The organism is Amycolatopsis sp. WAC 01416, assembly GCF_003947485.1.
Taxonomy (GTDB): domain Bacteria; phylum Actinomycetota; class Actinomycetes; order Mycobacteriales; family Pseudonocardiaceae; genus Amycolatopsis.
The window spans coordinates 115344-171519 of record NZ_QHHX01000006.1 but is presented as its reverse complement, the minus strand read 5'-3'; the positions used below and the strand labels follow the sequence as shown (position 1 = coordinate 171519).

The following is a 56176-nucleotide window of genomic DNA, read 5'->3' as shown; positions in this document are numbered from 1 at the left end:
TCCCGCGTCGGAGGCCGAGACCATGCCCAGCGCGAGCCCGGAGATCCCGACGGTGATCGTGACGGCGCCCAGCGCGTCGAACCGGCCCGGCCTGCCGGGAACCGGCGGCACCGCTCGCCACACCACGATCGCCCCGATGACGCCGAACGGCACCGGGGTCACGAACACCGCCTGCCAGCCGAGCAGTTCGGTCAGCGTTCCGCCGAGGAAGACACCGACGAGACTGCCCGTTCCCGCGACCGCGCCCCAGATCCCCATCGCGCGGGTGCGTTCCGCGGGAGACGAGTAGATGCCGAGCACGAGCGAGAGCGCGGCGGGCATCAGGACCGCCGCCCCGATCCCCTGCCCGATCCGCCCGGCGATCAGCATCCCGCCGCTGGTGGCCAGCGCGCAGAAGGCCGAGGCCGCGAGATAGACGCCCATCCCGGTCAGGAACACCTTCCTGGCGCCGAGTACGTCGGCGAGCCTGCCACCGAGCAGCAGCAGGCCGGCGAACGTCACCAGATAGCTGTCCACGACCACGGTCAGTTCGGCGGCGGTGAGCGCCAGCCCCTGACGGATCGTGGATCCGGCGAGGTTCACCATCGCGGCGTCGAGAATGACCAGGAACATGGCTGTCGCGAGGCCGACCATCGCCACCCCGCGCGATATCCGTGTCTTCGCTCGTACTGTCATGCCGCAACGATCGCGCGGATACCCCTCCGCTCGCGTCGGTGACAATCACCTACTTCACCTCGCTAGGGTTCGGACCATGCCCCCGACGCCCTCCCGCTCGCTCGTCGGCAGGCGAGACGAGATCGATCGCCTCCTCGCCCTGGCCCACGCGGCCGGCCGAGGCGAGGGCGGCGTGCTCGTCCTCCGTGGTGAACCCGGCATCGGCAAGAGCGCGCTGCTGGACCACGTCGCACAGGCGACGGCGGAGGAGTTCCAGCTCATCCGCGCGTCCGGTTCGGAGTTCGAGGGTGAACTGCCCTTCGCCGCGCTGCATCAGCTGTGTGTCCCGGCGCTGGCGTATCTCGACAAGCTGTCGGATCCCTACCGTGACTCCCTCCTCGTCGCGTTCGGGCTGGCCGACGGCGCGCCGGACCCGTTCCGGATCGGTCTCGCCGCGCTCGAACTGCTGGCCACCGCCGCGGGGACGCGTCCGATGCTGTGCGTGGTCGACGACGCGCATTGGCTGGACACCGCCTCGGCGAAGGCGTTGGCGTTCCTGGCGCGGCGGATCGCGGCCGAGCCGATCGCGATGGTGTTCGCGGCCCGCGACCAGAACCCGGTCCGCGGGCTGGACGAGCTGCCAGGGTTGACGGTCGGTGGCCTGAGCGACGCGGACGCGCGTGCCTTGCTGGCCGAGGAGAAGACCGTGACGTTGGACGAGCGGGTACGTGATCGCCTGCTCGCCGAGGCACGCGGCAATCCGCTGGCCCTGATCGAACTGCCGAAAGCGGGTGGCTTCGCGCTGCCGGCGCCGTCGCCGATCGCGAGCCGGATCGAGCGGAGTTTCCGGGCGAGGATGGCGGGACTGCCCGCGGACGCGCGGCACCTGCTGATCCTCGCGAGCGCCGATCCCACCGGCGACCCCGCCCTGCTGTGGGCGGCCGCACGGCGGTGGGATCTCGACGTGCCCGCCGCGAGCGCCGCCGCCGAAGCGTCCGGGCTGATCGTGTTCGACACGCGGGCGCGCTTCTGCCATCCGCTGGCGCGCTCGGCGGCGTACCGCGCGGCCGAGCCGGAACGGCGCCACGCGGCCCATCGGGCGCTGGCCGAGGTCACCGATCCGGAAGCCGCGGGAGACCGGCGGGCCTGGCACCGTGCTCAGGCCACCACCGGACCGGACGAACAGGTCGCGGCGGAGCTGGAACTGTCGGCGTCGCGTGCGCAGGCACGCGGGGGCGTGGCGGCCGCCGCCGCTTTCCTCGAACGCGCGGCGGCGCTGTCACTCGACCCCGCCAAGCAGACCGAACGCACGCTCGCGGCGGCGCGGACGACGCTCGAGGCGGGCGGGACGGACACGGCGGCGGATCTGCTGGCCAGCGTCGACACCGAAAGCCTGGCTGTCCCCCAGCACGCCTCGGTGGACTTGCTGCGCGGGCGGATCGCCTTCGTGCAGGGCGCGGAGGGGGCCGTCCGCGGACCTGAACTCATCCTGCGGGCCGCGCAACGGCTCGCAGGAGTCGACCCGGAGCGGTCGCGGGAGTGTTTCGTCGCGGCACTGGAGATGGGGCTCGTCGTCGGAAGGGCCGCGGGCGTCCTGGACCGGGTCCTCGACGCGGCCCGCTCGGCGCCGCCGGTGTCCGGGCCGCCGGATCTTCTCGACGCGCTCGTGCGGTTGACCACCGAGGGACACCACGCCGGCGTACCGGCGCTTCGCCGGGTCCTCACCGGCGACGACGCCGGCTGGACCAGGACACCGGCCTTGGCCACCGTGCTCGCGGGTGAACTGTGGGACATCGATCTGCACGCGACGATCGTCGGCTGGCTGGTGCGGACCGGGCGGGGCACGGGAGCGCCGATGACCATCCGGCTCGGCCTGTCCCAGGTGGCGCTGCACGCGGTACTCACCGGGAAGTTCGGACAGGCGATGGCCGCGATCGCCGAGGAGGAAGCGATCGCGGACGCCGTCGGCGATCCGCCGCAGCTATACCCGAGAGTGCATCTGGCGGCGATGCGGGGCCGCCGTCAGGAGGTGCTCGACCTGTTCGCCGAGGCGACGAGCCGGGGCGACGGCCAGCTGACCGCGAACGCCCACTGGGCCACGGCCGTGCTGTACAACGGACTCGCCGAGTACCCGGCGGCGCTGGACGCGGCGAAGCGGGCTGTGGCGAGCGGTGACCTTTTCCTCGCCGGCATCGCGCTGCCCGAGCTGGTGGAAGCCGCGGTCCGGTGCGGGGACGACGACGTCGCCCGGTCGGCGCTGGAATCGCTGGCCGAGCGTACGGAACCCGCGGGGACCACCTTCGCCCTCGGTGTCGTGGCGGGTGCGCGGGCGCTGGTCAGCGACTCCGAAGACGACCACCGGGAAGCCCTCGAACACCTGGCCGGTGGCCCGCTCGCGGTGCATCTCGCGCGTGCGCACCTGCGGTACGGGGAGTGGCTGCGCCGCGCGGGGCACCGCCGCGACGCACGCGAACAGCTGCGCACCGCGCACGAACAGCTGTCGGAGATCGGGCTGGAGGCGTTCACCCGGCGGGCCGCCGACGAGCTGCGCGCGACCGGGGAGGTGGCCCGAAGCCGCTCCGGGCACTCCTACGACCACCTGACCATGCAGGAGACGCATATCGCGCGCCAGGTCGCGGCGGGCGCGACTTCGAAAGAGGTGGCCACGCGCCTGTTCCTCAGCCCCCGCACGGTGGACGCCCACCTCCGCAACATCTTCCGCAAGCTCGGGATCACCTCGCGCAGGCAGTTGCGGGACATGCCCGACCTCCACGACGCGGATCAGTGACGAGCTCCGCTCGACGGATGACGGGATTCGCGTGTCCAGGCCCGGAACACGCGTGATCGAAGCCGTAACTCACGTGATTGGAGGCGCAACACGCCAAGGCCGGATCCGCACCACGTCTTACGGCTCCAAGCACGCGAGTTACGGCTCCAAGCACGCGTGTTACGGCTCCAATCACGTGAGATCCGGCCGGCGCAGCACACTCGCGCAAGGAAAAGGGGTCCGGCGGCCGAAGGACGCTTTCCCCGCATGCCATGCCACGAAAGCTCCCTTCGCCACACGAGACGCGGGGAAAGTCACCTTCGGCCGCGTATGCCAGAATTGCACTCCGGTAAGACGCGCTTTCCCGTACCCCGCCGGACAAGAAAGATATCTTTGGAGTGAACATGCCCCGGATCGATTCGCCAACGGCTTGCGGACCGAATATTCGACGCCCACTCTGGGTTCGGCTATTCGACTCGCGGGCTCTGAGGGGGAGCGATGCGGTTCTACGACACCGAGTACCCGGCCGCCGTCTTTCGGGAAGCGGACTGGATTCGTTCGAGTTACAGCGGGCCCAATGGGGGAACCTGCGTGGAGGTGAATCTCGGCGACCATGCCGTCACCGGGGTGCGCGACAGCAAACTCGGGCGGCGTTCGCCGATTCTGACCTTTCCCGCCCGCAGTTGGCAGGCCCTGCTCGAGGCCCTGAAGGGGCGCGACCGGCCGTCGCCCCGGGACAGTGCGAGCGGTGATCGTGGACGATCGGCAGCCACCCACCGACCAGACCGTTCGCCGTGATCTCGGCGAGTTGCTGACCGCCGCGCGGAAGAACGCGGGCAAGCGGCAGGTCGACATCCAGCGGCTGATCGGGAAGTCGCAGAGCACGGTGACGAAGATCGAGCACGGGACCACGTCGATCTCCCACGAGGACCTGGGCCTCTGGATCGCCGACTGCGCCGTGGAAAGCCGGCTTTCCGAGAAGATGTGGATGCTGTGGAGCAGGGCGAACGCGCCGCGGCGCGTCTGGTCCGGTGAGCGGATCGGCACCCCGGAATGGTTCGTGAAGGTACTGGCGACGGAGGCACGGGCCGCGGAAGTCCACTCCTGGACCGGAGAGCGGATCCCCGGCCTGATCCAGAGCGAGGCCTACATGTACGACCAGTTCGGCGGCACCGGGCTCAGCATGGAGGTCTCGCCGAGGTTCACCCAGCGCGTGAAGCGCCAGGAATTGTTCAACCATCCCGCCAAGGGTTTCGTGTTCGTGATCAGCGAAGCCGCGCTCGACCGGTTGTGCGCGCAAAAGGACGACATCATCGAAGACCAGCTCGGTCATATGCTGGCACTGACCCGCCGCGCCAATGTCACCATTCGCTACGTTCCCTACCGCGCGGCCGCCTACGTCGATCCGGATTTCATCATCTTCCGTCGCGCGGACGACGGAAAAGACATCGGCTACAGCGAAAACAGCGCCGGTATCGACTGGTCGACCCGGCGGTCCATCAAGACCTACACCAAGGCTTGGGACGCACTGCTCGACACCGCCGCCACGGCGGACGAGACCCGTTCGGAATTGCACCGCCGGTTTCAGCGGCGAAGGTCCGGTGACCACGATCGCGAGTGAGCCTTCCTTCGAGTGCCGTCTATTGCGTCAGGTCACTCGGCCGCTACGTTCGGTCGAGAGGTTCAGGGTGGAGACGACGAAGGGAACGGCCGTGGCCGAAGAGGCGTACCCACCACCGGGGGTCGACATGCGCAAACCCAGCGTCGCCCGGGTTTACGACTACTACCTCGAAGGCACCGCCTCCTGGGCCATCGACCGGAAGTTCGGCGACCGGGTGCTCGGCGAATTCCCGATGTTGCGGCCGATCGCCAAGGCCAACCGCGTTTTCCTGCACCGGGTCACCCGCCATCTCCTGCGCCTGGGGGTCACCCAGTTCATCGACATCGGCGCCGGACTGCCCACCATGCAGCACGCCCACCAGGTCGCCGACGACGTGGCGCCGGGAAAGGCACGCGTGGTGTACGTCGACTACGAGCCCGTCGCGGTGACCCATTCCCAAGCCCTGCTGGAAGAACACGGTGATCCCCGGCGCCACGCCGCCGTCCACGCCGACCTGCGCGCGCCCGACCGGCTGTGGGCGAAGGTCGCCGAGCAGAAGATCCTCGACCTCGACGAACCCGTGGCCGTCCTGCTCATCGCGGTCCTGCACGTCCAGCAGCCGGCGTCCCCGCGCAGTGGCGACACCGGCGACGTCGGCCCCGCCTCCGTCGAGCGCTATCGGGAACTCGTGCCGAGCGGTTCCTATCTGGCGATCTCCCATATCACCGACGAAGGGGTACCGCCGGAATACGAAAAGCCGCTGGTGAAGCTCAAGGAACTCTACGACAGCGGCAGCAGTCCGGTGATCTGGCGCAACCACGACGAGATCCGGGAATTGTTCGGTGAATTCGACCTTCTCCCGCCGGGATTGACCTGGACCACGCAGTGGCATCCCGAAGACGCGAGCCCGACCGAACCGGAGATCACGTTCGCGACCCCGAACGGCTCGCTCATCCTCGGCGGTGTCGGCAGGAAGCCCTGAAGCGACCGGTTCCCGGCTCGCTATGGTGGTGGGCACTCCACCCGGAGACGAGGCGTCGCGATCTGAACCGAAAGGGATGGAACCACGGATGGCACCGATTCCGGATTCCTTCCCTCTCGATTGGACCGACCAGCGCCTCCGAGAACTGCGGAATGCGTTGAGCACGGCGATCTACCGGGACCGGGACATCGAACTCGTCGCGATCGGGGCGGGGGTCCCCCCGGCCCGGATCTCCTGGAATCAGCCGGCCGAACGTCTGTGGTTCGACGTTCTCAACGAGGCCGCGGCACACGTTCGGGTGAAACAATTGCTGACCGACGTCGCTGACAAATGGCCCGCCTTGGCGGCCCGCATCGACGAGTTGTCGAAGACGGCACCGGTCCTCACCGCCCGGATCCCCGAGGACCAGGCTCCCGCGTTGACGCCCGATGACGGGCGCTGGACCAACTTCGGCGGCCTCGAGCGGCAGATCTTCGACGACGAGGAGACGCTGTTCGACGTGTCCTTCCTGGAGCAGGGCCTGGACAGGGCGAAGTCGGTCTGCCGGATGACGGTGTCGTTCGAGAAGGCAGGCTGTCACGGCACGGCCTTCCGGATCGGCCCGCGCACCCTGCTGACGAACCATCACGTCCTCCACGACTGGCGGCACGGCGACAGGCGGGCGAAGGCCGTCCAGGCGGAATTCCACTACGAGCTGGACAGCGCCGGCACGCCGCGGAAACCGGTCGTGATCCGGTGCGATACCGCGTCGATCGACGGCGACCGGGCGCATGACTTCGCCGTCGTCACCACCGCCGAGCCGATGCCGGACGACGTGCCGATCGTGCCGCTCCACCGGGCCGCCACCGTCGAAGCGGACGACCGCGTCTACATCATCCAGCATCCGCGCGGCCTGCCGAAGAAGATCGCCATGCACCACAACCTCGTGCGTTACGCCGATGACGACGTGGTGCAGTACTGGACCGACACCGAAGCGGGCTCGTCGGGCTCGCCGGTGTTCGACAGGTATTGGCGTGTCGTCGCGCTGCACCACCAGTGGGTGCGGTCGACGGCCGACGACGGCGTCGCCTATCGCAATCAGGGACGGGCCATCGGCCGCTTGGTGGAGCGGCTCACCGAACTCGGCGTCCCTCCGGGCCGGGAGTGACATGGTCCGTTGGATCCACTTCCCAGACTGGGGCGACGGCACCGCACGCCTGTTGCACGACACCCTCAACAAGGCGTTCTACCTGCGTGACGAACTGATCGACATCTACCGCGGCGCCGGCTTGGCGCCGTACGAGGTCGACTGGGGCCAGCCTGCCGCGCAGCTCTGGCCGACGATCACCCGGGACGCCGCCGACGCGGGACGGCTGGCCCACCTGATCGAGCTGGTCAAGGCCAAGTGCCCGGCCGTCGGGCCGGATCTGGACGCCGTTCTCGCCGCGCACAACACCGACGGCAGCTGGTATTCCCCGAGGGAACGGCATTTGTCGCTGCTGCTGGGGCCCGGCTGCCAGCGCGCTCTGCTCGACCGGCGCGATCTGCGCGCGCATCTGGTGGACCTGGCCAGGAAACAGTTCCCCGTCCTCAGCATCACGGGCGAACCCGGCAGCGGGAAGTCCTACAGCCGCCACCTCATCCAGCATATGGCCGGTGATCCCGCGCTCGCCTGCGAATTCAGGCTCGTCAACGTCGAGGACGACTTCTACGACCACGTCGACGCGACCGGCATCATGACCGCTCTGGCCGCCAGACTCGGCCTGCCCACCGATTTTCCCGTCGACCAGCACACCGAACAGGCCCGTACGGTCCGGGAGCTCGTCGACGTCTTCGTCGGCCGTTTCGCCGCCCTGCCGAAGAGAATGCGGTGGATCTTCATCGACGGCCTCGACCGGCCGCAGGTGTCGTCGGGGGTGCACATGGTCGTCGCCCAGCTGGCGAAGGAGGTGGAGGCCGGCCAGCTCCCCGGGGCCAGGCTCATCGTGACCGGTCATCCCGGTGACTTCTCCCCCGCCGTGATGGAAGTGCTCCGGCACGAGAAGCTGACCGGCGTCACCACTTCGCACCTCCAGGGTTTCTTCCGCGGGCTCGCGGACCACGTGGGCAAACCGATCTCGGACGACGAACTCGAGGCACTGGTCGACCAGGTGCTCGGCGAGGCGGACCTCGACGACCTCCGCGTGCTCGGAAGCGCCGCGTGCCGGGCCGCGCACCTGCATTTCACCCCGGCGGGTGCGCCATGACCTCTCCGCACGAATTACGGCTGCGCGCCACCCTGCTGTCGCATTACGAACTGCCGTGGCTGGGTGTGGGCGCCGAACTCGCCGAGAAGGCCGGGCCGACGCTGTTCCCGGATTCGACGAGGGTCCGCACCGGCGACGGCCACCGGCATTGGCGGCTCAACGACTCCGTGCGCCGGTCACTCGTCCTGCAGGTCGGCTTCGCCGCGCTGCGCGACACCTGGGAGAGGATCCCGCGCAGGCCGTCCGACGACCGGCAATGGGCGATCGACCAGTACGTCGGCGCGGGGATGCCGGTCGACCTGGACTCACTCAGCCTTCCCCGCCTCCGCGCGGTGGCCTGGCTGGCACGCTGGCTCGGCGGGGCGGCCGAGCACGTGCCGACCGGGGACGAACTGGCGAGGGAACTCGGCGTCGGCGAACTGCTGGAACCGTTCCGGGTGCTCGCGGGCGACCATTTCGTCGGCCGCGCGGAGGTGTTGCGCGCACTGGAGACCCGGTTCCGCGACGGTGGCACGCCGGTGCTCGTCCACGGTCTCGGCGGGATCGGCAAATCCGCGGTGGCCGTCCGTCATCTGCTGAACCTCGCCGACCGGCGGCGCGCTTTGGTCGCGTACCTGAACTTCGACCACAGCGCGGTCGATCCGGCGGAACCGGTGAGCCTGGTCGCGGCGATCGCGCGGCAGGTGACCGTGCAGCTCACGGACCCGGCCGCGCACGACGCCGTCGCGAGCCTGGCCACCCGGTGCCATGAGCGGCTGCGCTCGGGCAAACGCGTCGTCGAGTCCCCGAGCGCCGGCAGCAGCGGCAGGCTCCCTTACGAGGATCTGATCGAGCGGCTGGCCGGTGCCCTCGGCGGCGAGCGCCTGCTGGTCGTCTTCGACACCTTCGAGGAGGTGCAACGGCGCGACCGGCCCATCCAACGCCGGTTCTCGGACTTCCTCGGTGGGCTCTCGCGCCGGCTGGAGCGGCCGTCGATCGTGCTCGCGGGCCGCTCGCCCGGACGGGACTTCGACGAGATCCGCCTGGACGGGCTCGACCGCGACGAAGCCGCCGACCTGCTGCTGAAGCTCCTGCCCGCGCATCCGCCGCCGGACGCGCGGCGGATCGTCGACCAGGTCGGCACCAGCCCGCTCGCGCTGCACCTGGCCGCCGGGGTGCTGCGCAAAGCCTCGGACGACGAGGCGCTGCGGGACATCGCCGTACACCGGGGGACGATCGAGGGCGAGCTGTACCGGCGCCTGCTCGGGCACATCCAGGATCCGGACGTCCGGCGCCTCGCCCATCCAGGGCTGACCTTGCGCCGGGTGACACCCGAACTGATCCAAGACGTCCTCGCCAAACCGTGCGGGGTGGACGTGCCCGACGCCGAACGGGCGTCCGCCCTGTTCGACGGCTTGGCGCGCGAGGCGATGCTGGTGACCCGCACGCCCGGCGGGCGGGCGGTGGTCCACCGCGCCGACGTGCGGCAGACCATGCTGCACCGCCTCGCCGCGGATGAATCCGTTGTGGCGAAACGGATCCACCGGGCGGCCGTGAAGTTCTACAGTGGGCAGGGCGGCGTGGTCGCCCGCGCCGAGGAGATCTACCACCGCCTGATGCTCGGCCAACGGCGGGAAACCGTCGACACGCGCTGGGACGGCCGCGTGCTGGCCCGTCTGCTGCCGACGCTCGACGATCTTCCTCCCGCGTCCAAGGCGTACCTTGCCGCGAAGTCGCCGACGCTGTCCGTCTCCGACGAGGACCTTCGCCAAGCCGACACCGAGGTCGGCAGACGGCTGGTGACCCGCCGGGCCGCGGAACTCGTCAGCGCGGGCAGCGGCGAAGACGCGCTGCGGGAACTGGACGAGCACATCGGCCGGACGGACGACGAGTCGCCGGTACTGAGCGGGCTGCGAGTGCAGGCACTGGAACAGCTCGGCCGGTACGAAGAGGCCCTGTCCGTCGCCGTCGTCGAACGCAAACGCCTGGCCCGCACCGGCGCGATGCAGGATTTCGTCCTCTTCACCCTGCACATGGCCAGGATGGACGAACGGCTCGGACAGGCCGGGCGGGCGAAGCCCTACCTGCTCGAAACGCTCGGCCAAACCCGCCGCCTGCCGCCGACCGGCCCGCATCTGATCTGCCGGCTGAGTCTTCTCGTGTGCTTGCTCCGGTTGCGACGGTACGGCCTGCCGCTGGGCGAAAGCCTGGCGGACGACCTGGGCACGGAGGCCGTCACGGTCGCCGATCGGCTGTCGATCAAGGAGATCACCGCGATCCCCGGCCTGCTGCGAGACCTCGCGGCCGAGCTCGGGGAACGGTCGCCCCGGCTGCTCAACGCCGCGCTGCGCCGGATCGGCCTCGCCGGCACGGAATCCGAGCTCGCCCTCGATCAGGACGACCCGACGGCGCGCGACATCGCCGAGTCGTACCAGTCGGACGCGGAATCCGCGCTGTACCGCGATTATCAGGACCACGGCGACTCCGTCGCACCGCACGGCACGCTTCCTTTCGGTGACGGCGCCGAAGGGGAACTCGCGAGGCGATTACACCGGTCGGGCCGGGCGGCGGAAGCGTTGCCGCACTACGACCGTGCGATCGGCCAAGGCGGGCGGATCGCGCCGCTGCTGCTCGATCGGGGCCTCGCGCATCTGGCGCTCGACAACGTGCAGGACGCGGAGCGGGATCTGTCCGGCAGCCTGCGCCTGGCGCGCGAACAGGATCAGGGCCTGCTGCGCGCACACGTCCACCGGAGCTTGGGCACGCTCGCCAGGCATACCGGCGACTTCGCGACCGCGTTGCGGCACTACGAACTCTGCCTACGCCTGTATGCCGTCGAGGCACCGGGTCTGCTTCCGGCGGCGCGACTGGATCAGGCCAAGGCACTGCTCGACGCGGGGCTGTCCGGCGAGGCCGACACCGTGCTGGACGAAGCCCTGCCCGCGTTGCGCAGGCAGAGTTCGGGGCACGAACTGGCACAGGCGGAACTCGTCGCCGCCGCCGCGAAACTCCTCCAGGACGATCCGGAGGAAGCACGCAAGCTCGCCGCTTCGGCGCAACGACGCTTCGCCCGGCGGCACGACGACGACTGGGTGGAGATCGCCAAGCTGACGCGGCTGCGGGTGGACACGGCACTGGCACTCGCCGGAACACCTGCCAGATCGGCATCGGTGGCCAGGGCTACCGCGCTCGCCGACCGTCTGACCGAGTTCGGTCTCTCCGGCGAAGCCGCGACGGCGAAACTGCTCGGCGTCCGCCTGGCTGTCCACAAAGGACAGATGGACCTCGCTTCGTCCCTGCTGCGGCAGGTACGCCGCCCCGGCAAGAACGCCCCGATCGAGCAATGGGTGCTCTGGCATCTGGCGCGTACCGAACTCGCGGCCGCGTCAGGTCACGGTCGCGCACTGGCCCAAGCGCGGCGCGGGCTGACGGAACTCAACGCCACCAGGGACCGCCAAGGCGGGATCGACGTGGTGTCCGGTGCCGCGGCGCACGGCAGGGAACTGGGCGAGCTGGCCGTCGAACTGGCCCTGCGGCAGGGAAATCCGCAAACCCTGCTCCGTGTCCTGGAGCAGACCAAGGCACAGGTGTACCGCTATCGCCCGCTGACGAAGTCCCGGGACCCGATCATGCGCGACCGGGTCGACGAGATGCGGTCGGTGGCGTGGTCGTTGCACTCCGCGCGCCGGGAAGGAAAGCCCGTCACACGCCTCGCGGCCCGGCTTTCCGAGTTGCAGCAGGACATCACGCGCCTCGCGTGGCATTCGAGCCCATGGGGAAGCCCGCGGCCGACGGCCGATCTCGCGAGTATCTCCGCTCAGCTGGGGAGCCGCGCGCTGGTCAGTTTCGCCCGCTCCGGGGAGACCTGGTCCGCCGTGGTCGTGGTCGACGGTGCCGCACATCTCGTCCCACTGGGCTCCGCGTCCGAAGTGGACGAACAGGCCATCAGACTGCACGCTGATCTCGACGCGCTGGCCCCGGACAATCTCCCCCGCCCCCTTGTCGACGTCGTCGCCGGATCGGCTTCGCATTCGGCGGAGCGGCTCGACCGGGATCTGCTGTCGCCGATCATCCGCGTGACCGGCGAGCGGCCGCTGATCATCGTGCCGACCGGCAATCTGCACGCGGTGCACTGGGGAGCGCTCCCCTCGCTGGCGGGCACCGCCGTCACGGTCGCACCATCGGCGACGGCGTGGCTGGCCGCGGAAGACGTCACCCCGCGGCCGGATGCCGGAGCGGTCGTGCTGGTCTCGGGACCGCGTGTTCCGTCGGCCGTCGGCGAAGTCGACGTCCTCCGCGACATCCACCCGCAGGCTTGGACGCTGACCGGCCGGGACGCGACCGTCTCGCGGGTCCTGGACGCCCTTGACGGCGCCGAACTCGCGCACGTGGCCGCGCATGGCCGGCACGAACCCGGGAACGCGCTGTTCTCCCGCATCGAACTCGCCGATGGCCCCTTGTACGCTCACGAGTTCGCGAATCTGCGCCGCCCGCCCCGCCAGGTCGTGCTCGCCGCCAGCGAACTCGCCCTCGCCCACCTCCGGCCGGGCGACGAAGCGCTCGGGTTCGCCGGCGCGCTGCTCGCGTCCGGTTCGGCGACGATTGTCGGAGCAGTCAGCCGAGTGGGTGATCAGGCGGCCGCGGCGGTGTCCGTCGAACTGCACGAGGCGCTCCGGCGGGGCCGGTCCATGGCCGAGGCGCTGGCCGAGGTGGTCGGCCGGGATCCGCTGCGCCGCCCCTTCATCTGCCTCGGCAGCGGCCATCAGGTGCCGTCGCGCTGAGCCTTCGGATCGTCAGATACCGGAATCGGTCGCGCCTGCGCTCAATGGTCACCCGCACGCGCCGGACAGGCGACGTCCGTGCGGCCGCACGGACGTCCTCGACGGTACCGGCTCGCGAATATTCGAGCATGCACCATTTCTCACCCAGGAGAACTCACCCCACTGTGCTTTACTGCGAAGTAGAAAGCGGCATGCCGCACCGAAAGTGAGATCGAGTCACACTTTCGGGTGCATTACGGGAAATGACGGGTCGCGAATTCACGCTCCGCGCCGGAGCGATTATTACCCCTCGACCGCTCACCCTTGTTGAGAGACCGGTCGCCGATTACCTACTCGTGCGACTCGCCTTCTCGCGTGCGTTTCTGCAAGCTGGCTTTCAACGGCGGTCGGGGAGGCAACGTCGTGCGACCAGTGCGTGCGTCGCCTTCCCCCGCACTCGAGCCAGAAATGGACGCGGCCCCCTGCTGGCACAGGGAGCCGCGTGAGTGTTCGTCGTGAAGCCCGACCCAGATCAAGAGCAAGGAGACACGAGAACATGGAGACCGTACCGTTCGATACCGGTGAACCGCCAGAGAAACCATCGCTCGATCCGGTCATTTCCGATCCCGGAAGTAACGTGGTGCCGCCCGCCGCGGCGGCGGAGTACGTGAGTCTCGACGAGCTGCTGGACGCCACGGCCATCCCGGCGCTTCAGCCCGCCGAAACCGCCCTGGTGTTCCAGCCGCCGTGCCGGTCTTCCGCCCGCGGCTGGTGGGACATGGCGAACCGCGTCACCTCGGGCGAGTGGAAGCACACGTGGCAGGCCGTCGTCCTGCTCGTCGTGCTCGGCACCGTCCTGTGCGGCGTGCTGCTCGCCGGGTCCGTGGTGCTGCGGGCAGCGGCGCTCTCGGCGCTCGGCTTGTCGGCGTGGGTGTGGCTGAGCAAACGCAACGCCGCCCAGGCGGGGCACGCGTAATCGGATCACCTGAGGAGGAAGGGACCATGCCGTGCCGCTGTTGCTACCAGCGGCACGGCATCCCCGGCTCGGGCGGACGGCCAGGCCGGCCACCCTCACCGTCGGGGATACGTCCGAGCTACAACGTTCTTACGTCACACGGCCGAATCCGCCGTTCCTTCACCCGGTTGGCGGCAGGAAGGCGGCTCACACCGGGACGTCGCCCGGTGTCCCCCACTGCGTGGTGAACAGGCCGAGGCCGTACCAGGTCCCGTTCGAGGGACGCCACACCACGAAGTCCGCCCGTGGGTCGCCACCGAAATTGCCTGCCAGGGGCACATCACCGGCGACACCCCATTGCTGCGTCGCGATACCGAGCACGTACCAGACACCGTTGCTCGGCCGCCACACGGCGAAATCGGCACGCCCGTCCATGTTGAAATCACCGGCCACCGGAATGTCACCCGCGACACCCCATTGCTGCGTCGCGATTCCCCGGACGTACCAGACGCCGTCGCTGGGGCGCCAGACGGTGAAGTCGGCCCGTCCGTCCGCGTTGAAGTCGCCGGACACCGGGACGTCACCGGCCACGCCCCACTGCACCGTGGCGATGTTCAGCACGTACCAGACACCGTTGCTGGGCCGCCACACGGTGAAATCGGAACGCCCGTCACCGTTGAAATCGCCGGTCAGCGGAACGTCACCGGCCACGCCCCACTGCTGGGTCACCACCGCGCCGGTGCTGCTCTGGATGACGTACCAGGTACCGTTGCTCGGCCGCCACACGGCGAAGTCGGCCCGATGGTCGCCGTCGTAGTCCGCGGCGACCGGAACGTCACCCGAAACGCCCCACTGTTGTGTCACCACACTTCCGTTGCTGCTGCGGATCACGTACCAGATGCCGTTTCCGGGACGCCACACCGCTTTGTCGGCGAACCCGTCCCCGTCGAAATCCGCGGCCGTCTTCTGAGAGGAAGGCGAGGCGGTGATACCGACGCCGTCCTCCTCCGCACCCGCGGCCGGTGGTATCACGATCAGCCCCGCGAGCAGACCCGCCAAAGCCGTCCCCACCCGAATGGATCTTCGCATTTCCCGCAACCCCTTTTCCGTTCGATGGACGCACTCTTCCCAGTTCGTGGTTTTTGACCGAAGATACGCACCGGGAGGAGTTGCAGCCTGACACCGACGGCCTGCCCTTGTCAGCAAGGATTCCGTCCAGTGGACCGCGCGAGGGGATTTCCATGGAGACCGAGAGAAGACCGAGAAGCGTTCTCGAAGGCGCTTTCACCCTATTGGATGCCTTGGTACGACATCAAGGTGAAGCAGGATTGACCCAACTGGCGAATTCCTGCTCGATACCGAAAGCGACCGCACACCGATTACTCGAGCAATTGACCGTGCTGGAGGTTGTCCAGCGCAGCGAAAACCGCTATCGCGTCGGCGCACAGGCATTCCGGCTCGGTCAATCGTGGCAGCCTTATCCGCGGCTGCTGGAACTCGCCCGCGGCGAACTCAGGAGATTGGCCGCGGCCACTCGGGCGAGTTCGGTACTCGCCGTGCCCTGCGACGGCCGTATCCTCATCGCCGCCGCCAGCCTCACCCGGCCGGAAGACGGCGTTCTGCTCCGGCCGGGTTCGACGGTGCCGCAACGCACCGGCCACTTCTGCCCCGTCTGGCAGGCCGAACACGACCTCGTCGCCGTCGAAGCACCCATCACGTTGCCGACCGGCGAAACGGTCGGTTCGGTCGCGGCCGTGACCGCGCCGACACCGTCACCCGGCGCGGTGCCGGACACCGTGGCCCGCGCCGCCCGCACCATCGGCGCGGCACTGGTGAACCGAGTTGCGACGCGGGCGTAGTTTCTCCTTGTGGGATCGGGAATGAAGCCGCGCCGGGTGGTGATCGTCGCGTTCGACGACGCGCAGATCCTTGATGTGGCCTGTCCCAGCGGGGCGCTGGAGATCGCGAGCTCACACGGCGCCGCACCGCCCTATGTCGTCGAATTGGCCACGGTCGACGGGCGGACGACACGGAGTTCGTCGGGGATCATGCTCGCCGGTGCCCGGCGGCTGGCCGAGGTGTCCGGGCGGATCGACACGATGCTCGTGGTCGGCGGCGCGGGAACGGGGACGGCCGCGGCGGACGAGCGCCTGCTGACGCAGGTGCGGCGGCTGGCCGAGCGAAGCAGGCGAGTCGCCTCGGTGTGCACGGGCACGTTCGTGCTGGCGGCCGCCGGCTTGCTCGACGACCGGCGGGTCACCACGCATTGGGGCTACGGCGAGCAGCTCGCCGCGGCTTTTCCCGCGGTGACAGTCGATCCGGCCCCGCTCTACATCCGTGACGGCAACGTCTTCACCTCGGCGGGGGTGATCAGCGCGCTGGATCTCACGCTCGCGCTGATCGAGGACGACCACGGGCCGACGCTGGCCCGCGAGGTCGCCCGTGAGCTGGTGACGTATCTGCACCGCCCGGCCGATCAGGCGCAGATCAGCACGTTCCTGGCCGCTCCGCCGCCCGGCAACCGCGTCGTGCGAGACCTGTTGGGGTACATCGCCGCGCATCTCGACGAAGACCTCAGTCCGTCGGCGCTGGCCGCGCGGGCCGGCGTCACCACCCGGCACCTCAGCCGCTTGTTCGGCACGCATCTCGGCAAGACCCCGGCCCGCACGGTGCGAGCGGCCCGGACCGAAGCCGCCGCCCACCTGGTGCGGTCCACCGCGTTGCCGCTTTCCGCGGTCGCGCGGCGTTGCGGGTTCGCCTCGGCGGAAACCCTGCGAACCGCGTTCCGCCACCACTACGGGCTCACCGGGGACACCCTTCGCAGGATGACGGACATGCCGCGCCCGCTCGGGACTTGAACGCCCCAGAATCCGCGGCATGAACAGTGCGAAGACAACGCGCAGAACGGTACTGACCGGCGTCGCGGCGGCCGCGGCGTTCGGCCTCGCCACCGGTACGGCTCAAGCGGAGTCCAAAGGCCCGCGGATCGGCATGCTGCTCTACGACGGCTTCAGCCTGCTGGATCCGACCGGCCCGGCCGAGGTGCTGTGCCGGCTTCCCGGCGCGACGGTGACGATGATCGCCGAGCACCGCGGCCCGGTGCGCACGGACACCCGCGATGTCGCGGTGCTGGCGGAACGTTCGGTGGCCGAAGTGAACCGGCTGGACGTGTTGCTCGTTCCGGGCGCCGGTAACCGCGGCACGAACGCCGCCATGGAGAACCAGGTGCTGCTCGACTGGATCCGCCGCATGCACCGGCACACGACGTGGACCACGTCGGTGTGCACCGGGTCACTGATCCTCGGCGCGGCCGGGTTGCTCCGCGAGCGGGCCACCACGTACTGGGCATCGGCGGACTATCTGGAAAAGACCTTCGGCGTGCGCTACGTGCCCGAGCGGTACGTTCAGGTCGGCAAGATCATCACCGCCGCGGGCGTTTCCGCCGGCATCGACCTCGCCCTCCATCTCGCTTCCCTGCTGGCAGGCGAGGAAACCGCCCGCGGCATCCAGCTCGCCGTCGAATACGACCCGCAACCGCCCTTCGATTCCGGCAACGCCGCGACGGCGAGTCCGGAACTCAAAGCGCTCGCGCTGAAACTGCTCGCCGATTCGCAGGAGTAGCACCCGGGAACGCCGTCACCGCATAGGATCGCCACGGCGCGGACCGGGCGTCTCGGTCCCTGGCGGAGCGGTGGAAGGCAAGGCATGTCAGACCTCATGTACACGATCATCGAGGCCATTCCGCGGGTATTGCTGCTCGTGGTGGGAGTCCTCGGCCTGATCTTCTCCATCAAAGGACGCTCCAGGGGAGTCTCCGGCCTGATGGTGGCCGCTTTCGTCGTCATGCTCGTCGCCACGGTGGCAAGCATCATCTGGCAGTTCGTGGTGTTGAACGTGTCGTCCTGGATCGCGTCCGAGCAGCTCACCAGCGACGAAGTCCGCTTGATCTTCATGGGCGTCAGCGTCCCGCTCGACGCCATCGCGCTGCTCTCCTGGTTCCTGGTCGCGATCGCGGTCCTCAAGAGCGGCCGTCCGACACGGCAACCCGGCGTCGCGCCGTACCCAGGACCGGTCAACTACCCGGTGGCCGCACAGCAGGGTTTCCCGAACCCGCAGCCCGACAACGCCCAGCCTGGCTACCCGCAGCCCAACCCGCCGACCCAGCAGCCGCCGAACTAGAGCGATGCCCCGTTTCCGGATGGTGACGATCCTGCCGGGGTCGTGAGTGTTTCGGGTCGTTCTGGCCAAGGATGCCCTAGGTACCCATTGGAGTGAGCCGGGTAGCGGCCGGGCCGTGAAGGCCATCAACGAGCCTCAGCAGCAGCACCACCAGCCACAACGGCGGCGCGTGAAGGACTCCTTGCCTCGGCTCAGCCGAGGAAACTCGACCTTCACACCTTCCTCAGTACATGAAGGCCCCGCGACCGTCTAAGCGTCGACAGGCACGAGTAACCCGAACACCCGCACCGCCACTCGTCCCTCGGGCAGCGGTGCCGGGCTTTCCGCCACCACCACCTCGCCGGCGGGCCACGGCTCGCTGTCCAAAAGGACCTCGTTGTTCAGCAGCCCGCCGTCGTGATGCGCGACGAACAGCCGGAGCCCGTGCACTTTCCGCCCGAGCTTCTCCGCGCGCAACGCCTCCAGCAACCGGTCCAGGACCGGCTCGGCGGATAACATCGCGTCAGTGAACAGGGTGATCTGAGCACCCAGCACCAGCTCGAACACGCCATCCGGATGTTCGTATCGTTCACGCGTGACCTGATCCGGCGCGGCGCCTGGAGAAAACAGACCGTCGACGATCGGGTGCAAGGCCCCTTGACTGAACATGTGCACCGCGCGGCCGATCGCCTCGCGCCACGTGGCGCCGTATCCGGCGAAGCTCTCCACCAGCCACGGTTTGGCCAGCGCGGGATGCGACACGGCGAAGTCCACTTGGGCCATCACCATGCCCGCCGGGGCCGGATGCACGATGAGCTTCGTGTCGGCTTTCGTGTCCTCGTCGAGTGCGATGCCGTGCTCGCGCAAGAATCCCTCGAAAACCAGCTGCGGCGAAGGCACACCACCGTCACCGTCGACCACCGGTTCCAGATCTGCGGCGAGGGTGGGCTCGTTCAACTGGAGATCCGACATCTGCGCGCCGTCGTTCAACGCCGCGTTGATCACCGCGAACGCGCTGCTGCGCACCGCGATCCGCTCGAACTCGCCGCGGTCCGCCTGCCTCGCGCGTTCCGACGCCGCCACGAAGACGGGCTCCTCGGACAGCACCACCCGCCCGCCGGGCCCCACCACCGCGTCCGGGTACGAGACATCCGGCAGCAAGCCCCGCGTGTACGCCATCGGCAGGAAGATCAGCAGCCGTTCGGCCAGCCACGGTTCGACTCCCGCGCCCGTCAGCCTTTCCCACACCTGGTCGTCACTCGGCGGTTCCTCGCCCACGCAGAACGCGGCGATCCCGACCTCGAGCGCGGCGTCCAGCCCCCATGATGCGATCACCACGGAAGTCTATTCGTGCCGCCACAGCGGGCGTTGTCGCGGTCAGAGTGCGGGGCCCGCGATATAGCGACGGCGCAGATCGGCGTTCCCGCGGTCGGTCACGTCGGTGTTGTCGACGTACTGGTCGATCGCACCGACCGGTGGCAGAGCCCTGACGGCCGGGTCGCTGATCGTCGCGACAAGCGCGTCGGTGAACCGGTAAGCGTCGAGGACCCGGAACGGCCGGTCGTGGAAGTACCGGACCGACACCTCCAGCGGCTCCGTGAGACCGAGATCGTTGTGCATCCCCGCGGCGATCTCGTAGGCGGGAGAAAGGTGTCGTTCCCGTTCCTGCCAGCTTCGCGCGGCCAGCGCGCCAGACAGGCAAGGAGTCAGCGCCTTGGCGCAGGGCAACGCCGCGAACGCGGTGCCCAGCCACTTGCTGTACGGCGGATACACCCGATTCATCACCAGGCACAGCTTCATCACGTCACGGACCTGGCGCGCGGCGACCACGGCCGAACCCAGGTCGTCGCCGACCTCACCGCAGCGGCCGACAAAAGGCTCCTCCTGGGACAGGCGCATCCACTGACAAGCCAAGACGTAGCGCCACACGTCGTCGGGAAACCAGGCGAGATGATCCCGGTAGGGCTCCAGCAGGCCGACCCCGTCGTGGAAGACCGTGCCACCGGTCAGTTCACGCAATACTTGCGTCGGGACCGTCAACCACGCCGAAATCGGCAGGCCGCCGTCCGGCTCGGCGCCGAGCTGCTCGGTGAAGAAGCCCCGCAGATCCGTGACATGCACCCAATGCCGAGCCAGGGCGCCCGTCGGGAAGGCGAAGCGGACCGGGTAGCCGCGGAACTCGACCGGCAACTCGCGATCGAGCAGGGTGTCCAGATCGTCGGCGAGGGCGTGAAAGTCTTCGCTGCCAAGGAAAAGCTGCATCCGCGGCCCCCAGGCGTGGTCGGTGGAGCGCACGGTGTCGAAGCCCTGCACCTCCGAGCCCCAGCCGATCAGCGCCGCCGAGTACGGCACGTCGTCCAACGCGTCCTCCAGGATCGGGGCGACGACCTCGGCGTAAAACAGCTGGGACAGTTCAAGCCCTGGCAGGAAGGATCGCGTCACGTCCGCCACCGTGGCAGGAATGACGGACGACGGCCAGTGGATAACCGAGCGTTCCCGCAGTGCCCGGCTGGTGGAGTCACCGCTCCGTGGGCCAGGTTCGCCTCAGGCCGTCGATCACGTCGACGAACAAGGTGAAGGTGCTGTCGACGCGTTCGCGGTCGTTGGTGGTGAGCAGGTCGAGTTGCAGGCCGCGGGCCTGGGCCACGATCATCGACGCCACCAGAGGTGCCTGTGCCTCAGGGCAGCCGTCTGCCGCGACCAGGCGGCGCATCAGGGTCAGCGAGTCGTGTACGACCTGCCGCAGGAAGCGTTCGTAGCGTTCCGGTTCTCGTGCGGCCTGAGCGAAGACCTCGAACAGCAGCCGGTAGACGGGCAGGCGTTCCGTGGTCGTCGAGGTCCGCCACCAGGTCGGAAGGTCGGCCGGCCGGGTCGGCGGGTCGGCCAGGCCTGCCGCGTCGGCCAGTCTCCGGCGCAGCAGGTCGATCACCTCGGCGACCAGATTCTCCTTCGAGCCGAAGTGGTGCAGCAGCGTCCCATGGCTGACGTTCACCGCCGCGGCCAGCGGCCGCATCGCCAGACCGGCCAGACCGTGTGTCAGGACGTAATCGGTCACCGCGTCGAGCAGTTCGGGCCGCCGGTGCCGGTAGCGGACGCTACGGCCGTCGATGCGCTCCTCCATCGGCCGGACGATACGGCAACACGAGATAGATTGACCGATTGGTCGAACTACTTTTAGAGTGGCCGCATGGCCTCCGAGATCACTCGCCTGCACCACGTCGGCCACGTCGTCCGGGATATGTCCGCCGCATTCGACCTCTACCGGCGTCTGGGCTTCGTCGTGCCGGCGCCCGGTTATCCCGCGATGTCCCCCCGCGAGGGCGCCGAGCCGGAGCCGTTCGGCGCGGCCAACACCCACGCCGACTTCTCGCACGACTTCCTTGAACTGGCCACCGTGGTCCAGGCCGATGGTCGCGTGCCGGCGAACGCACGGCTCGTCCCGCTGCAGGCCCCGCCCGACGTGCTACCGACGTTGCTGGAGCGGATCCACGCCACCAGCGCGAACCTGACGGAATGCCTGGACCGCTTCGAGGGACTGCACATCCTGATGTTCTCCTCGGCCGACATCGACGCCACCGCCACACGGTTGACCACCGCGGCGGTGCGGCATGGCGGGGTGAACACCGTGCGGCGGCCTGCCGGGGACCACGTCGAGACCGTTCGATACTTGGAGATCGACGGAGTGCGGCCAGGCGTCGAGGCGGAGGGCAGGGTCGGCGTCGTCGCGGATCTGGACCCATGGATCCAAGCCACCCGGCTGGCCGGCCACCCCAACGGCGCCGTCGGCCTCCTCGATGCCACGCTCTGCGTCACCGACGACGAACTGGACGCCGCCCAGGCGCGCTACGAGCGCTATCTCGGCCGGACGCCTCGCACAGAAGGATCCACCCGGGTCTTCGACCTCGGCGGCGCGACACTCACCCTTGTGCCCGCCTCCGGCCTCGCCACCCTGTTTCCCGGTGAGCGGCCCCCCGCATTGCCGGCTCTCATCGCGTGCACGGTCGCCGTCACCGACCTGACCGCAACGAAGAATCTGTTGCAGCGCAACGAGGTCCCGCTGCGACAGACGCCGCTCGGAGATGTCTTCGTGCCTGCCACCACCGCCCTCGGCGCCACCATCGTTTTCCGGCAGGCGAGCATCCAGCACAACGCGGCGCCGCACGATCTCAGGCGCGGGCGGTGACCAGCAGGGCGAAGGCCGCGATGATGACGGCGACGCGAATGTAGTGAAAGCGGTCCCAGCGGTTCACTTGCCGCTTCCAGTCCGCGGGCCGGTTCTCGGCGGTCCACGTCTTGCCCCGGTCGTTGATCGGGACGAGCAACAGGATCGACATGACCACGCTGACGATCGGCAGCGCGTCGGCGGTGACGACGAGTCCAGCACCGGGGTGCTGCCATCCGGCGATGGCCCAAATCGCGACGAGGACGAGCGAACCGATGTACCAGACCGGCATGACCGCGCCGAGCATGCGGCCCCCGTGGGCACGGCCGCTCACCATGCTGTCCTCGGGGAGTGCGTTGAGGATCGGGTTGATGACGAACGCGACGGAGAACTCCACCCCCACCATCACCCCGACGATCACGGTCGTGACGATCTCGAGTGCGTTGAGCATGACTGCCCCTCCTGAAATCTAGCGCTGCTAGCTGATGCGGCAACGCTAGCACTAGCGCCGCTAGTTTGCCTAGCGGTGCTAGAAACTTCTCGCTCACCAACCGCCTATCGTGACGACTCCGTGGCCACCGACGGCGGCCTGCTCGAGCAGTGCGATGTGCGACAACGTGAAGTAGCGGAAGTCGTGGAACCACAGCACCGCACCGTGCGGTGGATCGCGCTGCTCCTGCGGTATCGCGTCGCATTCCTCACCGAGACGGGTCAAGAGGTCCCAGGGCAGCCGGTGAGCCGCGTCGAGCAGCTCACGCACACCGGCCGGGCGCAGCGTGTAGTTCAGCAGGTGGCGCCAGTCCTCCGGGGCCAGCTGAGCGTGGGGTCCCGCATCCGCCGCCAGGTCATCGCGGCGCTCCGGCTTCCACTCCTCGGTGAAGACGTAGCCGGTGGCCAACGTGCCGAGCACGGTGTCGGTGAGTGCGCGAGTCTCGGGGGTGAGCCGTGGGCGCAGACAGTCGCCGTAGTACCAAAGGCTGTTCCAGTGACCTTTCGTGCCGGGCATGTCCTCCACGGACAGAAACGGCGCCATCGGCTCTTCCGCGTCGTCCCACAGCCACACATGATCCCAATGCGGCTCGCGAGTGAGGGCGAGCAAGGGCTCCCACTCGACCACGGCCCCGTAGGCGTCGTACCCCATGCCGCGAGTATCACTCGCCGGATCGGTTTCAGGGGCGAGCAGGTACTTGTCGAACCGTGTCCTTCTTCCGGATAGATCACCAGCGCCGGGGCCCGCGGTTCGGGCAAGGCATGCATCGTCACCCTTGGCGGTCAGCCTCCGGAGGGTGCGCTGCCGAGGTCGGCAACGCAGAAGCGGTTGCCATCCGGGTCGGCGAGAACGACGAAGTCCGGTTTGGGCGGATAGCGGTCCCGATCGACGCCCCGGCCCCGAGTTCCTCAAGACGTGCGACTTCGGCTTTGCTCAGCGGCGGTATCGACGAACAGGTCGAGATGGATCCGCGGATACGGCTCGCCTGCCAAAGTCCGCCAGCCGTCGCTCGCCCACTCGTCGTCGGCAACGAGGTTCAACGCCGCGGTCCATGCCTTCAGAGTTGCCATGCCCCGGCTTGCCTGGCGGGCACTTGTGCCTGGATCACCCGGCTGGTCGGGTCGGCAGCATTGAGGTCGCGTACTCGATCGGTGACCAAGAAGTCGGGGAGTTCAAGCCCATGGTCTTCCGTGAGCAAAAAGGTTCCACCGCGCACGTCCGGTTCCCAGCCTGACGTCAAAGCGTGTTCGATGAGTCGTCGAATGTCGGCAGCGCTCGGATACGACCCATCCGTCTCGGCAGGGGCCCACCCCACCCCCATATCCTTGGAAAGCAGGTCCACCTCCAGCGCACGACTGTTCTTGCCGTCGCCCCAAATCCGTACGTTGATACATCGATGGAGACTTCCACCATCGCCTTGCACCGCACCGATCCCCGCACGCCAGGTGAAGTCCCGTTCCCCGACGTGGAGTGCCCGCAGTCTCCTCCGCATTGTCCCGAGCTTACGGACCTGGGCGATCACCACAGCGATACCGCACTTCCGGGAGCGTGGCGACGACCACACGGACCTGCGCGCCGTCCGTCAGGCACAAACCCGACACTGAATCGCCCCTGGCACCCCGAAAACGAAGAAGCCAAAGCCGCGCGGCCTGGGCTTGTGCTCCCCGCTTGGACTCGAGCCAAGAACCCTCCGGTTAACAGCCGAATCCTTTCGAGTCGCCCTCAGTCGATCCAGCTGGGACGTTTGCGATCGCTCATGCTCTCGGTCGATGTCAGCCGACCTCGTTCGACCACCTGGCCAAGGATTGTGATCCGGCGCGACGGCAACCGAACTGAATGAAGTTCGCCAGTATGACCTTCGAACAACCAGGTCAATTAGTGTCGTCCCCGCGCAGGCGGGCTTGGTCCCGAGCGGCGAACGACAGGTATCGGGCGTCGGCGAAGTAGTCCGCGGAGTCACAGCGGAACCCGGGCTTGGTGAGGGTCTCCAGTTTCACGAACAGACCGAAGTCGTCGGAAGCGCTCCCTGGTGCCGCCACCGACACGCCGAGCAGCACCAGAGAGGGATGACGCGCCGGGAAAACGTGCTCCGGCGGCGAGCGAGCCCGACAGTCGTCACACCCCCGCCAGACCTTTCGCCATCTCCATCAACGACTCCAGCCCTTCCCGGGCACGTGCGTCGTCAGGATCGCAGACGTACTGCAGGGTCAGGCCGTCCACGCCGGCGACGATCATGCGCGCCAAGTGGTCGAAGGGAACAACGACGGTCTCGCCCGCGCCCTCGGCGGCGCGCCGGCACCAGTCGGCGACGACGGCGGCGTACCGCTCGTACTGGTGCCGGGCGAGGTCCTCGTGGCCGGCGGCGCGCAAGGCGTACATGGTGAGTTCGTACTGCAGCAGCTGCAGTTCGCGCCCGTTCCGGACGAGCCTGCCCCAGTAGGCGTCGAGCCCCTGTCGGATCGCGTTCGCCAACCCTCCATCGGTAGCGGCGGACTCGGCGAGGACCTGGGCGATGTCGTCGACGACGCTCTCGATCACGGCACGGAGCAGTTTCTCCTTGGATGGGAAGACGTACTGCATGGTGGCCAGCGGGGCCCCCGCCTCGGCGGCGACCACGCGCACCGATGTCTTGGCGACGCCGTGGGCGGCCAGCGCGGTGCGTGCGGCCGCGATGAACTGCTGCCGGCGAACCGCCGCCTCGACGTACGGCATGACCACCCCTTTCGGTCGGATGACCGAGATTTTGTCACGAACGCTTGCCAGGCACGCGCGGCGCACCTAGCCTGAGGCAACTCGGTCATTTGACCGAATCTCCGGAACTGAGGAGCGGATGATGAAGGTCGTGGTCGTCGGCGCTGGACTGGCGGGGCTGTCCGCCGCACGGGAACTCAGCCGGAGCGGAGTCGAGGTCGCGGTATTCGAAGCCCGTGACCGGGTCGGCGGCCGGCTCGAGGGCGGTGAAATCAAGGGCCACCCGATCGAACTCGGCGGCACCTGGATCGGCGACGGACACTCCCGGATGTACGAGCTCATCGACGAACTCGGGCTGGAAACCTTCCGCACCTGGAACGACGAGGGCAAGGTACTTGTCCGGCTCGGCGGCAAGCGCGCCCTCGTCAGCGGCACCAAAGGCACCGTCCCCAGGCTCAACCCCGTCGCGCTCGCCGACCTCGCCCAGGGCTTGGCCCGGTTCGGCAGGCTCGCCCGCACCATCGACCCCGCCCAGCCGTGGGCGCACCCGAAGGCGCGCCTGCTCGACGGCCAGACCTTGGAAACCTGGGTACGCCGTACCCTGCGCACACCGAGCGGGAGAGCCTACTTCAGAGTCGTGATCGAAGCGATCTTCGCCACCGACGCCCACGACCTCTCCCTGCTGCACGCGCTCTTCTACGCGGTCAGCAACACCGACCTCGAAACCCTCCTAGCCGTCGACCGCGGCGCCCAGCAGGACCGCGTCGTGGGTGGCTCGGTCCTCGTGGCCCAACGGCTCGCCGACGGCCTCGACGTCAGGCTGTCCAGCCCGGTCGTCTCCGTGGCCCACGACGCCACCGCCGTCACGGTCACCACCCGCAACGGCGAGGACTTCGCCGCCGACCGTGTCATCGTCGCCCTCCCACCGACGCTCGCCGGACGCCTGCGGTACGACCCGGTGCTGCCGGCCTGGCGCGACCAGCTCACCCAGAAACTCCCGGCCGGCACCGTCGCCAAGACCTTCGCGGCATACCCGACCCCGTTCTGGCGCAAGCACGGACTCAACGGCCAGATCGTGTCCGACACCGGCCCGGTCAAGGTCACCTTCGATGTCTCTCCGCCAGGCGGCGAGATCGGCATCCTCCTCGGCTTCGTCGAAGGCGGCGACGCCCGCCGCTGGCAACGACTCCCCGACACCCGGCGCCGCCAGGCCGTGATCGACTCCTTCGTCCGCCATCTCGGCCCGCAGGCGGCCGAGCCGACCGCGTACACGGAGAAGGACTGGAGCGCCGAGGAGTTCACCCGCGGCTGCTACGGAGCTCACTTCGCACCCGGCGTGTGGACCGGCTACGGCGACATACTGCGGCCACCGATCGGCCGGATCCACTGGGCCGGCGCCGAGTACGCCGTCCGGTGGAACGGCTACATGGAAGGCGCTGTCCGCTCCGGCAACGCGACCGCACAAGAGATCATCGAGCTCTATTGAGGGCCAAGGCAAAGGTGGCGTGTCGCGACGAAGGTCCGCCCTTGCCTTACCCCTCACTAACTTGGCTCGACTTTCACCCCGGCGCAGTTGCGTCATATCGCTTTGCTCGGGGAGACACCGGACAGGGGCCGTCGAGGCTGACGGCTATCGCGGGATAGCCCGCACACGTGACCCGCTGAAACAGAGATCATGACCGCACACGAGGAGCTGAAGGATCCCTCGGTCGAGCCGGACCGGCCAAAGGAATGTCGATGTTGTTGCGCGGCTGGTCGGCCGAGCAGGCGTTCACGGCGCTGCCGGGTACCAAAAACGTACAGTCGCCCCACCCGGAGGCCGATATCGCTACATCAGCTACACATCAGTGCGGGCACGGGACTGCGTCAGAATCGACACCAAATCGCCCCTGGTACCCCGAAAACGAAGAAGCCCAGGCCGCATGGCCTGGGCTTGTGCTCCCCCGCTTGGACTCGAACCAAGAACCCTCCGGTTAACAGCCGAATGCTCTGCCAGTTGAGCTACAGGGGATCGTGCTCCGTACCGGCCGGATCGCTCCGACCGATGAGAGAACTTTAGCCCATGCCCTCCGTCGGCCGCGCACCCACCCCCACTTTCTCCGGCCACCTCGTCAAGCTCGCGTTTTGAGGGACAATGGCAGCCGGAGCAAGATCGAAGGAGGCGTGGACTCGGATGAAGATGTTCCTGCTGGGTGCGGCCGCGGGCTACGTATTGGGCGCGAAGGCCGGCCGGGGACGGTACGAGCAGATCGTGCGGACGTACCGCAAGATCGCTGACCACCCCATGGTGCAGGGCGCCGCCGGGGTCGCTCGCGCCAAGGTCGGTGAGCGGTTCGGGCGGCCTCAGCGCTGACCGCACCCGAGACGTGCCGAAAGGGCCCTTCACCGCCTGAGACGCGGTCAAGGACCCTTTCGCATACAGGGAGGTCAGCCCACCGTGGCGACCACGAAGACGCGCCGGAACTCGAACCAGGTGGTCCCGTCGGGGCGCGGCGGGTAGGCCTTGTCCAGTTCGCGGGCGATCTGCGCGCGGAAGTGGTCCCATTCGGCTCCGGCGAGGGCCTCCTTGACCGGCAGCAGCGAGGTGCCGGTGATCCATTCGAGTACGGCGTCCTCACCCGCCAGCCGCTGCAGATACGTCGTCTCCCAGGCGTCGACGGCGCAGCCGGCGTCGGCGAGCAGGTTCCCGTAGCCGAGTGGGCTGTCGACGGCCTCGTTCTCCCGCAGGACGACGTCGGCGAGGCGCGGAGCCCACTCCTCGGTGCGCGCGAGGGCGCGGACCAGGGCGTGCGACGGGGCGTCGAAGTTGCCGGGGACCTGGAACGCGAGCGTCGCCCCGGACGGCAGGAGGCCCACCCAGCGGCGGAGCAGGTCACGGTGCTCCGGGACCCACTGGAGCACGGCGTTCGAGATGACCACGTCGGTGTCCGGTTCGGGCACCCAGTCGTTGACGTCGAGCACTCGCGCGTCGACGCCGCGTGAGCGTGCGGCTTCGACCATTTCGGGTGAACTGTCGCTCGCCTCGATGATCGCGTCCGGCCAGCGTTCCGCCAGGCCCGCGGTCAGGTTGCCGGGTCCGCAGCCGAGGTCGGCGACCCGCCGCGGTTTCCCCGCCGTGATCCGCCCGACGAGGTCATGGAACGGCCGGGCCCGGAGGTCGGCGTAGTCGAGGTACTTGACCGGATCCCACATGGCGCCTCCCAGTGATACAGTACAAGCGTACTGCTAGCCGTGGGGCTTCGCCAGTTTCTCGGCCGCTTCCTCGGCGATCGCCTTGACCACGTCGGCATCCGTGCCCGGATCGGGCCGCACCTGCAGCACCGTACCGTCCTGGCCTGGGACCTTGCGCTCGACGAACCATGCTCCGCCGGTGCCGAAGTCCTTGCGGTGCCGCCCGCGGACCGAGCCGTCGACCCGCTGCCGCACCAGGAGCGGGACCTTGCCCGGCCGGGCGAGCCGGAACCGGACCGGGGTCTTGTCGGCCAGCAGCACGGCCTTGCCCGCGAGCCCGGTCTCCTCGGACTCGGTCAGGGTCAGCACCCCGTCCGACCACGCGGCCTTGCCGACCAGATGCCAGCCGACCCGGCGCGGCCCCGGGACCCACAGCCCCAGCGCCGTCACCAGCAGGTATCCGCCGCCCTCGACGGCCGCGCTCCCGACGACGTGCTCGCCGTCGTCCAGCGTGCCGTCGAAATCCGCCGGGACACGGTCACCCAGCAGGTGACGCAGCCAGCCCATGCTCAGTCCAATCCGCCGATGGCCTGTTCCTTCAGCGCCTTCCGGTACTGCTCGAGCGCGACGAGGTCGCCGAACAGCGCGCGGTAGTCGTCCGGCGCCTCGACCGGCGAAAGCCGCTGGAGCTTCGACTTGATCTCGTTGATCTGGCGGGCGACCAGGCTTTCCTGCACCGCCGCGAGCTGTGCGGAGATGTAGCGCGAGTCGACCTCGCCCTTGGCGCGCAACGGTTCCACCGAAAGTTCGCTGAGCACTCGCCGCACCGAACCTTGCGGACAGTGCGGGACGGCCGCGTCGAGCAGGGCGGGCCCGGTCAGCCCGGAACCCGCTCCCCCGGCGGACAGCAGCGCCTTGTGGATGGCGACGTAAACCGGATGGGTGAACGCGTCCTCGGGGAGCGCGTCGTACTCCGCCCCGGCGAGCATCGGCTGCTGCAAGGCCGCTTTGAGCGCCTCACGCTGCGCGATGAACCGCGGATCGCCGGGCGCGGGCCGTGGCAGGTCCTCCTCGACGGTGGCCGTGGCCCCGGCGGCGGGCCGCCGGACCTCGATCGTCGTGGAGCGTTTCGCCATGGCGCCCGCGCTGCCGCGGACCCGGTTCACCACCTGCGCCGCGTCCTGCCAGCCGACCCACCAGGCGAGTTTGGACGCGTAGCCGTCGCGGCTCGCGCGGTCCTTGATGCCCGCGACCATCGGAACGGTCTTCTGCAGCGCCGCGACCTGTCCGTCGACGGAGTCGAGGTCGAAGCCCTTGAGCATGCTCTTGATCGCGAATTCGAACAGCGGGATCCGCCGCGCGACCAGGTCTCGCACGGCGGTGTCGCCCTTGGCGAGCCGCAGTTCGCAGGGGTCCATGCCGTCGGGGGCGACCGCGATGTAGGTCTGCCCGGCGAAGGTCTGGTCGCCCTCGAAGGCCTTCAACGCCGCCTTCTGGCCGGCTTCGTCACCGTCGAAGGTGAAGATCACTTCGCCGCGGAAGGCGTCGTCGTCCATCATCAGCCGCCGGAGGACCTTCATGTGGTCCTCGCCGAACGCCGTACCCGACGACGCCACGGCCGTCGGCACTCCGGCGGCGTGCATCGCCATCACGTCGGTGTAGCCCTCGACGACGACGACCTGGTGCCGCTTCGCGATCTCGCGTTTGGCCAGATCGAGGCCGAACATGACCTGCGACTTCTTGTAGATCGGCGATTCCGCGGTGTTCAGGTACTTCGCCGAGACACGGTCGTCGTCGTACAGGCGCCGCGCGCCGAACCCGACCACCTCGTTGCCGACGTCGCGGATGGGCCAGAGCAGCCGCCGGTTGAACCGGTCCATCGGCCCGCGCTGGCCTTCCTTGGCCAGCCCGGCGGTGAGCAGTTCCTTGACCTCGAACCCGCGGTTGAGCAGATGTTTGGTGAGCTTGTCCCAGCCGGCCGGCGCATATCCGCAGCCGAACGTCTGCGCGGCGGCGGCGTCGAAACCCCGTTCGGACAGGAAGTCCCTCGCCGCGCGCGCGTCCGGTGTGAGCAGCTGCTCGGCGTAGAACTCCTGGGCCGCGCGGTGCGCTTCGATCAGCCGGGCGCGGGTGCCGCGATCACGCTGGACGCTTCCGCCGCCGCCTTCGTAGGTCAGCCGGAACCCCGCGCGATCCGCGAGCCGCTCGACGGCTTCGACGAACGAGATCAGGTCCATCTTCTGGATGAACTTGATCACGTCACCGCCTTCACCGCAGCCGAAGCAGTGGAAGGTGCCGTGGGAGGGGCGCACGTTGAACGACGGGGTCTTCTCGTTGTGGAACGGGCAAAGCCCTTTCAGGCTGCCGCCGCCGGCGTTGCGGAGGGCCACGTAATCCGCGATGACCTCGTCGATCCGGTTGCGCTCGCGCACCTCCGCGATGTCGCTGTCCCGAATCCGTCCTGCCACGCTCATCACTCTAGGCCGTGTCCGGTAAGTCGGTTCGATGGGCTTCGTGATCCAGGTGGTTCCTGACGGTGCGGGCGAACCGGCTTACCGGACACGGCCTAGTTCCACTCGCGGAGCACTGTGCGGCACACTCGGGGAATGAGCACCGCCCTGGACGAACTCGCCGGGAACTTCGCCACGTTGCGCCCTCATCTGGTGTCGGTCGCGTACCGGCTCACCGGCACGCTCTCCGACGCCGAGGACGCGGTCCAGGAGTCCTGGCTGCGCCTGAGCGGCCTGGACGAGCGCCGCCGTTCGGCCATCGAAGACCACAAGGGCTGGCTGACCACCGTCGTCAGCCGGATCTGCCTCGACCGGCTGCGGTCCGCGGTGGTGCGCCGCGAACGGTACGTCGGCGAATGGCTGCCCGAACCGGTCCTCGGCCCGCTGGGTACGCCGTCGTCGGAGGATCCGCTGACCGTCGCGGTCCGCGACGACGGGATGCGGATGGCGGCGATGGTGGTCCTCGACCGGCTCACGCCGGAGCAGCGCGTCGCGTTCGTCCTGCACGACGCGTTTTCGGTGCCGTTCGGCGAGATCGCCGAGATCCTGGGCTGCACGCCGGAGGCCGCGCGCCAGCACGGTTCCCGCGGCCGCCGCGCGGTCGCCGACGCCGATCCGCCACCCCGGACGGCGCTCGCCGAGCAACAGCAGATCATCGAGAAGTTCATGACCGCGATGCTCACCGGCGACATCCAGGCGGTGGCGGAGGTCCTCCACCCCGACGTCGTCCTCGTCGGCGACGGCGGCGGCAAGGCGCGCACGGCGGTGCACACGGTCGCCGGGTTCGACAAGGTCACCCGGCTGTTCCAGGGACTCATGCGGCTGTACGACCCGGCCGGGATCGAGCAGGCCAGGGTCGCGCTCGTCAACGGCGACCTCGGGCTGTACATCCCGCCGCAGGCGGCCTCCGCCGGCTACCGGGCGCTCGACGAGCACGTCGACGCGTTCGTCATCCGCGACGGGAAGATCGTGGCGATCTACGACATGGCGAACCCGGACAAGCTCACCACCGCGCGGACCCGCGTCACCCCCTGACGCAATTCGTCACCTGCTTGCGAGGGTTCGGACGCCGAACCATCGCAAGCAGGTGACGAATTGCGAGGGTCAGGTCAGGGAAGCGGGATCTTGCAGGCGTCGCCCGAGGTGAAGCCCTGCGCGGTGATGTCGAGTGCGCTGTTCATCCGGGCACGCATGTTCTCGAGCCCGATCTGGTAGGTCAGCTCGATGACGCCCTTGCGGCCGAACTCGCGTTCCAGTTCGGCGACCTGCTCGTCGGTGACGGTCACCGGGCTCGCGGTCATCGCGTCGGCGTACGCGAGCCCGAGCCGTTCCTGGTCGGTGAAGGCGGGCGACTTCGCGTAGTCGTCGATGTTCTTAAGCCGTTCGATGTCGAGCCCCTCGTGCAGTTGCAGCATGGTCCCGAAGTCGATACACCACGTGCAGCCGAGCTGGGTCGCGACGCGGTACACGGCCAGCTCGCGCACGTTGGCGGGCAGCGTCTTGCTGGCCTTTTCCGCCAGCATTTCGTGCATGCCGTTGGCCCGGAGCAGTGCCGGGTGGTGCGCGTAGACGGCCATCGGCTCGGGGACGGCACCGAAGCGCTTGCCGGCGAACTTGTAGATCAGCTTCAGCAGGAAGCCGGCTTCGGCGGTCTTGACGGCGGGAATGCGCGGCATGGTGTCCTCCTCGTGCGGTTGCGATCACCCTCTGGACGAGGCCGCCGGCCCGAACGTGACAGGCGCTCTCCGGTGACGTGGACCACGCGGAGTATTTAGCCTTTTCGCCGGAACCCTCATTCGATCAATGAAGGTACGCTTACGCTCTGCGATCCCTTCGATACAACCGATGCCGTCACATCGGTCTCTCCGGCGATCCCTCCGCACTCTCCCCACGGAGGAACACATGGACCATCCGAGGCTCGCCGTCGAGAATCCCGCGACCGGGCGGCCGATCACGACCGTCCCGGACGACGGCCCGGCCGATGTCGACAAAGCGGTACGCGCCGCCGTCGGGGCCTGGCCCGCCTGGCGAGTCTCGGATCGGCACGCGGCGCTGATGTCGTGCGCGGTCGTCGTCGAGGAGGCCGCGCCGGTGCTGGCCCCCGTGCTGACCGAGGAGCAGGGGAAACCGCTGCGGGAAGCCAAAGCCGAGTTCGCCGAGGCCGCCGCGCGATTCCGGTACTTCGCCGGTGCGCGGGCCGGACCTCATCTCGACGGCAACGGCCCGGTCGCCGCGATCACGCCGTGGAGCTTTCCCGTGCGACTGGCCGCAGCGGAACTCGCGCCGTCGTTCGCCGCGGGCGACACGGTGGTGCTCACACCGTCGCCGCACACCCCGCTCACCACCCTGCACCTGGGCCGGATGCTGGCGGAGGTGCTGCCGCCGGGGGTGCTGACCGTGCTCACCGGACGGGATCCGCTCGGCGAGCGGCTGGCCGCCGCGCCCGGACTGCGACGGCCGGCGCCGGAACCGGGCGGCAACGATCCCGCGATCGTGCTCCCCGGCACCGATCCGGCGCTCATCGCGGAAAGCCTGTTCTGGAGCGCGTTCACCAATTGCGGACAGCTGTGCACTGCGGTCGAACGGGTCTACGCCGTCGGGTCCGCGTACGAAGGCGTGGTCGAGGCGCTCGCCGCCTTGGCGGCGAAGGTCGTGGTCGGCGACGGGCGGACGCCCGGCACGCAGATCGGCCCGGTGAACAACCGGCCGCGGCACGCCCGCGTCACCGGCCTCACCGAGGAGGCGAGGTCGGACGGCGCGCGGATCGTCACCGGCGGACCGCTCGACGGACCCGGCTACTTCTTCGCCCCGGCGATCGTCGCCGACGCGTACGACAGGATGCGCGTGGTGGCCGAGGCACAGTTCGGCCCGGTGCTGCCGGTCGTCCGATGCTCCACAGTGGACGAAGCGCTCGGGCTGGCCAACGCCACGACGCCCGGCTCACGCGCATCGGTGTGGGGCAAGGACGAGGAGCACGCCATGGAAGTCGCGGCGCGGCTCGAATACGGGACGGTGTGGGTCAACGAGCACCAGGCCTCGTGAGTCCCGCGGTCAGGGAGTGATCGTCCGCACGTCCCACACCCAGACGCCGTCGACGAACTCGGCGGGTTTCCGCAGCAGCAGGTCGACGGTGGTCCGGAAGGCGTCCTGGTGCTCGCGCGGGATCAGCACGAGGACGTCGGCGTTCCAGTACCGCAGATCCTCCAGCGCCTGCTCCCGCTGCGACTCGGTGATCGTCGCCGGGATGCCGGTCTGCTTGATCTGGTCGAAGATGATCGACGTCGGCCGCTGGATGGCGCCGTAGCGGCCGCGTTTGTCGTCCGGGCCGCTCGGCCCGACGAAGTAGCCCTCCGGCATCGCGTAGCCGAGCCCCGCGTCGATCTGCCAGTGCAGTGGTTCGGATTCGCCGGAACTCGGCAGTGGCACGGGTACCACGGTCCCGCCGGGCGCGACGTAGCTCCGCCAGGTCCCGTCGGCGAGGAACCGCGGCGTCGGCGGCCGGTCCTTCACGATCAGTTGCGTCGGCGCGATCGGCAGCAATACCGCGATCACGACGCCGATCCACACCAGTCGCAACGGGAATCGCCGCTCCCCCGGCACTTCCGGCAGTCGCGACGCGACCGCGTGGACGCGCTCGGTCGCCAGCGCCAGCAACGCGCCGATGAGCGGGATGCAGCCCATCGCGAGCCGTGATTCCAGCAGCGATTCGAACAGGGGCAGTTCCGAGAAGAGTTTCCACGGCCCGGGGATCCCGGTCTCCTCGTGCACCACGATCAGTTGCACACCAAGGGAAAGCCAGGCCATCACGAACATCGAGATGGCCAGCGCCCGCGCGAACACCTCACGCCACAGCCAGGCGGTGATCACCACCATCAGCACGATCAACGGCCAGCCGAAGAAGGCGTTCTCCTCGGTGCGGTTCATCGACACGTCCGCGGCGGCCTGCGGCTGCCCGGCGACCGACTGGGTCGCGAACCGGGTGAACGCGGCGGTGTCGTTCCCGACGGGGCCGTGCTCGATCGCCTGATAGCTCTGCGGGCCGAAGAACTGCCACCACAGCGGGAAAGCACACAGCACGAGCGCCACGAGGACACCGATGCCGACGCCGATCCCCAGCGGTTTCGCCATCGGCGGGAACTCGCGGTAGTTCGTCGCGAAGTAGGCGATGGCGAAGATCGCGAACGCCATCGCGAAGATCAGCAGCGGTTCTTCACCGAGGAAGATCTGGTACGCCGCCAGCAGGCCGAGGAAGATCCCGTTGCGCACCGGACGCTCGCCGCGCGCGATCTTGAAGACCAGCAACGCGATGAACGGCAGGACGAACCACGCGACGAAGTTCGGATGCGCGTTGCCGTGCGAGATCATCGGCGGGGCGAAGCCGACGAACGCGCCGCCGATGGCCGCGCCGACCCGGTGGGTGACCAGATGCCGCGAGAAGACCCAGTACCAGGCCGCCGCCGTGCCGGCGAGACCGCCGGTGAGCGCGATGGCCCAGGTGACCGTCGGGCCGAAGGTGAGCGTGACCGGCGCCAGCGGGATGCCGATGCCGAGCATGGCCGTGTTGGCCATCAGGTTCACGCCGAGCGGATGGTTCTGGAAGTGCGAGCTGAGCGGATTCCTCAGGTGCAGCACGTTGTCCGCGGTGACGGAGAAGAACCACTCCCACAGGTTCTGGTCCGACGCGCTGTTCCAGAGATAACCCTCCTTGAGGTCGAGCCAGAGCCCGTTGTAGAGCAGGAAGGCGAACAGCAGGAAACCGCCCATGATGGCGGCGTCGGCGGCGGCGAACCGGCGAGGTCTCGTGGAAGTCTTCTCGGCCTCCAAGCCCGCCGCCTCAGTGGTTGCCATCGGAAGTCCTTCGGGGGTATTCGACGGATCCAGGTTTCCGCCGGGCGTGGACTTCCGATGGTGACCACTCAGCCTGGAAAAGACTCACTGACCGTCCTCACGGCTCGACAACGTGGGCGAGAAAGTAGATCACACCCGTCGAGGCATGCCTGACGAGCAGAAGGAAGGGGCGATCGACGGCGACTTCCAGGGGTTCGTCGACGATGAGCGACGTCAGCCGCATCAGCACCGCCGTCGCGGCGGCGCCTTCGAGGCCTTGTTCGTCGATGCGGAGCACGGATTGGTGGACTACCTCGGACACTTCGAGCCGGTCGTCGTCGGCGAGCGCGGTGAGGTCGGCGTCGGCGGTGAACATCGTGCGCACACCGAGATCCTGGAGTTTCGCCGTCAGCGGGCTGTCGACGTCGAGGTCGAGTTTCGGCAGTGACAGGGCGATCGTCTTGGACCGCGTGTTCTCCAGCAGTACCGCCAGCTTGCCCGCGTCGAGTTCGGCGTCGTCGAGATCGCCGTCCGGCAGCAGGATGACCGCCTCCACCCCGCCCTCGGCGCCGAGGCGGACGACCTGCCAGCCGTCCTCGTGGGTGTGGTCGAGCTGTTTTTCGAGCCACATCGTCGGCACCGTACGGGTGCCGGACGGCGCGTGGAAGTCCGCGGGCGCGGTGTTGTCACCGGAGAACGGATTGGTCCACGCGGTTTTGAGATACAGGGCGTTGACGATCGCGGCGACGGTGTCCGGCGCGACGGTCCCCTGCTTCAGCAGTTCGGGGATCAGCTCGTGGGTGGCCTCGGCGACGTCGGCGTTGATCAGCCGCCGCGCGGCCTCCGGATCGTCGCCGAACGGGGCGCTCTCGACCTTCCCGCCCGGCCAGGTGGCGAGTTCCGCGCGGAAGGAATCCTCGAGCGGTAGCCCGTCCCAGGCCCAGAGCGTGTTCGCGACCGCGAGTTCGGGGCCGTCGTCGAGCAGCGACGAGGCCTTGCCCAGCAGGTCGGCGAGCTCGTCCGGGTCGCCGAGCAGCGCGATCAGTTCTTCTCTGGTCCTCCCCTTGGCAGCGTGGGTCACCAGGCCGAGCGCGCTCGCGATCGAGTACGGCGAGAAACACGCGTTCTCCGTGCGGCTCGCCAGCACCCGGTAGAGGTCCAGACCAAACCGGAGGTGGCTTTCGACAGCGCCCATGCCGCAGACCGTACCGTGCACGGGCCCGTCCGTCTCCTGTCCGAAAGTTCCGCTTTGTTCGAGAGTCGGGCCGAGGTGGCGCGTTGCGAAAGCCACTTTCGCAACCTTCGACGTTGCGAAAGTGGCTTTCGCAACGTCGGCCGGGGTGGGTGAGCGACGGCCCCGGCTCCGCTTAGCCGTGGCGGCCCGTGTGCCAGGCATGCCACGCGTAGGCCTGGGCGTCCGTGAGCGAGGCCACCTGGTCGACGACCACGCGCAGGCGGGCCGCGTCGTCCGGGGCGGCCTCCCACGCGGGAAGGAACAACCCGTCGAGCGCGTCGGGCGCGCGGCGGCACAGCGCCTCGACCAGTTCGGCGAGCGTCTGACGCTGGCCGTCCTGCATCGCGAGGCGCCGCCTGTCGCTCATCACGTACCGCAGCGCGAGCGCCTTGAACAACGCGACCTCGGCCGCGACCTGCTCCGGGATGACGAGCCGCGCGGCGTAGCGGCTCAGCGGTCCTTCGCCGTGCACCTCCCGCGTCGCCCCGACCACCGCCGTCGCGAACCTGCCGACCAGCTCACTCGTCAGCCGCTTCAGCGCGACCTGCGCCTTGAGCGATCCGTCGAGCCCCGGCTCGATGAGTTCGGCGACCACGGGCAGGTCGAGCAGTTCCTTCGCCGCACCCTCCAAAGTGGACTGAGACTGCCGCGAGAACCGGCGCGCCGCCTCGGCCACCGCCGCGCGTTCCTCCGCGTCGGCCAATACCCGCAACGAGATCCGGCCGGCCAGCACCCCGTCCTCGACGTCGTGCACCGAGTACGCGACGTCGTCGGACCAGTCCATGATCTGCGCTTCCAGACAGGTGCGGCGATCCGGAGTTCCTTCCCGGACCCACGCGAACACCTCGGCGTCGTCGGCGTAGACGCCGTACTTCGGATTGCCCTCTTCACGCTGCCACGGGTACTTCGTCGAGGCGTCGAGACAGGCGCGAGTGAGATTCAGCCCGCCGACGACCCCGCCTTCGAGCAGGACCTTGGGCTCCAGCCTGGTCAGGATCCGCAACGTCTGCGCGTTGCCCTCGAAACCACCGCACGGCTGCGCGACCTCGTTCAGCGCGCGCTCGCCGTTGTGCCCGAACGGCGGATGCCCGATGTCGTGCGCGAGGCCGGCGGTGTCCACCAGATCCGGGTCCGTGCCCAGTTCGTCCGCGATCCCCCTGCCGATCTGCGCGACCTCCAGCGAATGCGTCAGCCGGGTGCGCGGCACGCCGCTGACCTCGGCACCTTCACCGGGCCCGACCACCTGCGTCTTGCCTGCCAGCCGCCGCAGGGCCGCCGAGTGCAGAACCCGCGCGCGATCACGGGCGAAGGCGCTTCGCCCGTCACTGGCGCCCTCCAGCGCCGCGCCCTTGGGCCGCTCGGGCAGCAGACGCGCCCTGTCGGCCTGGGTGTAGGTGTCGCTCACCCGACCAGCTTAAGCGTGGTCACCGACACTCAGCGGTTTCAGACGACCGCCGGGGACTTCGTGAGCCGGTAATACAGCAGCGCGCCGGTCTCGCGGACGATGTAGCGCGCCTGCGTCTCGCGGGCCTGCACTACGGGACCCCGGTGGGTCGGCGAGGTCCAGGTCTCCAGCCCGAGGTCGTCGGCCATCACCCGCGCACGGAAGGAATGCCACGGGTCGCTGACCAGTACCGCTGTCTTCCATCCCCGCTTCTGCACCTGCTCGGCGACCGCGCGCAGGCTGCGCAGGGTGTCGCTGCCCTCACCGACGGGCAGCGTCGCCGACTGGGGCACGCCGCGTTTGCGCAGCCACTGCACGCCAGCCTGCGCCTCGGTGTAGTTGTCGTCGGCCTTCTTACCGCCCGCGGTGACGATCACCTTCGCGACGCCCTGGTCGTACAGTGTCTTCGCCTTCGCCAGCCGGGCCTGGAAGATCTCCGACGGCCTGCCGTTGTACTGGGCGGCGCCGAGCACCACGATGACGTCGGCCCGATCGCGCACGTCCTCCCGCGCGACCTGCCAGACCCGGAACGCCGTTCCGCCGATCACCGCGACGACGATCAGCAGGAATCCCGCCAGGATCCGGCGCACCCAGTTCGCGCGGGTGGGTTTCGTCCGTTCGGCGGTACTCACGAGAGTGATTCTCGCAGAGCGGCGAGACGATCTCAGAGCCAGCCGTGCTCTTCCGCGAGCCGCACCGCCTCGGCCCGTGTCCTCGCCCCGGTCTTGCCCATCGCGGCCGAGAGATGGTTGCGCACGGTGCCTTCGGAAAGGTGCAGCGCACCCGCGATGTCGGCCACCGTGCTGCCGTCCTTGGCGGCCCGCAGGACGTCGTGCTCACGTCCGGTGAGCGGGCTCGCGCCGGTGGCGAGCGATTCGGCGGCGAGCGCGGGATCGACCACCCGGAGCCCGCCGTGGACCCTGCGGACGGCGTCGACGAGCTGCTCCGGCGGCGCGTCCTTGACCACGAATCCGGCGGCACCCGCCGCCATCGCCCGCGAGAGGTAACCGGGTCTGCCGAAGGTGGTGCAGATGATGATCCGGCACAGCGGGAGCGCGCCGTGCAGTTCCGCGGCGGCTTCGAGACCGTCCTTGCCCGGCATCTGGACGTCGAGCAGCGCGACGTCCGGAGCGGTCTCCTTCGCCCGTTGGAGCACTTCGTCGCCCGAGCCGACCTGGGCGACCACCTCGATGTCGGTTTCGAGGCCGAGCACGGTGGCCAACGCCCCGCGCACCATCGCCTGGTCGTCGGCGAGCAGGACCCGGATCACGCGCAGCCTCCAGCGGGTTCGGAGAGCGGCGCACGCGCGACGCTCCGCAAGGCGGACTCGGGTACCTCCGCCCGGACGAGCCATCCTCCCCCAGGCGGCGTGGTGGCGGTCAAGGTCCCGCCGACCGCGGCCAAGCGTTCGGCGAGTCCGCGCAGGCCGTTGCCCGGCTTCTCCTCGCTGCCCTCGCCGTCGTCCTCGACCTCCAGCCACGCCGCACCGAAGCGGACTTTGACCCGTTTCGCCCCGGAATGCCGGAGAACGTTCGTCACGGCCTCCCGCAGCACGTAGCCGAAGGTCCGTTGCAGGACGGGATCGACGTTGTCCACCGCGTGCGGCAGATCCGCGTCGATCTCGGCCGCCCGCAGCGCCGCCCTCGCCCCGGCGACCTCCGCCGACAGCGACACCTCGCGGTACTCGGAGACCGTGGCACGGATGTCCGTGAGCGCGCTGCGGGTCAGGCTCTCGACCTCGCTGATCTCCTGCAGCGCGCGGCTGTCGTCCTTGCCGCTCTCCAGGATCCGGCGCGCGAGCCCCGCTTTGACCGTGATGGTGGTGAGACTGTGGCCGAGGATGTCGTGCAGATCCCGCGCCAGGCGCTCGCGTTCACCCGCGACCGCGAGCGTCGCGATCTCCTGGTTGGCCGCCTCCAGTTTCCGCACCGCGCGGACCAGGTTCGCCATGAAGAACATCGCCGCCGTGATCGAGGCGACCGCGATGAGGTCACCGAAGTCGTCCGTCCCGACGACCAGGTGGACACCGGCGACCAGCAGCAGGGCGCCACCGTCCAGGATCACCGCCCACGCCGGCGGCAGCGTGAAGGCCAGCACCGCCGTCGCGTAGATCAGGATGTACGGGTTGTTGTCGTGCAGGAAGACCAGGACGAGGCCGAGGAGCAGCATCACCACCGAGAAGAGGTAGGTCCTCTTCCGCCGGGAAGGCCGCAGAACGAGCGGGAACAGCAGATAACAGGCCCCGTAGGCGATGAGGAAACCGGCGATCACCAGCTCTTCCGCGGTGACCCCGTCGGTGGTCAGCTCGACCACCGTGGGGATGAAACTCGGCAGGACGAAGGCGGTGCCGAGCACGGCCCACTTCGCCGGCCGGGGCCCGCGACCGGTCCGCGGCGGCATGTCCGACCACCAGTTCTCCCGGTTGTCCAAGCCCGTCCTGACCCTGCCCGGGTAGTCGTTCACCGGTTCACCCTCTTCTCAGACCCGCGCACTGTCCTTACGGTAACGCCTGATCACCAGCGTCCCGAGGACCGCGGTCCACGCCGCCAGCACGCCGAGCGCGGCCGTGACGCTCACCGTGAGATGGTCGGTGACCACCGGGCGGACCAGCTGGATCAGCCAGTACGTCGGCGTCACCTGAGCGAGGTCGGCCATCCACGACGGCATCCCGTCGATGGGGATCCACAGGCCGCCGAGGAAGCCCATGCCCATCATGACGATCATGTTCACCGGCTGCATCGACTCCGGCGTGCCGAACTGGCCGAGCAACAGGCCGAGCAGCACCAGCGGGATCGCGCCGAGCCAGACGCCGGACACCAGCCGCAGCCAGCCGGCGGCATCGAGGTGGACGCCCTGGAAGAGGACGCCGACCAGCGGGACGACGAGCAGCGCGGGGAGCGCTACGAGCATCGACGAGAGCGCCTTGCCGCCGAGATAGCCCGCGCCGGTCAGCGGGGTGAGCCGCAGCTGGCGCTGCCATCCGGTGGACCGCTCGATGGCCAGTTTCGTGCCGCTCGTCATCGCGGCGGAGAAGGTGCCGAAGGCCATCATGTTGACCATGATCACTCCGGCGATGTTCACGTTGGATCCGCCGAAAACGTTGGCCTGCAACAGGAACATCAGCACCGGGAAGGCGACGGCGAAGAGCACGAACCGCGTCGAACGGAAGGTGCGGACGATCTCGGTCTTGAGGTAGGTCGGGTTCATCGGACGGCGTCCTCGGTGCTGTCGGTGGTCAGGGAAAGGAATGCGCCTTCGAGGCCGACGGCGCTGATCTCGATGTCGTGCGCTTCGGGCAAGTGGGCCAGCAGCGCCCGCAGCGTCGCGTCGGAATCGGAACTGGAGATCGCGGCACGGCCGCCGCGGAGTTCGAACCCGGTGATCGCGGGCAGCCCCGCGATCACCGGCTCCGCCGCCGCGGGCACCACCGCGCGAATCGTGCGTCCCCCCGCGAGCGCACGGACCTGCGCGACCGAACCGTCTGCGACGATCCGCCCCGACCGCATCAGCACGACACGGTCGGCGAACTCCTCGGCCTCTTCGAGATAGTGAGTGGCGAACAGGACCGTGCGGCCGGAGTTCGTGTACTCGTACATGGACTTCCAGAACTCGCGGCGCGTGCCGACGTCCATCGCGGCGGTCGGCTCGTCGAGGATCAGCAGATCAGGGTCGCTCACCAACGCGACGGCGAACCGCACACGCTGCTTCTGCCCGCCGGAAAGCTTGGTGGAGCGCCGGTTCGCGAGGTCTTCGATCCCCGCACGGCGCAGCGCCTCGCGCACGGGCATCGGCTTGCGATGCAGCGCGGCGACCATGCCGACGGTCTCCCCGACCGTGAGATCCTCGACGAGCGCGCCGCCCTGCAGCATCGCGCCGATCATCCCGTCGCCGACCGCGTCGCCCGGCTCGCGCCCGAAGACGGTCACGGTGCCGCTGTCGGGTGCCGCGAGGCCCAGGATCATGTCGACCGTGGTGGATTTGCCCGCGCCGTTGGGGCCGAGGAGGGCGACCACCTCGCCCGGCGCGATCGTCAGTTCCACGCCGTCGACGGCTTGGACGTCGCCATAGTGCTTACGCAGCCCGGAAAGCCGTACCGCCGCCCCCGCGGTGATGTCTTGTTCTCGCATGCCTAGAGCTTGTCGCGACGGGGCGCCCTGGACGTGGGCCGCGCGTCATGACCTGAGGGTGACAGTTGTCAGGGGTGAGCCTCCTCGAACGCTTCCCCCGTGCAATGAAAGGCCCCTTCATTGCAAATTTTGCAATGAAGGGGCCTTTCATGGCGTCGCCCGGTGGGGCAGCGGCCGGGGGTCGTGAGTGGGCAGTCGTGTTCTGTCGGGGGTAAGGCAAAGGTGTCATGAAGCCGGTCCCGTAATGCCGGGAAGTACGTGAAGGCCCCCTTCCTTGCGCTAGGCGCGAGGAAGGGGGCCTTCACGTACTTCAAAAGAGGGTCAGGCGCCGATCAGGCGACCCGCCAGGTACGACTCCAGCTTGTCGATCGCGACCCGCTCCTGCGCCATGGTGTCGCGCTCGCGCACGGTCACCGCGTGGTCGTTGAGCGAATCGAAGTCGACGGTGACGCAGTACGGCGTCCCGATCTCGTCCTGGCGCCGGTAGCGGCGGCCGATCGCGCCGGCGTCGTCGAAGTCGACGTTCCAGTGCTTACGCAGCGCCGCCGCGACGTCGCGCGCCTTCGGCGTGAGATCGGCGTTGCGGGACAGCGGGAGCACGGCGACCTTGAACGGCGCGAGCCGGTAGTCCAGCTTGAGCACCGCGCGGGTGTCGGTGCTGCCCTTGGCGTTCGGCACCTCTTCCTCGTGGTAGGCGTCGACGAGGAACGCCATCATCGACCGGCCGACACCGGCCGCGGGCTCGATGACGAACGGGCGGAACCGCTGCTTCGTGGCCTGGTCGAAGAACGACAGGTCCACGCCGGAGTGGTTCGAGTGCGTCGTGAGGTCGAAGTCGGTGCGGTTCGCGATGCCCTCGAGCTCGCCCCACTCCTGGCCCGCGTTGAACGCGAAGCGGTACTCGATGTCGACGGTGCGCTTCGAGTAGTGGGAGAGCTTTTCCTTCGGGTGCTCGTAAAGGCGGAGGTTGTCCGCCTTGATGCCGAGGTCCTTGTACCACTCGGTGCGCGCGTCGATCCAGTACTGGTGCCAGGTCTCGTCCTCACCCGGCTCGACGAAGAACTCCATCTCCATCTGCTCGAACTCGCGCGTGCGGAAGATGAAGTTGCCCGGCGTGATCTCGTTCCGGAACGACTTGCCGATCTGGCCGATGCCGAACGGCGGCTTCTTGCGCGCCGCGGTCTGCACGTTGAGGAAGTTGATGAAGATGCCCTGCGCGGTCTCCGGGCGGAGGTAGTGCACGCCTTCCTCGGACTCGACCGGGCCGAGGTAGGTCTTGAGCATCATGTTGAAGTCACGCGGCGCGGTGTACTGCCCGCGGGTGCCGCAGTTCGGGCACGGCACCTCGGACAGGTCGTCCTCGGACACCTCCTTGCCCGAACGGGCGGAGAAGTCCTCGGCCAGCTGGTCGGCGCGGAACCGCTTGTGGCAGGAGAGACATTCGATCAGCGGGTCGGTGAAGACGTCGAGGTGCCCCGACGCGACCCACACCTGGCGCGGCAGGATCACCGAGGAGTCGAGGCCGACGACGTCGTCCCGGCTCTGCACCACGGTCTTCCACCACTGGCGCTTGATGTTGTCCTTGAGTTCGACACCGAGGGGCCCGTAGTCCCACGCCGACTTGGTACCGCCGTAGATCTCTCCACACGGGAAAACGAAGCCTCGACGCTTACACAGGCTGACGACGGTCTCAATGGTGTTGGCGGGCACTCCACGCTCCGAAGCATGCGGGGACGGTTATCGGACTAGAACGACAAGACTAACCGGGAGGTCCCGCGTGACTTCCGGCGAGGTTGGAACGGGTCAGGGGCGGCTCGCCAACGAGGCGGTGACGATGCGGTTGTCCTCGTAACCGTCGGTCCCGCCGACGTACTCGCCACCGCAGGTGACCAGCACCAGCCGATGCGGACCGTCCGGCCCGAACAGCTTCTCCGCCTGCTCGGCCAGCTTCGTCTTGTGCACGGTGACGATCTCGTCGATCTTGTAGACCCACTTGCCGCCGTCGGTGTCGACGACATCCACCTGCTGACCGGCCTTGAGCCGCCACAACTCGTCGAACGGGCCCTTCTTCCCCTTCCAGTTCACATGCCCGGAAAGGAGGGATGCGCCCTGGTCGGCGCCCAGTTTCGCGCCCCACCAGGTGGCTTCGTCGAGACCCTCGGGGATGGGGAGGGTCCCGTCGGCGGTCAGTTCCTTGCGGATCAGTTTCGCCGTGCCACCGCCGGGAAGTTTGACCGTGCCGGGCGCCTGTCCGGTGAGGACTTCGGGTGTTCGCGCGGCCGACGTGTTCGCCTGGTCTTGAGCCGCGGCTGCGACGACCGGATCACTCTTTCCGGCGAACACCAGCACCGCGACCACGGCCGCCACCACGAAGATCGCGGCGCCGGCGAGGATCAATCCCAGGCTGGAGCGCTTCTTCGGCTTCTCCTCGCTCGCCGTGCTGTCGTCGAACTGTCCCACCATCGGGTATTACTCCTTGCTCGCGTCAAGCCGCCGAGGCGGCCGGTGTCGCTAGACACGCGACGCGAGCCGAGAGAGGTTGCACCGACTTCCGCATTTCGTCATCTGGATGCGGGAGTTCAGGCGGGCGGTCCGGAGACGGGAGTCGCGACGACGACCCGGTTGTCCCGGTAGCCGTCCGTCCCGCCGAGGTAGTCGCCGCCGCAGGTCACCAGGACCAGCCGGTGCGGCCCGCTCTGCGCGAACAGCTTCGCCGCCTGCACGGGCAGGTCGTTCTTGTGCACCGTGACGACCTCGCGCACGCGATAGACCCAGATGCCGCCCGCAGCGTCGCTGACGGCCACTTCCTGGCCTTCCCGCATTCGCCACAGCTCGTCGAACGGTCCTTTGGCGCCGCCCCAGTTGACGTGCCCGGAGATCAGCGACGTACCCGCTTCGGCGCCGAGCCGCGCACCCCACCAGGCCGCGTCGCCGAGCCCTCGCGGGATCGGGAGGACACCGTCGGAGTTGACCTCGGAGCGGACGAGCTTCGCCGATCCGCCTTCGGGCAGCCGGATGGTGCCGGGCCGCTGCCCGCGTGTCGAGCTGTCGGCGGGCAGAGCCAAGGGAGCGCCGTCCTCACCCGGCATGACCGCGGGTTCCGCGAACGAGACCGCCTGTTCCGGCGGGATCCAGGTCAGCACGATCACGCCCGCGGAGATGGCGAGCGCGGAGACGACGGCGGAAAGTCCCGCCAGCCAGTGCCGCACGGGGCCGCTACTTCTCCCGCACCGGAACGGGCTTACGACGGCGAAGGAACAGCATCGCCGCGGCACCGATCACGATGCCGCCGCCCAGCAGTCCCAGCCCGACCACGGTCCGTGTCGAGTCGGCGGTCTGCGGCGGGATACCGCCCGCGGGGACCGTCCCCGGCACCGCGGGCTGCTCGGGCGCCGCGCCCGGTCCCGTGCCGCCGGCGGGCTTCGCCACGAAGTTCCTCGGGATCGCGCAGCTCACGCCGCCGAGCACGATCGTCGTGCGGGCCTCGCGCAGGTCCTTGCCCGCGTCGTCACGCACATGCGTGACGATGTCCAGCTTCCAGCCCGCCGCCTTGGTCACGTCACCGCTGCGCCAGCCGTCCTGCCGGATGAGCTGGTCGAAAGCGGTCACCCGGGACACGGTCAGGTCGGAGGTGGTCTCGTCCTTGCTGGCCGTCTTGTCGATGTCGCCGGTCGAAGGCGGACCGAGCTTGAGCCCCTTGACGTCCACGCCCGAAGCACCGGACGGCTGCAGCTTGCCGGTTTCGTCACGCACCCAGATCTTGCTCACGCTCGTCGCCGACGTCGCCTTGCTCGGCGACGAGCAGTCCACCGAGCTCTTCGCGCCTTCGAGCACCAGCACGGTGTTCTCGGCGGGTGTCGCGCCGCCGCGGCCGTTGTCGATCAAGGCGTAGTTGCTCTCCGCGACCGCCGTCGGGACCGTGGTCTGCTGCAACGCGGCGATCACGTTGTGGTCGCGGCTGGCGATACCGGGCGGGTACGGGCTCTGCGCCCCGTAGCGGCCCAGGTTGATGTCCCATTTCTTGCCGAAGGTGGTGCGCTCGCCGTCGTCACGCGGGACGACGGTGCGATCCGGGGAGAGTTTCGACTGGCCGGGCGTCAGCGGCGAGCGCTGGGTCTCGGTGATCAGCGATCCCGGGTTCCCGATGCGTACGGAGGCCACGTTCGCGAACGACACGGGGCCGGACTTCTCATCGACGGCCTGTGTCGTCTGCGCCGAGGCGAGCCCCGGAGTCGATGCCAAAACGAAGGCCGCCGTCGCGGCGGCCAGCTTCGTCACGAAACGAGTCATGTCTCCCCACTGCCTCTCCGGGCCCTCAGAGCGCGGTCGTCAGCGTACGAGAAGCGACGAAACGCTCCGCGACAACCTTGCACCGTTGGCGACCACATGCGAAGTGGAATGGTCATTTCTTTGCGAAGTCACCCGAATGGAGCAGTAACGACGCGGCCAAGTGGTCTCCCGCTCGGCGAACAGACCGCCGGGGACGGGGAACACTAAGATGGCCTGGACTGTTACTGGCAATGACTTCGGAAATCATGATGGACATGGAGGCGGCGATGGCTACGGTGACCCCGGACTCGGCCGCCCCGGGCTTCACGGAAGACCCCGGACCGCATTCGACGGCCCGTCCCCCCGCCGAACCCGCCGCCTCGGCCTCGGCCGCCGCCCTCTCGGACGCCGGCGACCTGCTCAGAGCACTCGCCGCCCCCGTGCGCATCGCCATCGTCCTGCAACTGCGTAACGCGGACAGGTGCGTACACGAACTGGTGGACACGCTCGATGTCGCGCAGCCGCTGATCAGCCAGCACCTGCGGGTGCTGAAGACCGCGGGTGTCGTACAGGGTGAGCGACGCGGCCGTGAGGTGGTGTACCGGCTGGTCGACGATCACCTTGCGCATATCGTGGTGGACGCCGTAGCCCACGTTCAGGAGGGGAAGTGAGCATGAGTCCGACGACGGCCAACAGTTCCGCGCCGGTCCCGGGACGCCGGTCGACGAAACAGCGGGCCGCCGTGGTCGAGCTGCTCAAGGAGATCGACGACTTCCGTTCCGCCCAGGAACTGCACGACGAGCTGCGCAAACGCGGCGACGGCATCGGGCTCACGACGGTGTACCGGACGCTGCAGTCGCTCTCCGAGGCCGGCGAGATCGACGTCCTGCGCACCGACACCGGCGAGGCCATCTACCGGCGCTGCTCGTCGCACCACCACCATCACCTGGTGTGCCGGATCTGCGGCAGCACCGTCGAGGTCGAGGGACCGGCCGTGGAGCGGTGGGCGGAGAAGATCGCCTCGGAGCACGGGTTCTCCGACATCAGCCACACCGTGGAGATCGTCGGGACCTGCTCGAACCACTGACGTCCCAAGCGCTATGAAAGGTCCTTTCCTTGCAAATTTTGCAAGGAAAGGACCTTTCATAGCACGCGGTCAGTGCTCGGCGTGCCTCCCGTGAAGGGCCTTCACGCGGCCGCCGACCAAGGCAAAAGCTGCAATGAAGGGGCCTTTCATAGCAAATTTCGCTATGAAAGGCCCCTTCATTGCAGCCGGGAGCATCCTGGTCAGCAGGACTTCGGTCGCGTGTCCGTGAAGCAGGAAGAGCATCCGGTCAGTACTCGTAGGGGTCCTTCGGCGCCGGCACCTGCCGCACCGAAGTGAGCGTCAAGTCCGGCATGTAGCTGTTCTCCCGCACCGCGGTGCCCGGCACGACCGTCCCGGTCACCTCCAGCCAGGTGTCGTCGCGGAAGCCCGCCACGTCCTGGCCCACGAGCCGCACGGTGATCGGGAAGGCGTCGGCGGCGCAGCAGCCGATCACCATCCTGGCCAGCATCGTGTTGCCCTCGTTGTGCACGACGAATCCGGACAGCCGCACCGTCCGCCCGTTCAGGCTCCCGCTCTTGTCCCACCCCGCGCGGCTGACGAACTCGTTGACCTCCAACGGAACCACGTCCCCGGCGGGTAGGGGCGGGAAGGCGGCCGCGTTGCTCGCCGAAGCGCTTTGCGGCGCCCTGGCCTCGGTGCGGGTCACCGAATCGGCGCCCAGCGCGGGCGGCGCGACCAGGAAGACGGCCAGCACCGGCACCATCAGCAGCCAGGCCGAACGGGTGTTGTGCTCATGCGCGTGGACGTCGCCGGACACGACGGCGGCGGCCCGCGCGGCCAGCAGGTCGCGGGCGATCGCGATCGCGCCCAGCGTGACCATCACCGCGCCGCCCGCGATGATCCATGGCTGCTGCGCGGGTTTGACGTAGCGCAGGTAGTCGCCGTTGATCGTGATCTTGAGCAGGGCCCCGCCGAGCAGGATCAGCAGGATGTTCTGGGTCTCGCGTTTCACGCGCCACCCCCGAGGATGAGCACGCCGGAGACGACGGCGCAGGACAGCGCGACGACGAACGTCACGGGCGCGAACCGCAGCGCGAAGGATTTGCCGAAGGTGCCGGTCTGCAAGGCGAACAGTTTCACGTCGATCGCGGGCCCGACCACCAGGAACACCAGTTTCGGCAGCAGCGGCATCGCGGTCAGCGACGCGGCGACGAAGGCGTCGGCCTCACTGCACAGGGCCAGCACGACGGCGAGCACGGCCATCACCAGCACCCCGAGCACGATCTGCTCGCCGAGCACACCGAACCATTTGGCGGGCACCAGCACGTTCATCGCGGCGGCGATCATCGCGCCGAGTACGAGGAAACCGCCCGCCTCGACGAGATCCGCCCGCGCGGTTTCGGCGAAGGTCTTCCAGCGTGAACCGTGCTGGACGTCCGGCATACGCCGCAACGCGCGCTCCGCGATCCAGTCGAGCTTGCCCCACTTCGCCCACAGCCAGCCCATCACCATCGCCGTGGCGAGCGAACCGGCGAACCGGGCGAACACCATTTCGGGGTTCCCGGGGAACGCCACCGCCGTCGCGACCAGAACCACCGGGTTCACCGCGGGCGCGGCCAGCAGGAACGTCAGCGCGGCCGCGGGCGCGACACCCTGGCCGATCAGCCGCCGCGCGACGGGCACCGACGCACATTCACAACCCGGCAGGGCGACCCCGGCCAGCCCCGCGACACCGACCGCGGCACCGGCTCGGCGAGGAAGCACCCTCTCCAGCACCCGCGCGGGCACGAACGCCGCGATCGCGCCGCTGATCAGCACCCCGAGCACCAGGAACGGCAGCGCCTGCACGCAGACGGCGACGAACACCGTCGAGCCGGTCCGCAGCGCGGGCACGTCGAACACCTGCTGGAGCCAGGTCTGCCCGAGGATGGCGATCAGCAGGATCGCGCAGAGCACCTCGATCGAGGTGATCTTGAACCGCCGGGCCGGCTTCTCCGGGGCGCTTCTGGAAATGGTTTCCATGCGCGAGATGATGCCAGGTGACCCTGCGTTCCGGCGGTCACTCCCCGGGAGCGGTGCCCAGGAGGTCGGAGCGCAGCTGCGACGCGGTGGAGACGACCAGCATGAGCAGCGTCCCGAGCGGCGAGGCGTCCATGCCTTCGGCCGGGAACGCGTACCTCAGCGTGATGTCGATGCCCTTCTCCGACCGCACGACGCCGAGCGTGCCGAACAGGCCCTGTCCGGCGCGTTCCGCCGCCGAGGCCGCGATCGCCGGGTCGTCCGGCAGGTCCCAGGCCACCACGCAGGTCAGGCTCAGCACGGTCAGCCCTTCGGCCAGCCGGGTCGCCTGAATGACACACGGGACGTCCGCGTGCGAGAAGGTCAGCGCACCGTCGTCGTCGACGTGGACTTCGAGATAGCGCTCGAGGGCTTCCCGTGCCGACGTCAGCAACGCCGCCGTGTCCGCTGCTTCGGTGGTCATGAGGTCCCTTCGGAAGCCTTGTCGATGGCCCCGCCGAAGCGGCGGTCCCGTTTCGCGAACTCGAGGCAAGCCCGCCACAGGTGGGTGCGGTCGAAGTCCGGGAAGAGCGTGTCCTGGTAGACCATCTCGGCGTAGGCCGACTGCCAGAGCAGGAAGTTCGACGTCCGCTGCTCCCCCGACGGCCGCAGGAACAGGTCCACGTCCGGCATGTCGGGCTGGTACAGGTACTTGCCGATGGTCTTCTCGGTGACCTTGTCCGGGTTCAGCTTCCCGTCGGCGACGTCGTGGGCGATCCGCCGCATGGCGTCGCCCAGTTCGGCGCGGCCGCCGTAGTTGACGCACATGGTCATGTTCAGCGCCGTGTTGTTCTTGGTCTTCTCCTCGGCGACCTGCAGTTCCTTGATCACGCTCGCCCACAGCTTGGGACGGCGGCCCGCCCAGCGGATGCGGACGCCGATCGAGCCGAGGTAGTCGACCTGACGACGGATCGTGTCGCGGTTGAAGCCCATCAGGAAGCGGACCTCTTCCGGGCTCCGTTTCCAGTTCTCGGTGGAGAAGGCGTACACCGACAGCCATTTGACGCCGAGTTCCACGGCACCGCTGGCGACGTCGATCATCACCGCTTCGCCGCGTTTGTGGCCCTCGATGCGCGGCAGTCCCCGCTGGTTGGCCCAGCGGCCGTTGCCGTCCATCACCAGCGCGACATGCTTCGGGAGGAGTTCCCGGGGGATCTCCGGCGGCCGGGCACCGGACGGATGCGGCTCCGGCGCGCGAAGTTCGAATTGTGACGCCTTGTTCTCGCGTCCCCTGCGCAGCACCTTCGAGCCTCCTGATCGAGTGAACCTGTGCCTGCGACCCTACTGCGCTCCGGTGGTGCTCTCCCGAGCACGCCTCTCCACCAGCGGCAGCGAGCGCAACTGACGCTCCAGATGCCACTGCAGATGCGCCGCGACCAGTCCGGACGCGTCACGCCGCGGCACCGGCTGCGACGCTTCGGCCACCGGCCATTCGCCGTGCAGAAGCGCCGCGAGCAGGGTCAGCACCTCCTGGGAGGGGTGCACACAGCCGGGAACCCGGCAATCCGGGCACATCGAGCCGCCTGCCGACACGCTGAACGCCTTGTGCGGACCCGGCAGGCCGCATCGGGCGCATTCGGTGATCGCGGGCGCCCAGCCGGCATAGGCCATGGCTCGCAGGAAGAAGGCGTCGAGCACGAGGGAACTGTCACGTTCACCGCCCGCGAGAGCGCGAAGGGCGCCGACGACGAGCATGTAGAGCTTGAGCACCGGCTCGCCCTCTTCGGCGGACAACCGGTCCGCCGTCTCGGCGATGGCGCTCGCGGCGGTGTAGCGCTGGTAATCGGCCACCAGCGGAAGGGCGAAGGCGTCGACCGTCTCGACCTGGGTGATCACGTCCAGGGAGCGGCCGGTGTAGAACTGGACGTCGACGTGGCCGAACGGCTCCAGCCGCGCCCCGAAGCGCGATGAGGTCCGACGCACGCCTTTCGCGACCGCACGGACCTTGCCGTGCCGCCGCGTGAGCAGGGTGACGATCCGGTCGGCCTCACCCAGCTTGTGCGTCCGCAACACCACGCCGGTGTCGCGATAGAGGTTCACCACCCCGACATCGTCCCACCAGGGACCGACATCGGGGTGGTGCGCCCCGGAATCAGCAGTAGCGCCCGTAGCAGCTGGGCACGGACGAAGCCGCGACGATCGAGATGATGATCATCACGATGGCGAAGACGCAGCCAAGGCCACCGATGATCGACGCGATCATGCACATGGTCCTCGTGGACCGCGACGCGTCCGCGGCGGCGGCGTAGTTGCCCTGCATCTTGTAGGTGTTGACCTCGTTGGACTTCATGATCGCGAAGATCGCGATGATCCAGCAGAGGAAGATGCAGCCGATCGCCCAGCCCTTGTAGTCCTTGATGGCGTTGATGTCGCCACCGCCACCGGGCATGCCGCCCGGGGCGCCGTAGGGAGAAGGCTGGCCGTACGGAGCCGGCTGACCGTAGGGGGCGGGCATGCCGCCGGACGGCGGCCCGTAGCCGGGCTGCTGCTGTCCGTAGGGCTGCTGCTGGCCGTAAGGGTTGGTCATGAAAGTGGTCCTCGTTGTTCTTTCGTTCTACGGTCGGACTAGAACGCCGTCGCGGCGGCCAGGATGATCCAGAGAATGGAGAAGAGGCAGCCGACACCGCCGATGATCGACGCGATCATGCACATGGTCTTCGTCGACTTCGACGCGTCCATGGCGGCGGCGTAGTTGCCCTGCATCTTGTAGGTGTTGACCTCGTTGGACTTCATGATCGCGAAGATCGCGATGATCCAGCAGAGGAAGATGCAGCCGATCGCCCAGCCCTTGTAGTCCGGGATCGAGTTGATGTCGCCACCGCCACCGGGCATGCCACCCGGAGCGCCATACGGCGCGGGCTGACCGTACGGAGCGGGCTGGCCATAAGGCGCCGGCTGGCCGTACGGCATCGGGTTCGCACCGGACGGCTGACCGTACGGCGCGGGCGTGGCGCCGGACGGGGGTCCGTATCCGGGCTGAGGCTGCTGGCCATAGGGCTGCTGCTGGCCGGGGCCGGGCTGCTGGCCGTACGGGTTCGTCATCGGGTTCCCCACTTGTGTCGTGCTTCCCGGCGGGTGGATCCCGCCGGTCGTTCCTTACTGCTGCGGTGTGCCGGGCCCATTCGACCCGTCCGCTCCTGGCAACTGCTGCCTCAGCTGCTCCGGCGTGATCTTCTGCGTCGGCTCGGCTTCGTCGAACCCGGACGGCGCCTGCTGAGGTGGCTGGCCGGGGCGAAGGACCTGCGTCGGCTCGGCCTCGCCCAAGGCCGGTCCCGGCTGGGACTCCGGGGACGGCGCCGCGGTTCCCTGCGGCTGCTGCCCGAACGGCTGGGACGGCTGCTGCCCGGACGGCTGCGGCTGCTGAGCCTGCTGCCCGAACGGAGAAGGCTGCTGCTGCGCGCCGAACGGCTGCTGCTGCGGCGGCTGCTGGCCGAACGGCGAGGGCTGCGCGGGGAGCGGCGGCTCGGGGAATCCCGGCGCCTGGCCGAACGGCGCCGACGCGGGCGCGGCTGCGGCTTCGCCCGGCACCACCACGGTGCTGAGGATCTTGTCGGCGAACGTCTGCTTCTTCTCGTCCCACAGCGGCCAGAGGTAACCGAGACCGCAGACCCAGCCGTCCAGGTTGTGGCACAGGTCCCGGACGAAGGCCATCAGCGGGCCGATCGGCTGCCCGTCGCTTTCGCGGACGAGCTTGATGTTCACCATCTTCTTACCGAGCGACTGGCCGGTGGTGCCCATCTTGATCCACCGGTTGTAGACGGTCCAGCCGATGCCGGCGAGGTAGCCGATGGCGGAGATGATGCCGCCGATGAGCGAATTCGCGTTCGTGGCGATGATGGCGCCGATGATCGGAAGCACGAAGATCGGCGCGAAGTCGATCAGGGTCCCGGCCGCGCGCAGGCCCCAGTGGGCGTAGTCGGTCTGCGGGCCGAACTGGGCGGCCGACCCGAACGGCGAGGGCTGGCCCTGCTGCCCGAACGGCGAAGACTGCGGGGGTTGCTGCCCGAACGGCTGCTGCTGCTGCTGCTGCGCGCCGAACGGCTGCCCCGGTTGCTGCGGCTGCTGACCGAACGGAGCCTGCTGAGGTTGCTGCCCGAACGGTGAAGACTGCTCACCCTGAGGAGCCTGCTGCGGCTGCTGCCCGAAGGGCGAGGGCTGTTCTCCCGACGGCGGCTGTCCGAACGGCTGCTGCGGCTGCGGTGACTGCAGCTGCCCGTCCCCCGGCGGGGGCCCGGACCCGGGCGGCGGCTGCTGTCCCGGCGGCTGCTGGCCGTAGGGAGTGGTCATCGAAATCCCCTCGCTGGTTCCTCGCCCCTGGCGCACGGGGCCTCGTGCGGCGACCCGGGCTGAATGTACGGCATGGGTATACGCCGACCAGACCGGTGCGCGGGAGCGTACTCGGTACCACCGACGATCCGGGCCTCGGCCCGGCACTCAGACGTAGAGCGAGGTGAACGGGGCGAAGGGCAGGTTACGGATGATGAACCAGACGACGAACACGACGCCGAACGCGAGCGGTGTCCAGCGCCAGTGCAGCCAGCTGTTCACGGCCCGGCCGCGAAGTCTGCCCACCGCCCAGGCGGCTGTGCTCCAGACGAGCAGCAGAACGACCACAAAGGACACCGCGTTGTAGTGCAGCGCGGCGGGGATGTCCCCGTGCAGCGCGCTGTAGACCATGCGCATGCCACCGCAGCCGGGGCAGGCGATGCCCAGCAAGGACTTGGTGGGACAGACCGGAAGCGGTCCGCCGGGAGTGGTGGGATCACCCAGCCAGAGGACGACGCAGCCGAGGCCGGCGCCTGCCGCGATGGCCAGGGGCGGCCCCAGCGCGCGGGCCCTTGCTTTGAACCCGCGCGCCGGGAATCCCGTGTAGACGGACGTCGTCACGGCGTGAAGCTTCCCGCCGACGCGCCGATGATGACCATCACCACGATGAAGATGATGTACAGCAGGAAAAGTCCACCGGTGGCGATCGCTCCCCACATGGACCACTTCTTCGCGTCGTCGGCGGCCTTCTGGGCTTCCGCGTGGAAACCCTGTGACCACAACGTCTGCACCTGGCTCGACTTCACGATCGCCACGATACCCAGCGGCAAGCAGCACAACACCGTGCAAAGAATGGCCCACACCAGGTTGTTGTCCGGCGGGGGACCGTAGTTCGGCATGCCGCCGTAATACGGCTGCTGCGGCGGAGGCCCGCCCGGGGGCGGGTAGTTCGGGTACTGGTCGGTCATGAGGTCTCCCCCTCGATCGCCGGGATCAGCGGTAGTTGTTCACGTCCACCGAGGCCGCGAAGACTCCGAGAACGACGACGAGGACAACGTACAGAACGATGATGATGCCACCGACGATCGCCGCGATGATCGACCACTTCTTGGCGGCGTCGGCCGCTTCCTGCGCCGCGGCGGGCTGGCCCTGCGCCCAGAGGGTGTTCACCTGGTTCGCCTTGACGATGGCGACGATGCCGAAGGGCAGGCAGCACAGGATCGTGGTGAGGATGGCCCACACCAGGTTGTTGTTGGGCGGCGGGCCGGGGTTGTTGAAGCCGCCACCGCCCTGAGGGTCGCCGGAGTAGTTGGGCAGGCCCTGGTTGTCGGTCATTTACCGCTTTCCCTTCACGAATGAGATGCAGAACTGCGACCCGGGCGCGCCGCCCGATCAGCGATCACCGGAGTCAAGGGTTGAGACTCTAAGGTCACCCGTCCGGTTCCACATCATCAACCGGTCTCCGCGACCGAATCGAGACATTCCGTTCAGTCAGAAGCCCAGCCGTCGCAACTGACGGGGGTCGCGCTGCCACTCTTTGGCGACCTTGATGTGCAGGTCGAGGTAGACCTTCGTGCCGAGAAGCCCCTCGATCTGCTGCCGCGCGCGGGCGCCGACGTCCTTGAGCCGCTCACCCTTGTGCCCGAGGATGATGCCCTTCTGGCTCGGTCGTTCCACATAGAGGAACGCGTGCACGTCGATCATGTCGTCTCTGCCCTCGTGCGGCAGCATTTCCTCGACGGTGACGGCGATCGAGTGCGGAAGCTCGTCCCGCACATCCTCCAGCGCGGCCTCGCGGA

Annotated in this window: 58 protein-coding genes and 1 tRNA gene (2 of these 59 only partly in view); 19 read left to right on the top strand and 40 right to left on the bottom strand. The window is 68.7% G+C overall.

Annotation, left to right across the window (positions count from 1 at the left end):
- A protein-coding gene (locus DL990_RS21550) for an MFS transporter (RefSeq protein WP_233599286.1) crosses the window boundary here: on the bottom strand, positions 1-675 show its 5' portion. Its footprint begins 699 nt before the window's first position; only the first 675 of its 1374 coding nucleotides appear in the window; it begins with the start codon at positions 673-675; its stop codon lies off the left edge, out of view.
- A 76-nt stretch (positions 676-751) separates the two neighbouring features.
- Between DL990_RS21550 and DL990_RS21545 the strand changes: the two genes are divergently transcribed.
- The 8 genes from DL990_RS21545 to DL990_RS21510 all read left to right on the top strand — a co-directional run bounded on the left by DL990_RS21545 (position 752) and on the right by DL990_RS21510 (position 13943).
- A complete protein-coding gene (locus tag DL990_RS21545; protein ID WP_125799726.1) occupies positions 752-3442 on the top strand; it encodes an AAA family ATPase in 2691 nt (896 codons plus the stop codon).
- A 477-nt stretch (positions 3443-3919) separates the two neighbouring features.
- Complete coding sequence (locus DL990_RS21540) at positions 3920-4219, top strand: DUF397 domain-containing protein (RefSeq protein ID WP_125799725.1); 300 nt, start codon at positions 3920-3922, stop codon at positions 4217-4219.
- The gene (locus tag DL990_RS21535; protein WP_158632643.1) at positions 4170-5042 is read left to right on the top strand and encodes a helix-turn-helix transcriptional regulator; all 873 of its coding nucleotides are present in this window, start codon (positions 4170-4172) and stop codon (positions 5040-5042) included. Before DL990_RS21540 ends, DL990_RS21535 begins: the two co-directional genes overlap by 50 nt.
- A gap of 127 nt (positions 5043-5169) precedes the next feature.
- On the top strand, positions 5170-6003 hold the full coding sequence (locus tag DL990_RS21530) for an SAM-dependent methyltransferase (protein WP_125799934.1): 834 nt from the start codon (positions 5170-5172) through the stop codon (positions 6001-6003).
- 88 nt (positions 6004-6091) lie between these two features.
- Positions 6092-7150 carry a trypsin-like peptidase domain-containing protein gene (locus DL990_RS21525; RefSeq protein WP_158632642.1) on the top strand — a complete coding sequence of 353 codons (1059 nt, stop codon included), beginning with the start codon at positions 6092-6094 and terminating at the stop codon, positions 7148-7150.
- Between the two features lies 1 nt (position 7151).
- Entirely contained in the window at positions 7152-8228 is a 1077-nt protein-coding gene (locus DL990_RS21520) for an ATP-binding protein (protein ID WP_125789570.1), read from the top strand.
- Complete coding sequence (locus DL990_RS21515) at positions 8225-12988, top strand: CHAT domain-containing protein (RefSeq protein ID WP_125799722.1); 4764 nt, start codon at positions 8225-8227, stop codon at positions 12986-12988. Before DL990_RS21520 ends, DL990_RS21515 begins: the two co-directional genes overlap by 4 nt.
- A 535-nt stretch (positions 12989-13523) precedes the next feature.
- Positions 13524-13943, top strand: a complete 420-nt coding sequence (locus DL990_RS21510; protein ID WP_125789572.1) for a hypothetical protein — start codon at positions 13524-13526, stop codon at positions 13941-13943.
- Positions 13944-14129: 186 nt separating this feature from the next.
- Here the strand turns inward: DL990_RS21510 and DL990_RS21505 are convergent, their stop codons facing one another.
- A complete protein-coding gene (locus DL990_RS21505; protein WP_125799721.1) occupies positions 14130-15011 on the bottom strand; it encodes an FG-GAP-like repeat-containing protein in 882 nt (293 codons plus the stop codon).
- Positions 15012-15163: 152 nt separating this feature from the next.
- Here DL990_RS21505 and DL990_RS21500 point away from each other — a divergent pair, with 152 nt between their 5' ends.
- From DL990_RS21500 to DL990_RS21485, 4 genes are all read left to right on the top strand, one after another.
- Positions 15164-15781 (top strand): helix-turn-helix domain-containing protein, encoded by a 618-nt coding sequence (locus DL990_RS21500; RefSeq protein ID WP_125789574.1) that lies wholly within the window; start codon positions 15164-15166, stop codon positions 15779-15781.
- Positions 15782-15802: 21 nt separating this feature from the next.
- Entirely contained in the window at positions 15803-16780 is a 978-nt protein-coding gene (locus tag DL990_RS21495; protein ID WP_199746527.1) for a GlxA family transcriptional regulator, read from the top strand.
- Between the two features lie 19 nt (positions 16781-16799).
- Positions 16800-17543, top strand: a complete 744-nt coding sequence (locus tag DL990_RS21490; protein ID WP_125799720.1) for a DJ-1/PfpI family protein — start codon at positions 16800-16802, stop codon at positions 17541-17543.
- Between the two features lie 84 nt (positions 17544-17627).
- Positions 17628-18101: a hypothetical protein gene (locus DL990_RS21485; RefSeq protein WP_125799719.1), complete on the top strand. Its 474-nt coding sequence runs from the start codon at positions 17628-17630 to the stop codon at positions 18099-18101.
- A 249-nt stretch (positions 18102-18350) separates the two neighbouring features.
- On the opposite strand, the gene DL990_RS21480 is transcribed toward DL990_RS21485, so the two are convergent.
- The 3 genes from DL990_RS21480 to DL990_RS21470 all read right to left on the bottom strand — a co-directional run bounded on the left by DL990_RS21480 (position 18351) and on the right by DL990_RS21470 (position 21201).
- A complete protein-coding gene (locus tag DL990_RS21480; RefSeq protein WP_125799718.1) occupies positions 18351-19415 on the bottom strand; it encodes a DUF6348 family protein in 1065 nt (354 codons plus the stop codon).
- Positions 19416-19457: 42 nt separating this feature from the next.
- Positions 19458-20522 (bottom strand): DUF4037 domain-containing protein, encoded by a 1065-nt coding sequence (locus DL990_RS21475; RefSeq protein WP_125799717.1) that lies wholly within the window; start codon positions 20520-20522, stop codon positions 19458-19460.
- Positions 20523-20598: 76 nt separating this feature from the next.
- Complete coding sequence (locus DL990_RS21470) at positions 20599-21201, bottom strand: TetR/AcrR family transcriptional regulator (protein ID WP_125789579.1); 603 nt, start codon at positions 21199-21201, stop codon at positions 20599-20601.
- Between the two features lie 66 nt (positions 21202-21267).
- On the opposite strand from DL990_RS21470, the gene DL990_RS21465 reads away from it, so the two are divergent.
- Complete coding sequence (locus DL990_RS21465) at positions 21268-22263, top strand: VOC family protein (protein WP_125799716.1); 996 nt, start codon at positions 21268-21270, stop codon at positions 22261-22263.
- On the opposite strand, the gene DL990_RS21460 is transcribed toward DL990_RS21465, so the two are convergent.
- The 6 genes from DL990_RS21460 to DL990_RS21435 form a co-directional block, all read right to left on the bottom strand.
- A complete protein-coding gene (locus DL990_RS21460) occupies positions 22247-22693 on the bottom strand; it encodes a DUF1772 domain-containing protein (protein ID WP_125799715.1) in 447 nt (148 codons plus the stop codon). The genes DL990_RS21465 and DL990_RS21460 overlap by 17 nt on opposite strands.
- 93 nt (positions 22694-22786) lie before the next feature.
- Positions 22787-23383 carry a hypothetical protein gene (locus DL990_RS21455; RefSeq protein WP_125799714.1) on the bottom strand — a complete coding sequence of 199 codons (597 nt, stop codon included), beginning with the start codon at positions 23381-23383 and terminating at the stop codon, positions 22787-22789.
- Positions 23384-23640: 257 nt separating this feature from the next.
- Positions 23641-23802: a hypothetical protein gene (locus DL990_RS41910; RefSeq protein ID WP_233620533.1), complete on the bottom strand. Its 162-nt coding sequence runs from the start codon at positions 23800-23802 to the stop codon at positions 23641-23643.
- On the bottom strand, positions 23790-24224 hold the full coding sequence (locus tag DL990_RS21445) for a hypothetical protein (protein WP_125799713.1): 435 nt from the start codon (positions 24222-24224) through the stop codon (positions 23790-23792). Before DL990_RS21445 ends, DL990_RS41910 begins: the two co-directional genes overlap by 13 nt.
- Positions 24225-24603: 379 nt before the next feature.
- Positions 24604-24789, bottom strand: coding sequence for a hypothetical protein (locus tag DL990_RS21440; protein ID WP_125799712.1), 186 nt, complete (start codon positions 24787-24789; stop codon positions 24604-24606).
- Positions 24790-24847: 58 nt separating this feature from the next.
- A complete protein-coding gene (locus tag DL990_RS21435) occupies positions 24848-25444 on the bottom strand; it encodes a TetR/AcrR family transcriptional regulator (protein ID WP_125799711.1) in 597 nt (198 codons plus the stop codon).
- Between the two features lie 121 nt (positions 25445-25565).
- Here DL990_RS21435 and DL990_RS21430 point away from each other — a divergent pair, with 121 nt between their 5' ends.
- Positions 25566-26909, top strand: a complete 1344-nt coding sequence (locus DL990_RS21430) for a flavin monoamine oxidase family protein (protein WP_233620532.1) — start codon at positions 25566-25568, stop codon at positions 26907-26909.
- A gap of 452 nt (positions 26910-27361) precedes the next feature.
- On the opposite strand, the gene DL990_RS21420 is transcribed toward DL990_RS21430, so the two are convergent.
- Positions 27362-27434, bottom strand: a tRNA-Asn gene (locus DL990_RS21420).
- Positions 27435-27596: 162 nt separating this feature from the next.
- Between DL990_RS21420 and DL990_RS21415 the strand changes: the two genes are divergently transcribed.
- On the top strand, positions 27597-27776 hold the full coding sequence (locus tag DL990_RS21415) for a hypothetical protein (protein ID WP_007031230.1): 180 nt from the start codon (positions 27597-27599) through the stop codon (positions 27774-27776).
- 74 nt (positions 27777-27850) lie between these two features.
- Here DL990_RS21415 and DL990_RS21410 read toward each other — a convergent pair whose 3' ends face one another.
- The 3 genes from DL990_RS21410 to dnaG are packed head-to-tail and all read right to left on the bottom strand — an operon-like array spanning position 27851 to position 31068.
- Positions 27851-28615: a trans-aconitate 2-methyltransferase gene (locus DL990_RS21410; protein WP_125789587.1), complete on the bottom strand. Its 765-nt coding sequence runs from the start codon at positions 28613-28615 to the stop codon at positions 27851-27853.
- A gap of 33 nt (positions 28616-28648) precedes the next feature.
- On the bottom strand, positions 28649-29161 hold the full coding sequence (locus DL990_RS21405; protein WP_125799709.1) for a hypothetical protein: 513 nt from the start codon (positions 29159-29161) through the stop codon (positions 28649-28651).
- 2 nt (positions 29162-29163) lie between these two features.
- Positions 29164-31068: a DNA primase gene (dnaG, locus tag DL990_RS21400; RefSeq protein ID WP_199754275.1), complete on the bottom strand. Its 1905-nt coding sequence runs from the start codon at positions 31066-31068 to the stop codon at positions 29164-29166.
- 132 nt (positions 31069-31200) lie between these two features.
- On the opposite strand from dnaG, the gene DL990_RS21395 reads away from it, so the two are divergent.
- Positions 31201-32139 (top strand): sigma-70 family RNA polymerase sigma factor, encoded by a 939-nt coding sequence (locus DL990_RS21395; protein WP_125799708.1) that lies wholly within the window; start codon positions 31201-31203, stop codon positions 32137-32139.
- A gap of 74 nt (positions 32140-32213) precedes the next feature.
- On the opposite strand, the gene DL990_RS21390 is transcribed toward DL990_RS21395, so the two are convergent.
- Positions 32214-32780, bottom strand: coding sequence for a carboxymuconolactone decarboxylase family protein (locus DL990_RS21390; protein WP_125785830.1), 567 nt, complete (start codon positions 32778-32780; stop codon positions 32214-32216).
- 226 nt (positions 32781-33006) lie between these two features.
- Here DL990_RS21390 and DL990_RS21385 point away from each other — a divergent pair, with 226 nt between their 5' ends.
- Positions 33007-34146 carry an aldehyde dehydrogenase family protein gene (locus DL990_RS21385; RefSeq protein ID WP_125799707.1) on the top strand — a complete coding sequence of 380 codons (1140 nt, stop codon included), beginning with the start codon at positions 33007-33009 and terminating at the stop codon, positions 34144-34146.
- 9 nt (positions 34147-34155) lie between these two features.
- On the opposite strand, the gene DL990_RS21380 is transcribed toward DL990_RS21385, so the two are convergent.
- The 12 genes from DL990_RS21380 to DL990_RS21325 form a co-directional block, all read right to left on the bottom strand.
- Complete coding sequence (locus DL990_RS21380) at positions 34156-35952, bottom strand: glycosyl transferase (protein ID WP_125785832.1); 1797 nt, start codon at positions 35950-35952, stop codon at positions 34156-34158.
- A 97-nt stretch (positions 35953-36049) separates the two neighbouring features.
- Positions 36050-37126 (bottom strand): serpin family protein, encoded by a 1077-nt coding sequence (locus DL990_RS21375; RefSeq protein ID WP_125799706.1) that lies wholly within the window; start codon positions 37124-37126, stop codon positions 36050-36052.
- A gap of 172 nt (positions 37127-37298) precedes the next feature.
- Complete coding sequence (locus DL990_RS21370; protein WP_125799705.1) at positions 37299-38570, bottom strand: deoxyguanosinetriphosphate triphosphohydrolase; 1272 nt, start codon at positions 38568-38570, stop codon at positions 37299-37301.
- A gap of 38 nt (positions 38571-38608) precedes the next feature.
- On the bottom strand, positions 38609-39241 hold the full coding sequence (locus DL990_RS21365) for a YdcF family protein (protein ID WP_125785835.1): 633 nt from the start codon (positions 39239-39241) through the stop codon (positions 38609-38611).
- 32 nt (positions 39242-39273) lie between these two features.
- Positions 39274-39879, bottom strand: a complete 606-nt coding sequence (locus DL990_RS21360) for a response regulator transcription factor (RefSeq protein WP_125785836.1) — start codon at positions 39877-39879, stop codon at positions 39274-39276.
- Positions 39876-41072, bottom strand: coding sequence for a sensor histidine kinase (locus DL990_RS21355; protein ID WP_125799704.1), 1197 nt, complete (start codon positions 41070-41072; stop codon positions 39876-39878). Before DL990_RS21355 ends, DL990_RS21360 begins: the two co-directional genes overlap by 4 nt.
- Positions 41073-41087: 15 nt before the next feature.
- On the bottom strand, positions 41088-41816 hold the full coding sequence (locus tag DL990_RS21350) for an ABC transporter permease (protein ID WP_125785838.1): 729 nt from the start codon (positions 41814-41816) through the stop codon (positions 41088-41090).
- On the bottom strand, positions 41813-42736 hold the full coding sequence (locus DL990_RS21345; protein WP_199746525.1) for an ABC transporter ATP-binding protein: 924 nt from the start codon (positions 42734-42736) through the stop codon (positions 41813-41815). Before DL990_RS21345 ends, DL990_RS21350 begins: the two co-directional genes overlap by 4 nt.
- A gap of 321 nt (positions 42737-43057) precedes the next feature.
- Positions 43058-44446, bottom strand: coding sequence for a glycine--tRNA ligase (locus DL990_RS21340; protein ID WP_034316415.1), 1389 nt, complete (start codon positions 44444-44446; stop codon positions 43058-43060).
- Between the two features lie 93 nt (positions 44447-44539).
- On the bottom strand, positions 44540-45199 hold the full coding sequence (locus tag DL990_RS21335) for a class F sortase (RefSeq protein WP_125785839.1): 660 nt from the start codon (positions 45197-45199) through the stop codon (positions 44540-44542).
- A gap of 116 nt (positions 45200-45315) precedes the next feature.
- Positions 45316-45945: a class F sortase gene (locus tag DL990_RS21330; protein ID WP_125785840.1), complete on the bottom strand. Its 630-nt coding sequence runs from the start codon at positions 45943-45945 to the stop codon at positions 45316-45318.
- Between the two features lie 7 nt (positions 45946-45952).
- Positions 45953-47026 (bottom strand): hypothetical protein, encoded by a 1074-nt coding sequence (locus DL990_RS21325; protein ID WP_125785841.1) that lies wholly within the window; start codon positions 47024-47026, stop codon positions 45953-45955.
- A gap of 266 nt (positions 47027-47292) precedes the next feature.
- On the opposite strand from DL990_RS21325, the gene DL990_RS21320 reads away from it, so the two are divergent.
- Together DL990_RS21320 and DL990_RS21315 are read left to right on the top strand one after the other, a co-directional pair.
- A complete protein-coding gene (locus tag DL990_RS21320; RefSeq protein WP_125785842.1) occupies positions 47293-47676 on the top strand; it encodes a metalloregulator ArsR/SmtB family transcription factor in 384 nt (127 codons plus the stop codon).
- A gap of 2 nt (positions 47677-47678) precedes the next feature.
- Entirely contained in the window at positions 47679-48092 is a 414-nt protein-coding gene (locus tag DL990_RS21315; RefSeq protein WP_034316411.1) for a Fur family transcriptional regulator, read from the top strand.
- Between the two features lie 247 nt (positions 48093-48339).
- Here DL990_RS21315 and DL990_RS21310 read toward each other — a convergent pair whose 3' ends face one another.
- The 12 genes from DL990_RS21310 to era form a co-directional block, all read right to left on the bottom strand.
- Complete coding sequence (locus tag DL990_RS21310) at positions 48340-49065, bottom strand: TIGR03943 family protein (protein ID WP_125799703.1); 726 nt, start codon at positions 49063-49065, stop codon at positions 48340-48342.
- On the bottom strand, positions 49062-50075 hold the full coding sequence (locus tag DL990_RS21305; protein WP_125785844.1) for a permease: 1014 nt from the start codon (positions 50073-50075) through the stop codon (positions 49062-49064). Before DL990_RS21305 ends, DL990_RS21310 begins: the two co-directional genes overlap by 4 nt.
- Positions 50076-50112: 37 nt before the next feature.
- Positions 50113-50535 carry a hypothetical protein gene (locus DL990_RS21300; RefSeq protein WP_125799702.1) on the bottom strand — a complete coding sequence of 141 codons (423 nt, stop codon included), beginning with the start codon at positions 50533-50535 and terminating at the stop codon, positions 50113-50115.
- Positions 50532-51353, bottom strand: a complete 822-nt coding sequence (locus DL990_RS21295; protein ID WP_125785846.1) for an isoprenyl transferase — start codon at positions 51351-51353, stop codon at positions 50532-50534. Before DL990_RS21295 ends, DL990_RS21300 begins: the two co-directional genes overlap by 4 nt.
- Before the next feature lie 39 nt (positions 51354-51392).
- Entirely contained in the window at positions 51393-52154 is a 762-nt protein-coding gene (gene recO, locus DL990_RS21290) for a DNA repair protein RecO (RefSeq protein ID WP_125785847.1), read from the bottom strand.
- A 49-nt stretch (positions 52155-52203) separates the two neighbouring features.
- A complete protein-coding gene (locus DL990_RS21285; RefSeq protein WP_125785848.1) occupies positions 52204-52638 on the bottom strand; it encodes a CD225/dispanin family protein in 435 nt (144 codons plus the stop codon).
- Between the two features lie 38 nt (positions 52639-52676).
- Complete coding sequence (locus DL990_RS21280) at positions 52677-53153, bottom strand: CD225/dispanin family protein (protein ID WP_125799701.1); 477 nt, start codon at positions 53151-53153, stop codon at positions 52677-52679.
- 54 nt (positions 53154-53207) lie between these two features.
- Positions 53208-54398: an RDD family protein gene (locus DL990_RS41905; RefSeq protein WP_125799700.1), complete on the bottom strand. Its 1191-nt coding sequence runs from the start codon at positions 54396-54398 to the stop codon at positions 53208-53210.
- Positions 54399-54545: 147 nt separating this feature from the next.
- Entirely contained in the window at positions 54546-54998 is a 453-nt protein-coding gene (locus tag DL990_RS21270) for a DUF2752 domain-containing protein (protein ID WP_125785851.1), read from the bottom strand.
- A complete protein-coding gene (locus DL990_RS21265) occupies positions 54995-55345 on the bottom strand; it encodes a CD225/dispanin family protein (RefSeq protein ID WP_007034859.1) in 351 nt (116 codons plus the stop codon). The genes DL990_RS21270 and DL990_RS21265 overlap by 4 nt, the downstream gene beginning before the upstream one ends.
- A gap of 25 nt (positions 55346-55370) precedes the next feature.
- Entirely contained in the window at positions 55371-55712 is a 342-nt protein-coding gene (locus DL990_RS21260; protein WP_125785852.1) for a CD225/dispanin family protein, read from the bottom strand.
- Positions 55713-55868: 156 nt separating this feature from the next.
- Positions 55869-56176, bottom strand: partial view of a GTPase Era gene (gene era / locus DL990_RS21255; protein ID WP_125799699.1) — the final stretch only. Its footprint extends 592 nt past the window's final position; 308 of the gene's 900 nt are visible here — the last part of the coding sequence; its start codon lies beyond the right edge, outside the window — the gene reads right to left on this strand; it ends in the stop codon at positions 55869-55871.

Coding starts and splice junctions, on each gene's coding strand:
- DL990_RS21545 (WP_125799726.1), top strand. CDS start 752: ATGCCCCCGACGCCCTCCCGCTCGCTCGTCGGCAGGCGAGACGAGATC.
- DL990_RS21540 (WP_125799725.1), top strand. CDS start 3,920: ATGCGGTTCTACGACACCGAGTACCCGGCCGCCGTCTTTCGGGAAGCG.
- DL990_RS21530 (WP_125799934.1), top strand. CDS start 5,170: ATGCGCAAACCCAGCGTCGCCCGGGTTTACGACTACTACCTCGAAGGC.
- DL990_RS21525 (WP_158632642.1), top strand. CDS start 6,092: ATGGCACCGATTCCGGATTCCTTCCCTCTCGATTGGACCGACCAGCGC.
- DL990_RS21520 (WP_125789570.1), top strand. CDS start 7,152: ATGGTCCGTTGGATCCACTTCCCAGACTGGGGCGACGGCACCGCACGC.
- DL990_RS21515 (WP_125799722.1), top strand. CDS start 8,225: ATGACCTCTCCGCACGAATTACGGCTGCGCGCCACCCTGCTGTCGCAT.
- DL990_RS21510 (WP_125789572.1), top strand. CDS start 13,524: ATGGAGACCGTACCGTTCGATACCGGTGAACCGCCAGAGAAACCATCG.
- DL990_RS21505 (WP_125799721.1), bottom strand. CDS start 15,011: ATGCGAAGATCCATTCGGGTGGGGACGGCTTTGGCGGGTCTGCTCGCG.
- DL990_RS21500 (WP_125789574.1), top strand. CDS start 15,164: ATGGAGACCGAGAGAAGACCGAGAAGCGTTCTCGAAGGCGCTTTCACC.
- DL990_RS21495 (WP_199746527.1), top strand. CDS start 15,803: ATGAAGCCGCGCCGGGTGGTGATCGTCGCGTTCGACGACGCGCAGATC.
- DL990_RS21490 (WP_125799720.1), top strand. CDS start 16,800: ATGAACAGTGCGAAGACAACGCGCAGAACGGTACTGACCGGCGTCGCG.
- DL990_RS21485 (WP_125799719.1), top strand. CDS start 17,628: ATGTCAGACCTCATGTACACGATCATCGAGGCCATTCCGCGGGTATTG.
- DL990_RS21470 (WP_125789579.1), bottom strand. CDS start 21,201: ATGGAGGAGCGCATCGACGGCCGTAGCGTCCGCTACCGGCACCGGCGG.
- DL990_RS21465 (WP_125799716.1), top strand. CDS start 21,268: ATGGCCTCCGAGATCACTCGCCTGCACCACGTCGGCCACGTCGTCCGG.
- DL990_RS21460 (WP_125799715.1), bottom strand. CDS start 22,693: ATGCTCAACGCACTCGAGATCGTCACGACCGTGATCGTCGGGGTGATG.
- DL990_RS21455 (WP_125799714.1), bottom strand. CDS start 23,383: ATGGGGTACGACGCCTACGGGGCCGTGGTCGAGTGGGAGCCCTTGCTC.
- DL990_RS41910 (WP_233620533.1), bottom strand. CDS start 23,802: ATGGCAACTCTGAAGGCATGGACCGCGGCGTTGAACCTCGTTGCCGAC.
- DL990_RS21445 (WP_125799713.1), bottom strand. CDS start 24,224: ATGCGGAGGAGACTGCGGGCACTCCACGTCGGGGAACGGGACTTCACC.
- DL990_RS21435 (WP_125799711.1), bottom strand. CDS start 25,444: ATGCCGTACGTCGAGGCGGCGGTTCGCCGGCAGCAGTTCATCGCGGCC.
- DL990_RS21430 (WP_233620532.1), top strand. CDS start 25,566: ATGAAGGTCGTGGTCGTCGGCGCTGGACTGGCGGGGCTGTCCGCCGCA.
- DL990_RS21415 (WP_007031230.1), top strand. CDS start 27,597: ATGAAGATGTTCCTGCTGGGTGCGGCCGCGGGCTACGTATTGGGCGCG.
- DL990_RS21410 (WP_125789587.1), bottom strand. CDS start 28,615: ATGTGGGATCCGGTCAAGTACCTCGACTACGCCGACCTCCGGGCCCGG.
- DL990_RS21405 (WP_125799709.1), bottom strand. CDS start 29,161: ATGGGCTGGCTGCGTCACCTGCTGGGTGACCGTGTCCCGGCGGATTTC.
- dnaG (WP_199754275.1), bottom strand. CDS start 31,068: ATGAGCGTGGCAGGACGGATTCGGGACAGCGACATCGCGGAGGTGCGC.
- DL990_RS21395 (WP_125799708.1), top strand. CDS start 31,201: ATGAGCACCGCCCTGGACGAACTCGCCGGGAACTTCGCCACGTTGCGC.
- DL990_RS21390 (WP_125785830.1), bottom strand. CDS start 32,780: ATGCCGCGCATTCCCGCCGTCAAGACCGCCGAAGCCGGCTTCCTGCTG.
- DL990_RS21385 (WP_125799707.1), top strand. CDS start 33,007: ATGGACCATCCGAGGCTCGCCGTCGAGAATCCCGCGACCGGGCGGCCG.
- DL990_RS21380 (WP_125785832.1), bottom strand. CDS start 35,952: ATGGCAACCACTGAGGCGGCGGGCTTGGAGGCCGAGAAGACTTCCACG.
- DL990_RS21375 (WP_125799706.1), bottom strand. CDS start 37,126: ATGGGCGCTGTCGAAAGCCACCTCCGGTTTGGTCTGGACCTCTACCGG.
- DL990_RS21350 (WP_125785838.1), bottom strand. CDS start 41,816: ATGAACCCGACCTACCTCAAGACCGAGATCGTCCGCACCTTCCGTTCG.
- DL990_RS21345 (WP_199746525.1), bottom strand. CDS start 42,736: ATGCGAGAACAAGACATCACCGCGGGGGCGGCGGTACGGCTTTCCGGG.
- DL990_RS21335 (WP_125785839.1), bottom strand. CDS start 45,199: ATGGTGGGACAGTTCGACGACAGCACGGCGAGCGAGGAGAAGCCGAAG.
- DL990_RS21325 (WP_125785841.1), bottom strand. CDS start 47,026: ATGACTCGTTTCGTGACGAAGCTGGCCGCCGCGACGGCGGCCTTCGTT.
- DL990_RS21320 (WP_125785842.1), top strand. CDS start 47,293: ATGGCTACGGTGACCCCGGACTCGGCCGCCCCGGGCTTCACGGAAGAC.
- DL990_RS21315 (WP_034316411.1), top strand. CDS start 47,679: ATGAGTCCGACGACGGCCAACAGTTCCGCGCCGGTCCCGGGACGCCGG.
- DL990_RS21305 (WP_125785844.1), bottom strand. CDS start 50,075: ATGGAAACCATTTCCAGAAGCGCCCCGGAGAAGCCGGCCCGGCGGTTC.
- DL990_RS21300 (WP_125799702.1), bottom strand. CDS start 50,535: ATGACCACCGAAGCAGCGGACACGGCGGCGTTGCTGACGTCGGCACGG.
- DL990_RS21285 (WP_125785848.1), bottom strand. CDS start 52,638: ATGACCAACCCTTACGGCCAGCAGCAGCCCTACGGACAGCAGCAGCCC.
- DL990_RS21280 (WP_125799701.1), bottom strand. CDS start 53,153: ATGACGAACCCGTACGGCCAGCAGCCCGGCCCCGGCCAGCAGCAGCCC.
- DL990_RS41905 (WP_125799700.1), bottom strand. CDS start 54,398: ATGACCACTCCCTACGGCCAGCAGCCGCCGGGACAGCAGCCGCCGCCC.
- DL990_RS21265 (WP_007034859.1), bottom strand. CDS start 55,345: ATGACCGACCAGTACCCGAACTACCCGCCCCCGGGCGGGCCTCCGCCG.
- DL990_RS21260 (WP_125785852.1), bottom strand. CDS start 55,712: ATGACCGACAACCAGGGCCTGCCCAACTACTCCGGCGACCCTCAGGGC.